Here is a 57,671-nt window from a genome sequence, read left to right on the forward strand (position 1 = left end):
ATATCGGTGTCCCTTTTCTTGAGCACATGCTGGACCAGATCGCCCGTCACGGGCTGATCGACCTGGATATCGTCAGCAAGGGCGACCTGCATATCGACGACCACCACACGGTGGAAGACGTAGGCATCACCCTCGGCCAGGCATTTGCCAAGGCCATCGGCGACAAAAAAGGCATTCGTCGCTACGGCCACGCCTATGTCCCGCTGGATGAAGCGCTGTCGCGCGTAGTCATCGACTTCTCCGGCCGCCCAGGCCTGCAGATGCACGTGCCCTACACCCGCGCCACCGTGGGCGGCTTCGATGTCGACCTGTTCCAGGAATTCTTCCAGGGTTTCGTCAACCACGCACTCGTCAGCCTGCACATCGACAACCTGCGCGGCACCAACACCCACCACCAGATCGAAACCGTATTCAAGGCCTTCGGCCGCGCGCTGCGCATGGCCGTCGAGCTCGATGACCGCATGGCCGGGCAAATGCCGTCGACCAAGGGCGTTTTGTAATGCAGACGGTCGCGGTTATCGATTACGGCATGGGTAACCTGCACTCGGTGGCCAAGGCCCTCGAGCACGTAGGGGCCGGCAAGGTGCTGATCACCAGCGATGCCAGCGTGATTCGCGAAGCCGACCGCGTGGTGTTCCCAGGCGTGGGCGCGATTCGCGACTGCATGGCCGAGATCCGTCGTCTGGGCTTTGACAGCCTGGTGCGTGAAGTCAGCCAGGACCGCCCGTTCCTCGGCATCTGCGTGGGCATGCAAGCCTTGCTCGACAGCAGTGAAGAGAACGATGGCGTTGACTGCATCGGCCTGTTCCCAGGCCAGGTCAAGTTCTTTGGCAAGGACCTGCATGAAGACGGCGCCCACCTGAAAGTCCCGCACATGGGCTGGAACGAAGTGCGCCAGAGCATGGATCACCCGCTGTGGCACGAAGTGCCGGACATGGCGCGCTTCTACTTCGTGCACAGCTACTACATCGCCGCCGGTAAACCCGAGCAGGTGGTGGGTGGCGGGCACTACGGCGTCGACTTCGCCGCCGCGCTGGCCGACGGTTCACGCTTTGCCGTGCAGTTCCACCCGGAGAAGAGCCATACCCATGGCCTGCAATTGCTGCAGAACTTTGCCGCGTGGGACGGTCGCTGGTAAATGGCCAAGAAGCCCAAGCCGCCGATCTTGAACCTCACGCCCGAGCAGGAGCGTGAGGCTACCGACAAGATCAAGCGTTTCATGGAGGACCGCTTCGAGCTCAAGCTGGGCTCGTTCGAGGTCGCCGAGATTCTTGAGCTGTTCACCACCGAAGTGGCGCCGCACTATTACAACAGGGCGATTTTCGATACGCAGACGCTCCTTAAAGAAAGGTTCGAAAGCATCGAAAGCGACTTGTGGTCGCTTGAGAAACCCTGATTTCCCAAGCATTGCTGAATATCGAATAAGGTTTGCCAGATGCTGATTATCCCCGCTATCGATCTCAAGGACGGCGCCTGCGTACGTCTGCGCCAAGGCCGCATGGAAGATTCCACCGTGTTCTCCGATGACCCGGTGAGCATGGCCGCCAAATGGGTGGAAGGGGGCTGCCGTCGTCTGCATCTGGTGGACTTGAACGGTGCCTTCGAAGGCCAGCCGGTCAATGGCGAGGTGGTTACCGCCATCGCCAGGCGCTACCCGAACCTGCCGATCCAGATCGGCGGCGGCATCCGTTCCCTGGAAACCATCGAGCACTACGTCAAGGCTGGCGTGAGCTACGTAATCATCGGCACCAAGGCCGTGAAAGATCCGGCCTTCGTTGCCGAAGCCTGTCGCGCATTCCCAGGCAAAGTGATCGTGGGCCTGGACGCCAAGGATGGTTTTGTCGCTACCGACGGTTGGGCTGAGATCAGCACTGTGCAAGTGATCGACCTGGCCAGGCAGTTCGAAGCCGACGGCGTGTCCGCTATCGTTTATACCGACATCGCCAAAGACGGCATGATGCAGGGCTGCAACGTGCCGTTCACCGCAGCGCTGGCAGCGGCGACGAAGATTCCGGTGATTGCGTCCGGTGGTATCCACAACCTGGGCGATATCAAGTCGCTGCTGGACGCCAAGGCGCCTGGCATCATCGGCGCCATCACCGGCCGCGCGATCTACGAAGGTACCCTGGACGTCGCTGAAGCCCAGGCTTACTGCGATGCCTACAACGGCTGAGGACTGACCATGGCGCTGGCCAAACGCATCATCCCTTGCCTGGACGTCGACAACGGTCGCGTGGTCAAGGGCGTCAAGTTCGAGAACATCCGGGATGCCGGCGACCCGGTGGAAATCGCCCGTCGCTACGATGAGCAAGGTGCCGACGAAATTACCTTTCTCGACATCACCGCCAGCGTCGACGGCCGCGACACCACCTTGCACACCGTCGAGCGCATGGCCAGCCAGGTGTTTATCCCGCTGACCGTGGGCGGCGGCGTGCGCACCGTGCAGGACATCCGCAACCTGCTCAATGCCGGTGCGGACAAGGTCTCGATCAATACCGCCGCGGTGTTCAACCCGGAGTTCGTCGGCGAGGCCGCGCAGCACTTCGGCTCGCAGTGCATCGTGGTTGCCATCGACGCCAAGAAAGTCTCCGGCCCTGGCGAAACCCCGCGCTGGGAGATCTTCACCCATGGCGGGCGCAAGCCCACCGGCCTGGACGCGGTGGAATGGGCGATGAAAATGGAAGGCCTGGGCGCCGGTGAAATCCTGCTGACCAGCATGGACCAGGACGGCATGAAAAACGGCTTCGACCTGGGCGTGACGCGCGCCATCAGCGACGCGCTGGGCATCCCGGTAATCGCTTCCGGCGGGGTCGGCAACCTGCAGCACCTGGCCGATGGCGTCATCGAAGGCCACGCCAGCGCGGTGCTGGCGGCGAGTATTTTCCACTTCGGCGAATACACGGTCCCCGAGGCAAAGGCCTACATGGCCGCGCGCGGTATCGTCGTTCGCTAAACGCTGGACACCATGGCAGGCTCGCGGCACTCTCTGCGCTTGCCATGGATTCCGGTAGCCTTCATGTTCAAACACCTGCTGCTCGCCCTCGCCAGTTCCTCCATGCTCATGGTGGCTACGGCACACGCCGAAGAATCGTCTGACGCCTCCCTGGTGTTGCTGACGGAAAATTTCCCGCCCTACAACATGGCGAAGAACGGCAAGAATTTCGCCAAGGACGAGAACATCGAAGGCATCGCCGTGGACATCGTGCGGGAAACCTTCAAGCGCGCCGGCATTTCCTACAATCTCACGTTGCGGTTTCCTTGGGAGCGAATCTACAAACTCGCCCTGGAAAAGCCTGGCTATGGCGTATTCGTCATGGCGCGTTTGCCGGACCGTGAAGCGCTGTTCAAATGGGTCGGCCCCATTGGCCCGGACGACTGGGTGCTGCTGGCCAAGGCTGACAGCAAGATCCAGCTCGACGGCCTTGAGCAGGCGCGCCGCTACAGGATTGGCGCCTACAAGGGCGATGCCATTGCCCAGAGCCTGGACAAGCAGGGGCTCAAGCCGATTGTCGCCTTGCGTGACCAGGATAATGCGCAAAAGCTCATGGAGGGCCAGATAGACCTGTGGGCCACCGGCGATCCTGCTGGCCGTTACCTGGCGCGGCAGGTGGGGGTAACCGGGCTCAAGACGGTGTTGCGGTTCAACAGTGCGCAGCTCTACCTTGCGTTGAACAAGGATGTGCCGGATGAGGTGGTTGCCAAGCTCCAGGCGGCGCTGGATGAATTACGCAAGAGCGGTCGAGTAGACGAAATCATGGCGCAATACCTGTAGGAGCGAGCTTGCTCGCGAAAGACGTCAACGATGACGCGAGCCTCCTGGGTGTACGCGGCGGTCTCAGGTTTTTCGCGAGCAAGCTCGCTCCTACAGGGGCGGAGGGGCCGTCAGCGATAGATGCCGTTTTTGCCGTGGGCACTCATGGCCTGATTACTGCGCACGCTGATCATCAACTTGATATCGATCCACTCCACGCCCTGGGCCTTGAGCTTGGGCAGCTCGCGCTCGAGCACCGCCAGCGTTTGCGGATAAGGATGCCCGATCATCACCGCCGAGCCCTGCTTGTGTGCCAGCTTGATTGCGGTTTGCAACTGCGTGGTAATCGCCGCCTCGGTGCGTTCGTCATCCAGGAACACATCCCGCGAAACATGCGCCAAACCAATCTTCTGCGCCTCAGCCGCAGCCACCGTTTGTGCGCTGGTACGGCTGTCCACAAAGAACTTGTGGCGCCGCTGCAGCTCGCCCATCAACCACGCCATCGCTGCCGGCTGCGCGGTCATGCGGCTGCCCATATGGTTATTGATGCCGGCGGTGTAGGGCACGGCCTTGAACGCCGCGTCCAGGCGCTTGCCCAGCTCTTCGATCGACAGCTCAGGGTGCCAGGCGAACGGCCCGGTGGCCGGGTCCATGGGCATGTGCAGGATGACAATCTTGCCGGCCTTGTGGGCTTCACGGGCGAATTCGGCGGCGTGGGGGGTATCGGGCATGATCGCGGTGGTGACCGGCCCAGGCAGGGCCAGCACGCGACGATCCCTGGGCAGGTTTTGCCCAAGGTCGTCGATGATCAGGGTCAGGTAGGCCTTGTGCGGTTCGCCGGCCGGCGTCGCTTGGGCGAATCCGGCCAGGCTGCACAGCACCGCGATAATCAGTGCAACACGCATATCAACGGCTGCGCGTGATGCTCAGGCCCTTGAGCAGGCTCAGCGCCTGGGCCAACTGGTAGTCGTCGTCCTGCGGCATCGGCTTGGCTTTGGCGCCGCTGCCGGTCGGCTGGTCGGCCCCGCCGTTGCCATTGCCCAGGTGGCCTTGCAGATCGGCTTCCTTGTAGTACTCGCTGTCGATCTCGTTGGTGATCTTGGCCCTGCGCACTTCGATGTCCGGCACGATGCCCTGGGCCTGGATCGAGCGACCATTGGGCGTGTAGTACAGCGCCGTGGTGATCTTCAGCGCACGTTCGTTATTGAGCGGCAGCACCGTTTGTACCGAACCTTTACCGAAGCTGGTGGTGCCCATCAGCACGCCGCGCTTCTGGTCTTGCAGGGCGCCGGCGACGATCTCCGATGCCGAGGCGCTGCCGCCGTTGATCAGCACGGCCAGCGGCACGTTCTCGCTGAGGTCGTTGCCGGTGGCCGAGAAGCGCAGCTCGGAATTGGCGATACGGCCCTTGGTGTAAACGATCAGGCCCTTGGTGATGAAGTGATCGACCACTTCCACCGCCGACTGCAACACGCCGCCTGGGTTGTTGCGCAGGTCGAGCACGATGCCGTTGAGCTTCTTGCCGTTGTCCTTGCGCAGCTTGGCCAGGGCCTTGGCCACTTCGTCGCCGGTCTTGACCTGGAACTGGGTGATGCGGATGTAACCGTAGCCCGACTCCAGCAACTGGCTCTTCACGCTCTTGACCGTGATGGTCGCGCGGGCCAGCGTCACGTCGAACGGGTTGCCGCCGTCGCGCACCAGGGTCAGGGTGATTTTCTGGCCGAGCTTGCCGCGCATCTTGTCGACGGCTTCGGTCATGGATTGGCCGCGGGTCGGCTGACCGTTGATCTTGACGATCAGGTCGCCGGCCTGGATGCCGGCCTTGGACGCGGGGGTGTCGTCGATGGGCGAGACCACTTTGATCTGGCCGTCTTCGGAGCCCACTTCGATGCCCAGGCCACCGAACTCACCGCTGGTGCTTTCCTGCAGTTCGGCAAAGTCTTCCGGGCCCAGGTAGGCGGAATGCGGGTCGAGGTTGCTGAGCATGCCCTTGATGGCATTTTCCAGCAGGGTCTTGTCGTCTACGGGTTCGACATAGGCTGCCTTGATCCGGTCCATGACCTCGGCAAAGGTGCGCAGCTCGTCCAGCGGCAACGGCGCCTTGGTGGTCGCGGCCATAGCGGCGGGCGCAGCCGGTGCGGCCTGATCGGCGAAAGCCAGAGGCGCGCCGATCACCAGGGCGATCGTCAGGGCCAGCGAAGTGAGGCGGGACAAATGCAGCATGTCGAACGAGCTCCTAATGTAGATGCGACCCTATCCTTGGGATCGGCACCATTGTGCGGGATCGCTCGGGCGACCCTGCTGACGAATAGCGAAGTACAGCGCCGGCGTGTCCTGGCCACCACTGTTACCGACAGTGGAGATGGATTCACCGGCTTTTACCACATCACCTGCCGACTTGAGTAACGTCTGATTGTGGCCGTAAAGGCTCAAATAGCCATTACCGTGGTCAAGAATCACCAGCAAACCGGCCCCGCGCAGCCAATCGGCAAACACAACGCGCCCGCCGTGGACGGCGTGGACCTGGCTGCCGGCAGAGGCGCTGATCATCACCCCATCCCACTTGGCGCGGGTGTCGTCGCCACGGGTTTCCCCAAAGCGTGCCAATAGTCGACCATCAACGGGCCATGGAAGTTTTCCGCGAGCTGAAGCAAAAGGCCCGCCGAACGACTCGCCACTGCTGGAAACCAGCGGGCCAGGCGCTGCATGTGCCGGCTTGCGTGGGGCCGGCGCATCGGTAGTGGCTGCCAGTTCGGCCTCACGCTGGCGCTTTTTTTCGGCTTCCTGCTGCGCGATCAGCGCCTTTTGCCGCGCTTCTTCGGCCTCGCGCGCCTGGCGGGCCAGGGTTTCTTCGATAGTCTTGAGCACTTTGGCCAAATCGGCCTGGTCTTGCTCGCGCGCTTGCAGCTTGGCGTCGCGGGCTTTTACATCGTCGTTGAGCTTGGCCAGGGCTTGCTGGCGTTCCTCGCGGACTTTATCGAGCTCGTTGCGCTGGGTGTCGAGTGCGGTTTTCTGGTCGAGCAGCTGTGCCTGCTGGTCATTGATCTCCTGCTCGACATTGGCCAACTGGCGCAGGGTTTCGTTGAAGCTCTTCAATTGCGCCAGGCGTGCCTGGCTCACGTAATCGTAATAGGTGAGGGTGCGGGCGAATTTTTCCGGGTTCTGCTGGTTGAGCAGCAGCTTGAGGTATTCCTGGCGGCCGCTCTGGTAGGCGGCGCGGGCCTGGATCGCGATCAGGCGTTGCTGCTCAATGCGTGCGCTCTGGAGTTTTTTTTTCTCAGCGTCGAGTCGCTCCAGTTCCGACTCGCTCTTCTTTAATTCTTTTTGCAGCTCCTGGACCTGCTTCTCCAGCTTGCCCATTTCGGTTTCCGTGCCGCGCAGGTCTTTCTGCACGCCGGATTTCTCTTCCTGGAGCTTGCCGAGCAGTTTTTTCAGCTCGGTAATGTCCTGACGCGTAGCGTCCAACTGTTGTTGGGTTTGTGCGCGCTCATCGGCAAACGCCGGTTGGAGCAGGCAGACAAGAGCGAGGGTAATCAAGGCGCGAAGCATAGAGGCGGGCGACACCAGGGGAAAGGGACGGCCTAGTATGCCCGCCAAGCGCTGCAAAAAAAACGCCCAATTGGGGCTGGCGGGCAAGATAGGTGCCGAGTGGCGGTGGTATGGCAAAAAGATATCTATCAAACACTGCCTGACCAATGTGGGAGGGGGCTTGCTCCCGATAGCAGTAGCTCAGTCACATAAGTGTCGACTGGCACACCGCTATCGGGAGCAAGCCCCCTCCCACACTGTTTTGTGGTGTGTTTTGGATTAGACCAGGATCGAGGTCCCGGTCATCTCTTTTGGCTTCTCCAGCCCCATCAACATCAGCATGGTCGGCGCCACATCCGCCAGTACGCCACCGTTGCGCACTTTGAAATCGCGCTTGCCGACGTAGATGAATGGCACCGGTTCGGTGGTGTGGGCCGTGTGGGCCTGGCCGGTGGATTCATCGGACATCTGCTCGCAGTTGCCGTGGTCCGCCGTGATCAGCGCTTCGCCACCGACCTTGTCCAGGGCGTCGACAATGCGGCCGACGCACAGGTCCAGGCATTCCACGGCCTTGACCGCCGCTTCCAGGTTGCCGCTGTGACCGACCATGTCGCCGTTGGCGTAGTTGACCACGATCACGTCGTAACGCTGATGCTCGATGGCGTCGACGATCTTGTCGGTGACTTCCGGCGCGCTCATTTCCGGCTGCAGGTCGTAGGTGGCGACTTTGGGCGACGGGATCAGGATGCGCTCTTCGCCGGGGAACGGTTCTTCACGCCCGCCGGAGAAGAAGAAGGTCACGTGGGCATATTTTTCGGTTTCTGCGATGCGCAGTTGCGTCTTGCCGTTTTTTGCCAGGTAGTCGCCCAGCACGTTTTCCAGGCTGCCCGGAGCGAATGCCGAGGGGGCCGGAATATTGGCAGCGTATTGGGTCAGCATGACGAACTCGACGTTCGGCTGGCGCGCGCGTTCGAAGTCTTTGAAGCCGTCGTCGACAAACACATGGCTCAGCTCACGGGCACGGTCGGCGCGGAAGTTCATGAACACCATGGCGTCGCCGTCTTCGACCTTCACCGGCTCGCCGATGGTGGTGGCCTTGACGAATTCATCGCTCTCGCCACGCGCGTAGGCGGCTTCCAGGCCTTGCTGGGCGGTAGGGGCGTTGAATTCGGCCTGGCCGTCGACGATCAGGTTGTAGGCTTGGGCCACGCGGTCCCAGCGGTTGTCGCGGTCCATGGCGAAGTAGCGGCCCACGATGCTGGCGATACGGCCCTTGCCCAGGGCGGCGAAGGTGGTGTCGAGCAGTTCGATGGACGACTGCGCGCTTTTGGGCGGGGTGTCGCGGCCATCGAGGAAGGCGTGCAGGTAGATTTTGTCGGCACCGCGCTTGAAGGCCAGTTCGGCCATGGCCACCAGGTGGTCCTGATGGCTGTGCACGCCGCCATCGGACAGCAGGCCCATGAAGTGCACGGCCTTGCCGGCGGCGACGGCTTTATCCACCGCAGCGCAGATGGTCGGGTTCTCGAAGAACTCGCCATCGCGGATCGCTTTGGTCACACGGGTGAAGTCCTGATAGACCACTCGTCCGGCGCCGAGATTCATGTGGCCGACTTCCGAGTTGCCCATTTGACCGTCCGGCAGGCCCACGTCCATGCCGGAACCGGAGATCAGGCCGTTGGGTACGGTGGCGGTGAGGCGGTCCAGCACGGGCTTGTTCGCTGCGTACACAGCGTTGTCGTGGTGGCTTTCACTGTGTCCGAAGCCATCGAGAATAATCAGGACCAAAGGTTTAGGCGTGGTAGTCATAGATCCTCTCGCGGCGGTAATAAAGGAAGACAATGGAAAAGGGAGTGGCAGTTTAAAGCGAAGTTCCAACCGCGTCACCGCTTTACGGGGGTTGGCCGCCCCTGGCGGCTGTGTATACTTACCGCCATTTTAACGCCCTGGAACCTCCTTGATGGTTGATCACCTGATTGCATTTGCCACTGCCCACTATCTGCTCGTGGGTGCCTTCGTCATCCTGCTGGCGCTGCTGATCGCTCACGAATTGAGCCGTGGTGGCCGCAGCCTGAGCACGTCGGAGCTGACCGCGCTGGTCAACAAGGATGAAGCGGTTGTCGTGGATATCCGCCCGGCCAAGGATTTCGCCGCCGGCCATATCGTCGGTGCCCTGAACATTCCCCAGGACAAGCTGATGGCGCGCCTGGGCGAGCTGGAAAAGCACAAGGCCAAGACCATCATCCTGGTCGACGCCCAGGGCCAGCATTCCGGCACTCACGCGCGTGAAATGCTCAAGGCCGGCTTCACCGCCGCCAAACTGTCCGGCGGTATCGGCAGCTGGAAGGCCGATAACCTGCCGCTGGTGAAGTGATATGAGCCAGGTTGTCGTGTATTCCAGCGATTATTGCCCTTATTGCGTGCGAGCCAAGGCTTTACTGGGTAAGAAGGGCGTTGCCTTCGAAGAGATAAAAGTCGATGGCAAGCCCCAGGTGCGCGCCGAAATGGCCCAGAAGGCAGGGCGCACGTCGGTCCCGCAGATCTGGATCGGCACCCGGCACATCGGTGGCTGCGACGACCTGTTTGCCCTTGAGCGCGCCGGTAAACTTGATGCGCTGCTGTCCGCCTAACCCCTAAAAGCCCCAAGATAGAGAAGGATCTGCGATGACTGATCAACAGAACACCGAAGCAGCAGAAGCCCAAGGCCCACAGTTTTCGCTGCAGCGCATCTATGTGCGTGACCTGTCGTTCGAAGCGCCGAAAAGCCCGGCCATCTTCCGCCAGGAGTGGACCCCAAGCGTTGCGCTGGACCTGAACACCCGTCAAAAAGCCCTGGAAGGTGACTTCCACGAAGTCGTGCTGACCCTGTCGGTCACCGTCAAGAACGGCGAAGAAGTGGCCTTCATCGCTGAAGTGCAACAGGCCGGTATTTTCCTGATCCAGGGCCTGGACGAAGCGTCCATGAGCCACACTCTGGGCGCGTTCTGCCCGAATATCCTGTTCCCGTACGCCCGTGAGACCCTGGACAGTCTGGTCACCCGTGGCTCGTTCCCGGCGCTGATGCTGGCACCGGTGAACTTCGATGCCCTGTACGCCCAAGAGCTGCAGCGCATGCAACAGGAAGGTTCGTCGACGGTTCAATAAGTCGATGCGGTAAAAAATGTGGGAGGGGGCTTGCCCCCGATGGCGGTGGGTCAGCTACAGATATGCTGGCTGATATACCGCTATCGGGAGCAAGCCCCCTCCCACATTTGCTATGCGGTGTTACTTGAAGCCGAGTTGGCGCCAGCCTTCATAGACCGCCACGGCGACGGTGTTCGACAGGTTCAGGCTGCGACAGCCTTCGCGCATCGGCAAGCGCAGGCGATGGCCGTCGGGCAGGGCGTCGAGCACTTCGGCCGGCAGGCCCCGGCTCTCGGGGCCGAACAGAAACGCGTCACCCTCGGCGAAGCTGGCATCATGAAACGGCCGCGAGCCCTTGGTGGTGAACGCGAACAAGCGCGGGTGGCCCAGGCTTTCCAGGCAGCTTGCCAGGTCGGCGTGGCGCTTGAGGGTAGCGTACTCGTGGTAATCCAGCCCGGCGCGGCGCAGGCGTTTGTCGTCCATGTCGAAGCCCAGCGGCTCGATCAAATGCAGGTGGCAGCCACTGTTGGCGCACAGCCTGATAACGTTGCCGGTATTCGGCGGAATTTCTGGTTGAAAAAGGATGACGTGAAACATGCACGGCTCCGAAGGTAAAGATGCGCTGCATTCTACCCCCGAAGACGACCCGAGGCCGAAGCTATTGCCGCGGGTGCTCGGCTCACTGGCGATTGTCGGCTTGATGATTGGCTTGATGATCGGTCGCTTGACCACTGCCGACCCGGTCGAGCTGCAACAGGTGGAACCTGCGGCGGACGGTTTGGTGGTGTGGTTCAACAGCGAACCCAAGCTGCATGGCGAGCATATCGACGGCACCGTGGCGCTGCTGTTCGACGCACAGGGCAATGCCGCCAGTGGGCAACTCAAGGTCAATGACAAGGATGTGAACTGGCGCGTACGCAAGACCGACGGCGGCTTGCTGCTGAACCTGGTGGCGGCTCGACCATTACGCGGGGAGTGGAAGGGCGAAGAGGTCGATGACCGCTGGCGGCTGGAGATCCATCTCCACGAACAATAAAAGAGGGAGTTCCCGGCCTGCCTGTACCAGGGCTCCCAAAACGGGGTGAAGCCTAGGGCTTCGGTGTTAAAGAGGGGATTCTCGGCCTGCCTGTACCAAGGTCCCCGAAACTGGGTAGTACAAGGGGTATTGCAGGGGGCGTGCCAGAGTTTGCAAATTGCCTCGTAAAAACTTGCAAGAAAGCGCAAAGCCCCGGAATTCGGGGCTTTGGTGGTTTCAGCTTTGGAGAGTTTTTCAGTCGTAGCAATCTTTCGGGTGCCGGCTCCATGCCCGATGCCGGTTCATGGTGCATTGAATCGGTGCATGACTATGAGCCTTGTGAAGATCCAAATGTGGGAGGGGGCTTGCTCCCGATAGCGGTAGATCAGACACAGATGTTGTGACTGAACCACTGCTATCGGGAGCAAGCCCCCTCCCACATTGGATCTTCGGTGGATCAGAGGGCGGTGATCATGCCTCGTCACCGTCGTCGTCATCCCCGCCGTCGACCTTCATCCCCAGCTCCTTGATCTTGCGCGTCAGGGTATTACGCCCCCAACCCAGCAGCACGGCGGCATCGCGACGGCGGCCAGCGGTGTGCTTGAGCGCGGTCTCGATCATGATCCGCTCAAACGCCGGCACCGCGCTGTCCAGCAGGTTCGACTGGCCGCGTGCCAGGGCCTGGTCGGCCCATTGGCGCAGTGCCTGTTCCCAGTTTGTGACCGGTGCCGAATCCTGCGGCAGGCTCAGCAGTTCTGGCGGCAGGTCACTGATATGCACTTCGCGCCCGGACGCCATCACCGTGATCCAGCGGCAGGTGTTCTCCAGCTGGCGTACGTTGCCGGGCCATGGCAGGTTCTTCAGGTATTCCTCGGTCTCGGTCTTGAGCAGCTTCGGCTCGACGGCCAGCTCCTGGGCGGCGCGGCTGAGGAAGTGGCGGGCGAGGGTAGGGATGTCTTCGCGGCGATCCGACATGCGCGGGATGTGGATGCGGATCACGTTGAGGCGATGGAACAAGTCCTCGCGGAATTTGCCGGCGTGGACCAGGGTTTCCAGGTTCTGGTGGGTCGCCGCGATGATGCGTACATCGACCTTGACCGGCGTATGCCCGCCGACGCGATAGAACTCGCCATCGGCCAGCACCCGCAGCAGGCGGGTCTGGGTATCGGCGGGCATGTCGCCGATTTCATCGAGGAACAGGGTGCCGCCGTCCGCTTGCTCAAAGCGCCCGCGCCGCAGGTTGGCCGCGCCGGTGAACGCGCCTTTTTCATGGCCGAACAGCTCGGACTCCATCAAGTCTTTCGGGATAGCCGCCATATTCAACGCGATAAACGGCGACGCCGCCCGAGGGCTGTGACGGTGCAGCGCGTGGGCGACCAGCTCTTTACCGGTACCCGACTCGCCGTTGATCAGCACGGTGATGTTGGAATGGCTTAAGCGCCCGATGGCGCGAAACACTTCCTGCATCGCCGGCGCTTCACCGATGATTTCCGGCGTGCGCGTCAGGGCCGGCGGGGCTTCCTGGTTCTGCTGTTCCTGGGCGTGCTGGTTGGCGCGCTTGACCAGCGCTACCGCCTCATCCACATCGAACGGCTTGGGCAGGTATTCGAAAGCGCCGCCCTGATACGACGCGACAGCGCTGTCCAGGTCCGAGTGCGCCGTCATGATGATCACCGGCAGGCGCGGGTGCTGTTCGCGAATCCGCGCCAGCAGGTCCAGGCCGCTGGCGCCGGGCATGCGGATATCGGAGATGATCACATCCGGCTGCTGGCGAGCCAGGCGGCTCATCACACCGTCGGCGCTGTCGAAGCTCTGGGTGGTCATGCCTTCCTGTTGCAAGGCTTTCTCCAGGACCCAGCGGATAGAACGGTCGTCATCGACGATCCAGACAGTTTCACTACGGCTCATGTCGTGGGGGCTCCTTGTTCCAATGGCAGGAAGATCGAGAACGTGGTGTGGCCGGGATGGCTCTCACATTCGATCAGGCCCTGATGCTGGCTGATGATGTTCTGGGTAATGGCCAGGCCCAGCCCGGTACCGTCCGGGCGGCCACTGACCATGGGGAAGAAGATGGTTTCCTGCAATTCCGCAGGAATGCCCGGGCCGTTGTCGATGATTTCGACCTTGGTCACCAGGCGATGGCGCACATGGCCGATGGTGAACTGGCGCAGGGCGCGGGTGCGCAGGCTGATGCGGCCCAGGCGCAGCTCGTTCTGGCTGCTGATGGCCTGCATGGCGTTGCGCACGATGTTGAGCACCGCTTGGATCATCTGCTCGCGGTCGATCAAGACATCGGGGATGCTGGGGTCATAGTCGCGCACCAGGGTGATGCAGCCCTGGCTTTCGGCCTCGACCAGTTGGCAGACGCGCTCCAGCACTTCGTGCACGTTGGTCATCGCCAGCGACGGCAGCTTGTTGGAGCCGAGCATGCGGTCCACCAGGTTGCGCAGGCGGTCGGCCTCTTCGATGATGACGTTGGTGTAGTCCTTGAGATGCTCCTCCGGCAGCTCGCGGGCCAGCAACTGCGCCGCGCCACGAATGCCGCCCAGCGGGTTCTTGATCTCGTGGGCCAGGCCGCGCACCAGCATCTTGCTGGTTTCCTGCTTGGACAGCTGCGCTTCCTCCTTGGTGATGCGCAGCAGGCGGTCGCGGGGGTGCACTTCGAGCAGCAGCAGCGTCGCGCCATTGCTCAGGATCGGCGTCACCGCGTAGTCGACAGTCAGCGTCTGCCCGGTCAGGGCGGTGAGCATCGCTTCGCGCTTGGTGAACGGGTGTGCCTGCTCCACGGCCTGGCGCAACGAGCTCAAGGCCTCGGCCGACTCGGTGAACAATTCGCTGATGAACTGCCCATGGCTGCGCTGGCCGCTGATGGCCAGTAGCATCTCCGCCGCCGGGTTCATGTACTCAAGGCGCAGGTCGGCATTGAGCAGGATGGTCGCAGTGGTCAGGTTGTCGAGTAGCAAACGGTGCAGTGCATCACTGATGGTCATCAGGACCTCTTTTGGAGCAAGGCGCAGGCTTGAGGCACACGCTGATACAAGGAAAATGCAAAAACCAAACCAAGGCTCCGAAAAGAAGCGTTAAAGCCCTGAAATAAGGGGTTCAGGCGCGAAACTGTGGCGCTCTGCCAGCTTGTTCGGGAAGAATCGAACCAAAATGGGCTGGGTCGCTGGGATGGGTGCAACCTATCGCACCAATATAGTGCGGTTTGAGAAAGTCTGTTCAGGAAGCTGAATGCACCCAAATCCAATGTGGGAGGGGGCTTGCTCCCGATAGCGGTGTATCAGCTGTTAAATATGCTGACTGACACTCTGCTATCGGGAGCAAGCCCCCTCCCACAGTTGTGATTGGGTTTGCAGGCGTTAACCTTTGTAGACGCACAGCTCCGCTGTGGCGCGAATCATCGCCAGTTGGCGCAGCGGATCATTCAGCGGCTCATGCACCGCCTCGGCAAGCCATTGCGGGCATTGAGGGTCTGTGCGCAGGGGCGTGAAGTCGGCCAACTGCTGCAGCAGGCGTTTTTGCAGCTCATCCAATCGCGGGCGAATCTGCTTGACCAGGTCCGGACGCGGATCGTCGGGGGCCTTGCCCTGGAATTGCCAGTCGGACAAGTGGGTGTACTGCACCAGTTTGTTTGCCTCGATCTGCGCCGAGAAAAATTGCTCGGCGGCGGCGGGGTCCAGTTTGTAGCTCGGTGCTTGGGCGACGACGCTGGCGATCACTTCCTGCTCGCGCTTTTTATCTTCCACGGGTTTATGGCTGTCCCATTTGCTCAAGGCTACCTGGTCGGCTATTTCCAGGCGCTCGGCGATGCTGTTGAGCAGCGGCTCGAGGGTAGGCGGTGCGGCGCAAGCGCCGGCACTGACGAACATCAAGGCAAATACGAATCGAGATTTCAAAGGCGATCCCCTGTAGGAGCGAGCTTGCTCGCGAAGGTCGTTAACGATAGCGCGTAAATGTTGAAGAAATGAGGTGTCTTTGCGTTTTTCGCGAGCAAGCTCGCTCCTACAAAAAATTGCGCAAAAAAAGACCTCCCGAAGGAGGCCTTTTGCCATCACGCTAAGTCAAGCAGCGCTACCGGATCAGCAGCTGTAGTACAGCTCGTATTCCAGTGGGTGTACGAAGGTACGAACCTTGATTTCTTCTTCGCTTTTCAGCTCGATGTAGGCATCGATGAAGTCGTCGCTGAATACGCCGCCTTTGGTCAGGAACGCACGGCCCTTGTCCAGTTCTTCCAGGGCTTCTTTCAGGCTGCCGCACACTTGTGGGATCTCTTTGGCCTCTTCAGGCGGCAGGTCGTACAAGTTTTTGTCGGCGGCGTCGCCAGGGTGGATCTTGTTCTGGATGCCGTCCAGGCCAGCCATGACCAGGGCTGCGAAAGCCAGGTATGGGTTGGCTGCCGGGTCCGGGAAGCGGGCTTCGATACGACGAGCGCGCGGGCTGGACACGTAAGGGATACGGATAGAGGCGGAACGGTTACGGGCCGAGTAGGCCAGCATCACCGGCGCTTCGAAGCCTGGGACCAGACGCTTGTAGGAGTTGGTCGACGGGTTGGTGAAGCCGTTCAGGGCCTTACCGTGCTTGATGATACCGCCGATGAAGTACAGGGCGGTGTCGGACAGGCCGGCATAACCTTCGCCGGCGAAGGTGTTCTTGCCTTCTTTGGCGATGGACAAGTGAACGTGCATACCCGAACCGTTATCGCCGTACAGCGGCTTAGGCATGAAGGTAGCGGTACGGCCGTAGGCATCAGCCACGTTGTGTACGCAGTACTTCAGGGTCTGGACTTCGTCAGCCTTGGCGACCAGGGTGTTGAACTTCACACCGATTTCGTTCTGGCCGGCAGTCGCCACTTCGTGGTGGTGAACTTCGATGACCAGGCCCATTTCTTCCATGGCGTTGCACATGGAGGTACGGATTTCGTGGTCGTGGTCGAACGGCGGAACCGGGAAGTAGCCACCTTTGATGCCTGGACGGTGGCCTTTGTTGCCGCCTTCCACGTCCTGGTCGGACATCCACGAGCCTTGTTCGGAGTAGATCTTGAACATGGAGCCGGAGATGTCGGACTTGAACTTGACCGAATCGAAGATGAAGAATTCTGGCTCTGGGCCTACGAATACGGTGTCGCCGATACCGGTCGACTTCAGGTATTCCTCGGCACGCTTGGCGATCGCACGTGGGTCGCGGTCGTAGCCTTGCATGGTCGAAGGCTCGATCACGTCGCAGACGATGATCAGGGTTGGGTCTTCGGTGAACGGGTCGAGGACGGCAGTGCTGTCGTCCGGCATCAGGATCATGTCGGAGGCTTCGATGCCTTTCCAGCCAGCGATGGAGGAACCGTCGAACATCTTGCCTTCTTCGAAGAAAGCATCATCCAGCGCGTCGCGAGCCGGCATGGTCACGTGGTGCTGAGTACCTTTGGTGTCCGTGAAGCGCAGATCAATCCATTTAACGTCATGATCTTTGATGAGTTGAACCGACTTCGACATGGTGTCCTCCGGGTGGCTTCGGGCTAGGGTAGTGGAGTTAGCCCTTAGAATTTGGGTGATGCCGGCGCGGATACTCCGCCAAGGCAACCTGCCTCACAAGAGAGCAAATTGCATGCCAGTGCGCCAACATGGTCTTTTTGCTTCAAAATGGCCCCTATAACGGTGCAATCGGCCAAAGCGCGGTAAATAGCGCACTGCAATGTAGCGCTAACGGGCGAAAATGACCCGTTTTGGTGCGTAGCGAATGCGCTGCATATTAACTGGTTAAACCTTGAGCGATTTCCGCTATAATCCGCGCCCCCCTTTTTCAGCAGGCCCGGCGCGCGCTGTTTCCATGAAATTAATCGTTAAAGTCTTCCCCGAGATCACCATCAAGAGCCGACCGGTACGGACGCGTTTCATCCGTCAATTGGCCAAGAACATCCGTGCCGTGCTCCGTGACCTGGACCCGGCTGTGGTGGTGAATGGCGTGTGGGACAACCTCGAGCTGGAAACCCGCCTGACCGACGCCAAAGCCTTGAAGGACATGACCGAGCGCCTGAGCTGCATGCCGGGGATCGCGCATTTCCTGCAGGTGGATGAGTACCCGCTGGGCGACTTCGACGACATCACCGAGAAGTGCAAACAGCACTTCGGTGACGCGTTGGCCGGCAAGATTTTTTCGGTGCGCTGCAAGCGTGCCGGCAAGCATCCGTTCAGCTCCATGGATGTGGAAAAATATGTCGGCAGCAAGCTGCGTCGCGAGTGCGGCGCCGCCGGAATTTCCCTGAAAACGCCGCAAATTGAAGTGCGCATGGAAATTCGCGACAAACGGTTGTTCGTGATCCACAGCCAGCACAACAGCATCGGCGGCTACCCGCTGGGCGCCCTGGAACAGACCCTGGTATTGATGTCCGGCGGTTTCGATTCCACCGTGGCGGCCTACCAGATCATGCGTCGCGGCCTGATGAGCCACTTCTGCTTCTTCAACCTGGGCGGGCGTGCACACGAATTGGGCGTGATGGAAGTTGCGCACTTTATCTGGAAGAAGTACGGCAGCTCCCAACGCGTGCTATTTGTGAGCGTACCGTTCGAGGAAGTGCTGGGCGAAATTCTCGGCAAAGTCGATAACGGTCATATGGGCGTCGTATTGAAGCGTATGATGTTGCGCGCGGCGTCGCGGATTGCCGATCGCTTGCAGATCGACGCGCTGGTGACCGGTGAAGCGATCTCCCAGGTCTCCAGCCAGACGCTGCCAAACCTGTCGATCATCGATTGCGTCACCGAGAAACTGGTGTTGCGCCCGCTGATCGCCAGCCACAAGCAGGACATCATCGATCAGGCAGAGCAGATCGGCACCGCCGATTTTGCCAAGCATATGCCTGAGTATTGCGGGGTCATCTCGGTGAACCCCAAGACCCACGCCAAGCGCAACCGCGTGGAGTATGAAGAACAACAGTTCGACATGGCGATTCTGGAGCGAGCGCTCGAGAACGCCAAACTGGTCCCGATCGATCGCGTCATCGACGAGCTGGGCCAGGATGTGCAGATCGAAGAAGTCAGCGAAGCCCTGGCCGGCCAGATCATCATCGACATCCGTCACCCGGATGCCGCCGAAGATGAGCCGCTGGAAATTCCTGGCATCGACGTACAAACGCTGCCGTTTTATGCATTGAACGCGCGTTTCAAGGAACTGGATGACAGCCGTCAGTACCTGCTGTATTGCGACAAAGGCGTGATGAGTCGCCTGCATGCCCACCATTTGCTCAGTGAGGGGCATGCCAATGTGCGCGTTTATCGACCGAGCTAAGAGCCCGGGGCTGTTTGCCTGTGGCCTGCGTCACCGGCCCCCCGACTCTGCCGTCAAGCTGTAACGGCAAGGCCTGACTCTACTGTAAATCGCTGCCACGACCTGTCAGCACACCGAATCCTCTGATCGAGATACACAAGTGATCGAAAATCTACGTAACATCGCCATCATTGCTCACGTTGACCATGGTAAAACCACCCTGGTAGACAAACTCTTGCGTCAATCCGGCACCCTGGAGCGCAACGAGCTCAACGACGAGCGCGTGATGGACTCCAACGACCAGGAAAAAGAGCGCGGTATTACCATCCTGGCAAAAAACACCGCAATCAACTGGAACGGCTACCACATCAACATCGTGGACACCCCGGGCCACGCCGACTTCGGCGGCGAAGTAGAACGCGTAATGTCGATGGTTGACTCCGTTCTGCTGCTGGTTGACGCTCAAGACGGCCCTATGCCGCAAACCCGTTTCGTGACCAAGAAGGCCTTCGAAGCCGGCCTGCGTCCGATCGTGTGCATCAACAAGGTTGACCGTCCAGGCGCGCGTCCGGACTGGGTTCTGGACCAGATCTTCGACCTGTTCGACAACCTGGGTGCCACCGAAGAGCAGCTTGATTTCCAAGTGATCTACGCCTCGGCCCTGAACGGTATTGCCGGTCTGGAACACACCGCCATGGCGGAAGACATGACCCCGCTGTACCAGGCCATCGTTGACCACGTTCCACCACCGAAGGTTGACCGTGAAGGCCCGTTCCAGATGCAAATCTCGGCACTGGACTACAACAGCTTCCTGGGTGTTATCGGCGTTGGCCGTATCGCCCGTGGCAGCGTCAAGCCGAACACCCCGGTTGTCGCGATCGGCGCGGATGGCAAGAAGCGTAACGGCCGTATCCTGAAGCTGATGGGCCACCACGGCCTGCACCGTATCGACGTCGAAGAAGCCTTCGCTGGCGACATCGTGTGCGTCAGCGGCATGGACTCGCTGTTCATCTCCGACACCCTGTGCCAGCCGGACACCGTCGAGGCGATGAAGCCTCTGACCGTTGACGAGCCAACCGTTTCCATGACCTTCCAGGTCAACGACTCGCCGTTCTGCGGTAAAGAAGGCAAGTTCGTGACCTCCCGTAACATCAAGGAGCGTCTGGACAAAGAGCTGCTGTACAACGTTGCCCTGCGCGTTGAAGAAGGCGACTCGGCCGACAAGTTCAAGGTCTCCGGCCGTGGTGAGCTGCACCTCTCGGTACTGATCGAAACCATGCGTCGCGAAGGCTTCGAAATGGGTGTTGGTCGTCCGGAAGTGATCATCCGTACCGTTGACGGCGTGAAGCAGGAACCGTTCGAAAACGTCACCATCGACACCCCGGAAGAATCCCAGGGCAAGGTGATGGAAGAGATGGGCCTGCGTAAGGGCGACCTGACCAACATGGTGCCGGATGGCAAAGGCCGTGTGCGTCTGGAATACAACATCCCTGCTCGCGGTCTGATCGGTTTCCGTAACCAGTTCCTGACCCTGACCAACGGTGCTGGCATCCTGACCTCGATCTTCGATCGCTACGACACCATGAAGTCCGGCGACATGTCCGGCCGTCAGAACGGTGTTCTGGTATCGGTAGAAACCGGCAAGGCGCTGACCTACTCCCTGGAAACCCTCCAGGCGCGTGGCAAGCTGTTCGTTGAACACGGTCAAGAGATCTACAACGGCCAGATCGTTGGTCTGAACAGCCGTGACAACGACATGGGTGTCAACCCAACCAAAGGCAAGAAGCTCGACAACATGCGTGCTTCGGGTAAAGACGAAACCATCGCTCTGGTTCCACCGGTGAAGTTCACCCTGGAACAGGCTCTGGAATTCATCCAGGACGACGAGCTGTGTGAAGTGACGCCTAAGTCGATCCGCCTGCGTAAGAAGATCCTGGACGAAGGCGAGCGCACCCGCGCTGCCAAGAAAGCCAAGAACTGAGTTAACTCAGGCTGAATAAAAACGCCCCCGGTCGAAAGGCCGGGGGCGTTTTTTTATGTCTGATCGTTCCCACGCTCTGCGTGGGAATGCCTCTGGGGACGCTCTGCGCCCGCCCTTAAGAGCGGACGCGGAGCGTCCAGGGCTGCGTTCCCACGCGGAGCGTGGGAACGATCATCAAAACTTGTCGAGCGTCTTGAAATTAGTCTCGCGCACCACTTCCTTGGGCTTGTACGCGCAATACCCCGGCCGCGGCCCGATTTTCGGGTGGTTGCGGCAGGTATCCGGGCGCTTGTCATAAATAGTGCAAAAGCGCGTCTTACGATCCAGGTACAGGCAGTCGTTGTTGCTCATGCGCTGCAAGGTAAAAATTTCGGATTTGGAATTGAAGCGCTCGACGATGCCTTCCTTCTGCAACCGCTTGGCGATGTTCTTCGGCGGGTCGCCGCGCTCGAACTCATCGACGATGCCGATGCGGATCAGGTCCTTGATCTTCACTTCGACCGGCAGCGTGCAGCAGCTGGACACGCAGCCACCGCACATGTGGGCGGAATATTTCTGCCAGGTCTCGAGACGGTCGAGTTCCGCGGCGGCGATCAGTTGAGGCTTCATCAGGGTTCCAAAAGGTGGGGCTGTATCCGGGCGCGCGATCATACCGGGATTGGTGGTTTTTTGAACAACCTTTTCAGAGTTTCTGCGCGAACGGCGATCAGGCACGACCTCTGCATCAAATTCATGCAATGCGCAATGAGTTAAAAAACTGACGAACCAGAGCGTCCACCGTCTGTCAGACCGTCTAGGCTCTAGCAACTCCTTCTATCTCGCCCGAGGTCGCAATTGATGTCTCAGGAACCACTTGCACGAGAAGCAGAGGTAGCCGCATTTCGCGATGCTGTCTTGACCAAACTCACCTACGCGGTGGGCAAGGACCCGGATCACGCCTTCGACCACGACTGGTTCGAAGCCATTGCCCTGGCCGCCCGCGACCAGATGGTCGACCACTGGATGGACCATACGCGGCGCATATACCGCAAAGGCCAGAAACGGGTCTATTACCTTTCCCTGGAATTTCTTATCGGTCGCCTGCTCTATGACAGCCTGAGCAATCTCGGCGTACTGGAGATCGCACGCGACGCGCTGTCCGAGCTGGGCGTCGACCTTGAGCGCATTCGCCTGCTTGAACCCGACGCGGCGCTTGGCAACGGTGGCTTGGGCCGTCTGGCGGCGTGCTTCATGGAAAGCATGTCGACCCTGGGCATTGCCGGCCATGGTTATGGCATTCGTTACGAACATGGCTTGTTCCGCCAGGCGATTGTCGATGGCTGGCAGCAGGAGCAGACCGAACGCTGGCTGGATTTCGGCAACCCGTGGGAGTTCGAGCGCGCCGAGGTGATTTACCCGATCGGCTTTGGCGGCAGCGTCGAAACCCTGCCGGACGCCTCCGGCAAGCTGATCCAGGTGTGGACGCCCAGCGAAACAGTACGTGCCGTTGCCTACGACACCCCGGTGGTCGGCTGGCGTGGCGCCAGCGTCAATACCTTGCGCCTGTGGCGCGCACGGGCGGTCGAAGATTTGCACCTGGAACGCTTCAACGCCGGTGACCACCTTGGCGCCGTCGCCGAAGTGGCGCGGGCCGAGAGCATCTCGCGCGTGCTCTACCCGGCCGACAGCACCGAAGCGGGGCAGGAACTGCGTCTGCGCCAGGAATACTTCTTCGTTTCCGCCTCGTTGCAAGACTTGCTGCGCCGCCACAAGAACATGCACGGCTCGGTGCTGAGCCTGGGCGAACACGCCGCTATCCAGCTCAACGATACCCACCCGTCCATCGCCGTGGCCGAGTTGATGCGCCAGTTGGTCGACCTGCACGACATTCCGTGGGAAGCGGCGTGGGACGTCACCGTCGAAACGCTTTCCTACACCAACCACACCTTGCTGCCCGAGGCATTGGAAACCTGGCCGGTCGGTTTGATGGAGCGCATGCTGCCCCGGCATATGCAGATCATCTACCTGATCAACGCCCAGCATATCGACTCGCTGCGCGCCAAGGGCATTCACGACTTCGACGTGCTGCGCGCCGTGTCGTTGATTGAAGAAGACAACGGCCGTCGTGTGCGCATGGGCAACCTGGCGTTCCTCGGTTCCCACAGTGTCAACGGCGTGTCCGGCCTGCACACCCAGTTGATGCGCAGCACGGTGTTTTCCGAACTGCATAAGCTCTACCCTGAGCGCATCAACAACAAAACCAACGGCATCACCTTCCGCCGCTGGCTGTACCAGGCCAACCCGAAGCTCACCGATATGCTGGTGCAAGCCCTGGGCCCTGACATTCTCGACAACATGGAAACCCGCCTGGGCGAGCTGGAAACCTTCGCCGAGAAACAGACCTTCCGCAAAGCCTTCGCCGACCAACGCCTGCACAGCAAGCGAGCCCTGGCCGAGATCATCCATGAGCGCCTGGGTATTTCGGTGAACCCGGCGGCGATGTTCGACGTGCAGGTCAAACGGATCCACGAGTACAAGCGCCAGTTGCTCAACCTGCTGCACACCGTGGCGCTGTATCAGGCGATCCGGGCCGAGCCGGAGGTCGACTGGGTGCCGCGGGTGAAAATCTTCGCCGGCAAGGCGGCGGCGAGTTATCACCAGGCCAAGCTGATCATCAAGCTGACCAACGATATCGCGCGCACCGTCAACAACGACCCGACCGTACGCGGCCTGCTCAAAGTGGTGTTCCTGCCCAACTACAACGTCAGCCTGGCGGAGAGCATCATCCCGGCGGCGGATTTGTCTGAGCAGATTTCTACCGCCGGTTTCGAGGCGTCGGGCACCAGTAACATGAAGTTCGGCCTCAACGGCGCGCTGACCATCGGCACCATGGATGGCGCCAATGTGGAAATGCACGAGCGGGTGGGCGCCGAGCACATGTTCATCTTCGGCCTCAGTGCCCAGCAGGTCGAAGCCCGCAAGCACGCTGGTGAATTCAACGCCGGGCCGGAAATCGCAGCCTCCCATCGCTTGAGCGATGTGCTGCAGGCGATCCGTGGTGGGGTGTTTTCGCCGGATGATCCGGGCCGGTATGTGGGTTTGATCGACGGGCTGATCGACTACGACCGCTTCCTGGTGTGTGCCGACTTCGACTCCTACTGGGACGCCCAGACGCGGGTCGAGGCGCACTGGCATGACTCCAAGGCCTGGTGGCGCTCGGCGGTGCTCAATACGGCGCGGATGGGCTGGTTCAGCTCGGACCGTACCATTCGCGAATACGCCACCGAGATCTGGAAAGCCCTCGACTAAAACCGCAGTACAAGATGTGGGAGGGGGCTTGCTCCCGATAACGGTCTACCAGTTAACAGATATGTCGACTGGAACACCGCTATCGGGAGCAAGCCCCCTCCCACATTGGTTGCGCGTCGATATACTGGCCCCCGGTTTGCCCGCCTCGGGCTGCTTTGGGAATATCGACCATGCAATGGATTTTCATGCTGATTGGCCTGGTGCTCGGCTGGACGCTCGATGAGTCGTTCAGCGATGCGGGCATCGGTGCGTTATTGGGGCTGGGCATCGGCCAGGCGATTCGCCTGTCGAAACTGGCGACCCAGGCGGACCAGCAGGCCCAACAGCTGGAAACCACGCAGAAGGCGCTGATAGCGCTGGGTGAGCGATTGCGGCGAGTGGAGGTGCCGGAGCCGACCTATCACTCCGTGGTTGAAACGCCTACTCCTGAGCCTACACCTGTCGCCAAGGCCCCCGAGCTTGTCTGGGAGCTGCCGGCTGAATTGACACCCGTCGCCGTGATGGCCGAGCCGAGCCAGCCGCTGCCGGACAACGTATGGGTTTCTGCGCAGCGCCCTCAAGCGCCTGCCACCCCCCGTGAGCCCAACCTGATAGAACGCGGCATCAGTGCTGCGCGCAATTGGTTGTTCGGCGGCAACACCGTGCTGCGCGTCGGCGTGGTGCTGTTGTTTCTCGGCTTGGCGTTCCTGCTGCGCTACGCCACTGAGGGCATGGTGGTACCGGTCGAACTGCGCTACGCCGGGGTTGCCGCCGCTGCCGTTGGCCTGCTGGGCCTGGGCTGGTGGCTGCGACTGCGCAACCGCCAATACGGGCTGATGCTGCAAGGCACCGGCATCGCGGTGTTGTACCTGACGGTGTTTGCGGCGATGCGCCTGCACCCGCTGATCGACCCGGGCGCGGCGCTGGGCCTGCTGGTGGCGGTCACGGTGTTCTCGGCGATCCTGGCGATTACTCAGGATGCGTTGGGGCTGGCCTGCGCTGCGGCGCTCGGTGGCTTTGCAGCACCGATCCTCACCTCCACGGGCGCCGGCAACCATGTCGCGTTGTTCAGTTATTTCGCCCTGCTCAATGCCGGCATCCTCGCCATCGCCTGGTTCAAGGCCTGGCGTCTGCTCAACCTGATCGGTTTTGTCGGCACCTTCGGCATCGGCTTTGCCTGGGGCATTCGTTCCTACATCCCCGAACTGCTGTGGAGCACCGAGCCGTTCCTGGTCGTGTTTTTCTTGATGTACCTGGCGATCGGCCTGCTGTTTGCCCGGCGCAAGTTGCTGGAAGCGGGGAATGCGCCCGAGGACCGTTATGGCTTGCTGCGCTGGTCGGCGGCCAAGGGCGATTATGTCGACGGTAGCCTGCTGTTCGGCCCGCCGCTGGTGGGGTTCGGCTTGCAGTGCGCGCTGGTCCAGCACCTGGAATTTGCCGTCGCCTTCAGCGCGTTGGGCCTGGGCATTATCTATATGGGGCTGGCGCGGCTACTGAGCGGCGGGCGCGCCTTGCTGCTGGCGCAAACCTGCTTGGCGCTGGGCGTGATCTTTGCCAGCCTGGCAATTCCCCTGGGGCTGGATGCGCGCTGGACCGCTGCGGCCTGGGCGGTGGAAGGGGCGGGGATCTTCTGGCTGGGCTTGCGTCAGCAACGGCCGTTGGCGCGGGTGTTCGGCTTGCTGTTGCAGTTGGGTTCGGCGCTGGCGTTTCTCAGCGAGCTGCACCCCGGCGAGCTGACGTTGCTCGACGGCGCTCCGTTGGGCGCGTTGCTGCTGGGCGCAGCGCTGCTGGGCGCAGCGCTGCTGTTCAGCTTCCACCATTTGCGCAAGGCGCCGACCGAACAGGCGAGGGATTGGGAGCGCAACGGCTTGCCAGTGCTGGCGAGCCTGGGCCTGGGCTTTTTATACCTGCTGGCGCCGCTGCTATTGCTGACCCAGGGCACTGCCATCAGTTGGGCAGTCGCTGGCCTGGTGACGTTGTTCGTCGGCCTGCGCATCGCCTCGCGCACTTTCCTCTTCGCGGCCTTCGCCGTGCAGTTGCTGGGCGGCGCGTTATTTCTGCTGCGCTTGCAAGGCGGTGATGGCGCGGCCGTGTTCAGTGCTGGTTGGGGTGGTTTGTTCACCGCCTCGTTGATCGGCTTGGCCTTGATCGCAGGCATGCTGCTGGCGGCGCGTGACGATAGGGTGCGCAGCGATACACGGCTGCTGCGCGGGCTGTCGGTGGTGTTGCTGGCCGGACTGGTATTGATCAACCTGGCGGTGCTCTTCGTGCTGCCATGGGAAAGCGCCAGCGGCGTATGGGCGGCCAGTGGTTTGTTGATCATCTGGCTGAGCCTGTACCTGCAACAGCGCGTCAGTTTTGTGTTTGGTCTGCTGCTGCAACTGGCTGGCGGCGGGTCTTTCCTGCTCGCCGTGCCGCAGTGGGTCGGGCCGTTGGCCAGTGAGGGCTTGAGGCCCCTGGCGCACAGCGGTTTCTGGACGCCGATGGTGCTGGGGCTGGCGGCCTTGGTTGGCGCCTGGCGTTTGCAGCGTGAACCCCTTGCGCCGGTGTTTGCTAGGCTCAAATTGCAACGTCTGTCCGACCTGTTGCTGGTGTGGGGCGCGGCCTGGTGGACACTGGCGGTGATGGGCGAAGTGTTGAGGTTTGTTCCCGGCGAGCTGCGCGGCGCCTTCCTGCTGGGCGGCGCGGCAGTCAGCGTGGCGGTCTGGACGCTGCTGGCCTGGCGGCTGAAGTGGCCCTCATTGGGCCTGTTGTGCACCTTGCTGATGCCGGCGGCGAGCGTGGTGTTGCTGGTGTGCGCGCATACCTATTACCACCCGGCGGCGCATTACGGCTGGCTGGCTTGGCCGGCGCTGTTTGGGGTGCATTTCCTTTCGCTGCGCCGCTTGGCGGCGGTGGCTCCGCGCAGCGCGCTAAGCGTCGCCCATGTGTTGGGCTGCTGGATGTTGCTTGGCCTGCTGGCGCTGGAGCTGCGTTACGGGTTACTGCGCTTTACGGCCGAATACAACGCCTGGCGCTGGCTGGGCTGGGCGATCCTGCCAAGCCTCTACCTGGTGCTGGCCGCCGCGCCGCGCAGCTTTGCTTGGCCGGTGTCGGCGTATGCCAGGGAATACCGTGTATTCGCAGCGCTGCCCCTGGGTGTGCTGATGCTCGGGTGGTTCTGGCTGGCGAATATATTCAGCGACGGTACGGCCAATCCGTTGCCCTACGTGCCCTTGCTGAACCCGCTGGACCTGGGCCTGCTGTTCGCATTGCTGGGAGTGTATGTGTGGTCGCGAAGCGTGGCGCCGCAGCGCGGGCCGCATGCCGAGCGGCTCGCCCAAGGTATCGCGGGGCTTTCACTGTTTGCGTTCTTCACCGCATTGGTGATGCGCACCGCTCACCATTGGAGCGGCGTGCCGTTCCATCTGGATGCGTTGCTCGAATCGATGCTGGTGCAAGCCGGCCTGTCGATCGTCTGGACCCTGATCGCGCTGGGCCTGATGATCGGCGGCCACCTGCGTCATCGTCGCGAAGTGTGGCTGATCGGCGCGGCGTTGATTGCCGTGGTGGTGGCCAAGCTGTTTTTTGTCGAACTGAGCAACCGTGGCGGCTTGGCGCGGATCGTGTCGTTCATCGGCGTGGGCGCATTGTTGCTGGTGGTAGGTTACTTCGCGCCGCTGCCGCCCAAGCGCGCCGAGCCCGTACTGGAAACTGAAGGAGCAGCCTCTTGATAGGTAAGTTGAGCGTAGTCGCAGTGGGCATGTGTGCGACGTTGTCCGCGTGGGCTCAGGAAACGCCCGCCGACTTCAGTACCCAAGTGGCGCTGAGTGTCAGCGGCGAAGGCCCTTGGTATCGCCTCGAATTGCCCTTGGCCGTGCAATTGAGCGCGCGCCAGGCCGATCTCAGCGATGTGCGGGTGTTTAACGCCGCCGGCGAAGCGCAGGCTTATGCGCTGTCGCGTCAGTCACCCTCGCACACTGAGAGTCGCGATGTGACGCCCGTAAAGTGGTTCCCGTTGTACGCCGCCGACACCCAGGAAAACCTGCCCGGTGTGGTGATGAAGACCACCTCCGAAGGCACGCTGGTTGAAATCAAACCGGCCAGCGCTGTGAAACCCGGCAAGCAGGTCCTGCGTGGCTGGGTGCTCGACGCCAGCGCGATCAAGGCCCCGTTGCAGCAACTGAGCCTCGACTGGAGCCGCGAGCAAGACGGTTTCCAGCGTTTCAGCATCGAAGCCAGCAACGACTTGCAGCACTGGCAAGCCTGGGGTGACGGGCAAGTGGCGCGCCTGTCGTTTGCCGATGAGCGGGTCGAACAGCATGACGTCAGCTTGCCGGGCCAATCAGCGCGTTACCTGCGCCTGGTGTGGCAGGGGCAGGCGGCGCCACTGCTGACGTCTGCCACGCTGGCGAGCGCGACGCGCAGCAGCCTGCCGTTGCCGCTGGTGTGGTCGCAACCATTGGCGGGCGTGCGGCTCACGGCGGGTGAATATAGCTGGCAGTTGCCGACGGGGCTGAATGTCGAGCGCTTGCGCGTCGAACTGAAGCAGTCCAACACCTTGGCGCCTGTGACGCTGCTGGGGCGAAGTGATGCCAGGCAAACGTGGCAGCCGTTGAGCAAGGGCTTGTTGTACCGCCTGACCCAGAACGGCAAGGACGTGATGCAGGACCAATTGCAGTTGCCGGGCCAGGCGGTCGCTGAGCTGAAACTGCAAGTGGACGAGCGCGGCGGTGGCCTGGGCAGCGAAGCCCCGGCGTTGCGCTTTGCGGTGCGCTCCACGCAGCTTGTGTTCCTGGCGCGGGGCGAGCCACCGTTCACGCTGGCGCTGGGGAATGGGGCGGTCAAGGCGGCGAATCTGCCGTTGTCCACCCTGATTCCCGATTACAGCACTGAGCGTCTCAACGCGCTCGGGCAGGCCACGCTTGCGGGGGAGGTGGTGCTCAAGCCATCTGCCGTTGCCGTATCGCCGCCGGTGGGCGCCGACTGGAAAAAGCTCGGTCTGTGGGCCGTGTTACTGCTCGGCGTGGCTGCGCTTGGGGCGATGGCCTACAGTCTGTTGCGCAAACCGCAGGGCCAGCCGTGAACTCTATTGGCGTTAAATCCTCTGATTAGAGGAAATCAGCCCCGACCCGCGTTAAACTGCGCGGGTTTTTAAGCCCCCCATTCTCCGGAGCCGTCCATGTCCCGCGTTACCTTGAGTCGCTATTTGATCGAGCAGACCCGCAGCAACAACACGCCTGCCGATCTGCGCTTCCTTATCGAAGTGGTGGCGCGTGCTTGCAAGGAGATCAGCCACGCCGTGTCCAAAGGCGCACTGGGTGGTGTCCTGGGCAGCATGGGCACTGAAAACGTGCAGGGCGAAGTGCAGAAAAAGCTCGACGTTATCTCCAACGAAATCCTGCTCGAAGCCAACGAATGGGGCGGTCACCTGGCCGGCATGGCCTCCGAGGAAATGGACAATGCCTACCAGATTCCGGGCAAATACCCTAAAGGCGCGTACCTGTTGGTATTCGACCCACTGGACGGTTCGTCCAACATCGACATCAACGCGCCGGTCGGTACTATCTTCTCGGTACTGCGTTGCCCGAACGAATACCTGAGCCAGAACGAAGCCCTGAACGAAAAGGCCTTCCTGCAGCCGGGCACTGAGCAGGTCGCCGCCGGTTACGCGATCTACGGCCCACAGACCATGCTGGTGCTGACCCTGGGCGATGGCGTCAAAGGCTTCACCCTGGACCGCGAAATGGGCAGCTTCGTACTCACCCACGAAGACATCTCCATTCCGGCCTCCACCCAGGAATTCGCGATCAACATGTCCAACCAGCGTCACTGGGAAGAACCGGTGAAGCGCTACGTCAACGAGTTGATGGAAGGCGAAGAAGGCCCGTTGAAGAAAAACTTCAACATGCGCTGGGTCGCGGCCATGGTTGCCGATGTGCACCGCATCCTGACCCGAGGTGGCTTGTTCATGTACCCACGTGACGGCCGCGAGCCGTCCAAGCCGGGCAAGCTGCGCCTGATGTACGAAGCCAACCCGATGTCGTTCCTCGTGGAACAGGCGGGCGGTGCGTCCACTGACGGCCACCAGCGCATCCTCGACATCCAGCCCGAAGGCCTGCACCAGCGCGTGGCGGTGTTCCTGGGTTCCAAGGAAGAAGTTGAGCGTGTGACGGCGTATCACAAGAAGTAAGCTGCTGCGATAGGTTATCCGCCGTGTTGTGAGGCGGATCACCGTTAAAGAAGCCCCGAAACGTTTCAGCGTTTTCGGGGCTTTTTTGTTTTCGCTCGTCGGGAACCAGACACCTCTTTTCCCTTCTAAGCTTCTGGCAGATACCCCAGCTGCCTTGTCTCTCCAGGAGCTTTTCCATGTCTTTACGCCGTCTCGCCCTGCTGGCTTTTTGCGTGCTGTTAGCCGCCTGCAGCAAGGTCAACCAAGAAAATTACCAGAAGCTGTCGGCCGGCATGGCCAAGGCCGAGGTGGAGTCGTTGCTGGGCAAGCCGACCGATTGTTCCGGCGCACTGGGCATGTCCAGCTGCACCTGGGGCGATAAAAACAGCTTTATCAGCGTGCAGTACGCCGGTGACAAAGTTCTGATGTTTTCCGGGCAAGGCCTGAAGTAAACCGGGGCGCGAGCCTGCGGGAGAAGAAGAATGATGCGTTTTGTTGTGTTCCTTTGCGCCAGCCTGTTTTTGGCGGGCTGCGCCAGCCATTCTGGCGATGATCTGCAACCCAAGACCGCGAGCAACGTCAACCTCAAGCGTTACCAGGGCACCTGGTATGAGTTGGCTCGCTTGCCGATGTACTTCCAGCGCAACTGCGCGCAGTCCGAAGCCCGCTACACCTTGTTGCCGGATGGCGACATGTCGGTGTTCAATCGCTGCCTGACGCCTGAGTGGAAATGGCAGGAAGCCAAAGGCACGGCCACGCCGCAAGTGCCGGGCAAGACCGACAAGCTCTGGGTAGAATTCGATAACTGGTTTACGTCGTTGTTGCCGGGCGTTGCCAAGGGCGACTACTGGGTGCTGTATGTCAGCGATGACTACAAGACCGCCATCGTCGGTAGCCCGAGCCGGCGTTACATGTGGATTTTGTCGCGTACGCCGACGGTGAGCGCCGATACGCGTGAAGACCTCTTGAGCAGGGCACGACAGCAGGGGTATGACACCACGCGTTTGATCTGGCGCACGTCGGACAAGCAGATGGCGAAAACCTCGCAGTAAAAATGTGGGAGGGGGCTTGCCCCCGATAACGGTGTGTCAGTATCAGATGTACTGACTGACACACTGCTATCGGGGGCAAGCCCCCTCCCACATTTTTAACCGAGTAGGTCTTTCAAGACCTGGGTGAATGCCCGGTTGCTGTCTTGCTCAGCAGCGTGATGGCCGTCGCGAACCACCCACTTGCCATTGACCAGCACGTCGCGCACTTGTCGATCACCGCCGGCAAACAACCAACGGTTGAGAATCCCGTCCTCGCTGGCCGTCGCCAGGTACGGATCGTCACCGTCCAGAACGATCCAGTCCGCGCGCTTGCCCACCTCCAATCGACCAATCGGCTGGCCCAATGCCTGGGCGCCGCCGTCCAATGCGGCATCGAACAGCGTGCGGCCGACCATCGGCTGGTCATTGCGATACAAGCGATTGCGCCGTTGATCGCGCAGGCGCTGGCCGTATTCCAACCAGCGCAGTTCTTCCACCACGCTCAGTGACACATGGCTGTCGGACCCGATGCCCATGCGCCCGCCCTGGGCCAGAAAATCCACCGCCGGGAAAATCCCGTCGCCCAGGTTGGCTTCGGTGGTCAGGCACAAACCGGCAATCGCCCGGCTCCTGGCCATGCGCGCGACTTCGTCGGCATCGGCGTGAGTGGCGTGCACCAGGCACCAGCGCTCGTCGACGTCCACGTTGTCGTACAGCCACTGCAACGGGCGTTTGCCGCTCCAGGCCAGGCAGTCGTCGACTTCTTTTTGCTGCTCGGCAATGTGGATGTGCACCGGGCACGCCTTATCACTGGCGGCCAGCACGTCCTTGATCTGCCCGGGCGTGACCGCACGCAGAGAGTGGAAACACAGGCCCAGCTGCTGCGCAGGTTGCGCGGCGAGCATCGGCTGCAAGCGCGCCTGCAGATCCAGGTAGTTGTCGGTGCTGTTGATAAACCGGCGCTGGCCATCGTTGGGCGCCTGGCCACCGAACCCCGAATGCGTATAAAGCACCGGCACCAGCGTCAAGCCGATGCCACTGCTGGCGGCGGCCTGGCTGATCTGGCGCGACAGCTCTGTGCGGTCGGCATAGGGCTGGCCACTGACGTCGTGATGCACATAATGAAACTCGGCCACCGAGGTGTAGCCGGCCTTGAGCATCTCGATGTACAGCTGGCGGGCAATGACCTGCAACTGCTCCGGGTTGATCTTGCCGACCATGCGGTACATCAGGTCGCGCCAGGTCCAGAAGCTGTCATTGGGGTTACCCGCCACTTCCGCCAACCCCGCCATGGCGCGCTGGAAAGCATGGGAGTGCAGGTTGGGCATGCCGGCCAGTACCGGGCCTCTGAGCCGTTCGGCACCCTCTGCGCTGGCATTGGCCTCAACCTGTATCAGGGCCCCATCGGCGCTGACTTCAAGACGTACATCATTGGCCCAGCCATCAGGCAGCAGCGCGCGTTCGGCAAAGAAAGCGGACATGATCAAGGCACTCCGGTCGTGTGTTTATTTGTATATACATATACAGACGTTTGCCTGCTCGGTAAACTCCGGCAATCTATGCATCTTTTCCCCCTGCAAGGATTCCCTGTGCCGACTCCGCCTGCCAAGTCTCCGCTGGCTGCCCACATGGACGAAAGTCCGGCGCCCTTGTATGCCCGCGTCAAACAGATGATCAGCCAGCAGATCCTCAACGGCAACTGGCCGCCCCATTACCGCGTGCCGTCGGAAAGCGAGCTGGTCAGCCAACTGGGCTTCAGCCGCATGACCATCAACCGCGCGTTGCGCGAGCTCACGGCCGAAGGTTTGCTGGTGCGCATGCAGGGCGTCGGTACGTTTGTCGCCGAGCCCAAGAGTCAGTCGGCGCTGTTTGAAGTGCACAACATTGCCGATGAGATCGCCTCCCGCGGCCATCGGCATACGTGCCAGGTCATCACCCTGGGCGAAGAAGCGGCCGGTTCGGAACGTGCCGTCGCGCTGGAAATGCGCGAAGGCGGGCGGGTGTTTCACTCGTTGATCGTGCATTTCGAAAACGACATTCCGGTGCAGATCGAAGACCGTTTCGTCAACGCCCTGGTTGCGCCGGAATACCTGCAACAGGATTTCACCCAGCAAACGCCCTACGCCTACCTCAACCAGGTCGCACCGCTGACGGAGGGCGAGCATGTGGTCGAAGCCATCCTCGCCGATGCTGCCGAGTGCAAGCTGTTGCAGATCGAGCCGAGCGAGCCCTGCCTGTTGATCCGCCGACGCACCTGGTCTGGCCGCCAGCCGGTGACGGCCGCGCGCTTGATTCACCCAGGTTCGCGGCACAGCCTTGAAGGACGCTTCAGTAAATGAGTTCAGTCAACGTCTGGCGCGCTGCCGACTACGTGCGCATGCCGTGGAAGAACGGCGGCGGCAGCACCGAAGAAATCACCCGTGATGCGGGCACCGGCCTCGATGGTTTCGGCTGGCGCCTGTCGATTGCCGACATCGCCGAGTCGGGTGGATTTTCCACCTTCGCTGGCTACCAGCGCGTGATCACCGTGATCAAAGGCGCGGGCATGGTGTTGACGGTGGACGGTGAGGAGCAGCGCGGTTTGTTACCGCTGCAACCGTTCGCGTTCAAGGGTGACAGTCAGGTGGCGTGCCGCTTGATCACCGGGCCGATCCGCGATTTCAACCTGATCTACTCGCCCCAGCGTTATCACGCGCGGTTGCAGTGGGTGGATGGCGTACAGCGGTTTTTCAGCTCGGCGCATACTGTGCTGGTGTTCAGCGTGGCGGATGAAGTGAAGGTGCTGGACCAGAAACTCGGTCACCATGACTGTTTGCAGGTGGACGGTAACACCGGCCTGCTGGACATCTCGGTGAGTGGCCGCTGCTGTGTGATCGAACTGACCCAGCGCGGTTAAAAATGTGGGAGAGGGCTTGCTCCCGATAGCGGTGGATCAGTCAATATATCTTTGACTGACACACCGCTATCGGGAGCAAGCCCCCTCCCACATTTGTTTTGTGTTGCTCTTAGGATCTGTTTCCACAGCCCCGCACCAAATTGTTACTTAACGCCCCAGCACGGCGCAAAGCCACGTTGTCGTGACAAACCTCCCTCGCTGCAAAACTCCTTCGTAAGAAATTTCATCACGCCTCGAAGCCTTAATTTCCAAGGCTCCCACGGCCTTTCGAAAAAAATCCAAACCCTCGCTCTGAAAGTTGGCCGCTTGATTGCATATGCTTGTACATACAAGTAAAGATGTGTGCGTAAGACTCTGCTTCGCACCATCCATGTTCGCGCATCATGCCGAGGAGTCCAGCTGTGACCGATTTTTCGAAAGCAAGGCCTACAAAATACCGTGACGTCGAAATCCGCGCTGCCCGCGGTAACAAGCTCACCGCCAAAAGCTGGCTGACTGAAGCGCCGCTGCGCATGCTGATGAACAACCTCGACCCGCAAGTGGCCGAGAACCCCAAGGAGCTGGTGGTGTACGGCGGTATCGGGCGTGCCGCGCGCAACTGGGAGTGCTACGACCAGATTGTCGAGAGCCTTACGAATCTGAACGACGACGAAACCCTGCTGGTGCAATCCGGCAAGCCGGTCGGCGTGTTCAAGACCCACAGCAATGCCCCGCGCGTACTGATCGCCAACTCCAACCTGGTGCCGCACTGGGCCAGTTGGGAACACTTCAATGAACTGGATGCCAAGGGACTGGCCATGTACGGCCAGATGACTGCCGGCAGCTGGATCTACATCGGCAGCCAGGGCATCGTCCAGGGCACTTACGAAACCTTCGTCGAAGCCGGTCGCCAGCATTACGACAGCAACTTGAAAGGCCGTTGGGTCCTCACCGCCGGCCTCGGCGGCATGGGCGGTGCCCAACCTTTGGCCGCGACCCTGGCCGGCGCGTGCTCGCTGAACATCGAATGCCAGCAGGTCAGCATCGATTTCCGCTTGAACAGCCGCTATGTCGACGAGCAGGCCACCGACCTTGACGACGCCCTGGCGCGCATCGCCAAGTACACCCAGGAAGGCAAGGCGATCTCCATTGCCCTGCTGGGTAACGCGGCTGAAATTCTGCCGGAGCTGGTCAAGCGTGGCGTGCGCCCGGACATGGTCACCGACCAGACCAGCGCCCACGACCCGCTCAACGGCTACCTGCCGGCCGGCTGGACCTGGGACGAATACCGCGCCCGCGCCAAGACCGAGCCTGCCGCTGTGATCAAGGCCGCCAAACAGTCGATGGCGGTGCACGTCAGAGCCATGCTCGAGTTCCAGAAACAAGGCATTCCGACCTTCGACTACGGTAATAACATCCGTCAGATGGCCCAGGAAGAAGGCGTGGAAAACGCCTTCGATTTCCCAGGCTTCGTACCGGCCTACATTCGCCCGCTGTTCTGCCGGGGTATCGGCCCGTTCCGCTGGGCCGCGCTGTCGGGCGACCCGCAAGACATCTACAAGACCGACGCCAAAGTCAAAGAACTGATTCCCGACGACGCCCACCTGCACAACTGGTTGGACATGGCCCGCGAGCGCATCAGCTTCCAGGGCTTGCCGGCGCGTATCTGCTGGGTCGGCCTGGGGCAGCGCGCCAAGCTCGGCCTGGCGTTCAACGAAATGGTGCGCAGCGGCGAGCTGTCCGCGCCTGTCGTAATCGGTCGTGACCACCTCGACTCCGGCTCAGTGGCCAGCCCCAACCGTGAAACCGAATCCATGCAGGACGGCTCCGACGCTGTGTCCGACTGGCCTTTGCTCAATGCCTTGCTCAACACCGCGAGCGGCGCGACCTGGGTGTCGTTGCACCACGGCGGCGGCGTCGGCATGGGCTTTTCCCAGCACTCGGGCATGGTGATCGTGTGTGACGGCACCGACGAAGCGGCCGAGCGCATTGCGCGGGTGCTGCATAACGACCCGGCTACCGGGGTGATGCGGCATGCGGATGCGGGTTATCAGATTGCGATCGATTGCGCCAAGGAACAGGGCCTCAACCTGCCGATGATCAAGTAATAGGTGTGGGAGGGGTCAAGCCCCCTCCCACATTGGAACGGCGGCAAACCCAAGACAATCCATCAGAGGTTGAACACCCATGGCTGCAAACGACACCACCCCGTTGATCGAAAGGCGTTCGATCGACTACATCCCGGAAGCGGAAAGACATGGTCGTCTATTGAGCCAGTTCACCCTGTGGCTGGGTGCCAACCTGCAGATCACGGCTATCGTCACCGGGGCCCTGGCCGTGGTGCTGGGCGGGGATGTGTTCTGGTCGTTGATCGGTCTGTTGATCGGCCAACTGCTGGGCGGCGGGGTGATGGCGTTGCATGCGGCGCAAGGGCCCAAGCTCGGCCTGCCGCAGATGATTTCCAGCCGGGTGCAGTTCGGCGTGTATGGCGCGGCCATCCCGATCGTGCTGGTGTGCCTGATGTACCTGGGCTTCACGGCTACCGGCACGGTGCTGTCCGGGCAGGCGCTGGGCCAGTTGTTCGGGATCAGCGACAGCGTCGGCATCCTGATCTTCGCCAGTGTCATCGCGCTGGTTACGGTGCTCGGTTACCGGGTGATCCACTTCATCGGTCGCGTCGCCAGCGTCATTGGCGTGATCGCCTTCGTCTACCTGTTCAGCCGCTTGATGGGCCAGGCCGACATCGGCGCATTGCTGCAGATCCGCCATTTCAGCTGGAGCAGCTTCTTGCTCGCGGTTTCGCTGGCCGCGTCCTGGCAGATCGCGTTCGGGCCCTATGTGGCGGACTACTCACGTTACCTGCCGAGCAGCACCTCCTCGGTGAAAACCTTCCTGGCGGCTGGCGCAGGCTCGGTCATCGGCGCGCAGGTGGCGATGGTTCTCGGCGTCTTTGCCGCCGCCATGGCCAACGGGCAATTTGCCGGGCACGAAGTGGCTTACATCGTTGGCCTGAGCGGCAGCGGTGCAGCGGCGGCGTTGCTGTACTTCAGTATCGCGTTCGGCAAGGTCACGATTTCCACGCTGAACTCCTACGGCAGTTTCATGTGTATCGCGACCATCATCAGCGGCTTCCAGGGCCACCTGCGGGTATCGCGCCTGCAGCGCCTGCTGTTCGTGCTGGCGATTGTCGGCACGGCCACCCTGATCGCGCTGCTCGGCCAGCATTCGTTCCTTGGGGCGTTCAAGTCGTTCATCCTGTTCCTGCTGGCGTTCTTCACGCCCTGGAGCGCGATCAACCTGGTGGATTACTACTGCATCACCCGCGAGCGTTATGACGTGCCGGCGCTGGCTGACCCCAAAGGTCGCTACGGGCGTTGGAACCCCCTGGGCATCAGCGTTTATGTATTCGGTGTGCTGGTGCAGCTGCCGTTCATTTCCACCAAGTTCTATACCGGCCCGCTGGTAGAAACCCTGGGTGGGGTGGATATCTCCTGGATCATCGGCCTGGTGTTGCCGGCAGCCCTGTACTACCTGTGCGCGAAAAAATGGCACGGCACGATGCCTGATCAACTGATCCTGCCGATCGAGCAGGACAGCGTTGCACCCACGCAAACAAGCGGTATCGGTCGCGCTGCGGCGCAGGCCTGACGGGACGTGGACAAGGCAGGATGCCTTTTGACTGCCGTAATCCATTTCATGATTGGGAGCGTCACACAATGAAAATGCATAAGACCCTGCTGACCACGTTGCTTTCTGCGGGCTTGCTGGCAAGCGCCGGCGCCCAGGCGGCCGGCTGGTGCGAATCCGGCAAGCCGGTGAAGTTCGCCGGGCTGAACTGGGAAAGCGGCATGTTGCTCACCGACATCCTGCAAACCGTGCTGGAGAAAGGCTACGACTGCAAAACCGACAGCCTGCCGGGCAACTCCATCACCATGGAAAACGCCCTGAGCAGTAACGACATCCAGGTGTTTGCCGAAGAGTGGGTCGGCCGCAGCGAAGTCTGGAACAAGGCCGAAAAGGCCGGCAAAGTCGTTGGCGTCGGTGCGCCCGTGGTTGGCGCCATCGAAGGCTGGTACGTGCCGCGCTACGTGATCGAAGGCGACGCCAAGCGCAAGCTGGAAGCCAAGGCCCCGGACCTCAAGACCATTGCCGACCTGGCCAAGTACGCTGCGGTGTTCAAGGACCAGGAAGAACCCTCCAAGGGGCGCTTCTACAACTGCCCGGCCGGCTGGACCTGCGAGCTGGATAACAGTGAAATGCTCAAAAGCTACGGCCTGGAAAGCACCTACACCAACTTCCGCCCCGGCACTGGCCCGGCGCTGGATGCGGCGGTGTTGTCGAGCTACAAGCGCGGCGAGCCGATCCTGTTCTACTACTGGTCGCCGACGCCGCTGATGGGCCAGGTGGATCTGGTCAAGCTGGAAGAAAAGCCGGGCGTGGATAAAAGCGTGAGCATCAAGGTCGGTCTTTCCAAGGCCTTCCACGAACAAGCGCCGGAACTGGTGGCCGTGCTGGAAAAGGTCAACCTGCCCATCGACCTGCTGAACCAGAACCTGGGCCGCATGGCCAAGGAGCGGATCGAGTCGCCGAAACTGGCGAAAATTTTCCTCAAGGAACATCCTGAAGTCTGGCACGCCTGGGTGAGCGAAGACGCCGCCAAGAAAATCGACGCGGCCTTGTAGGTCAAGCGTGTCCGGCTACCCTGAGGGGCAGCCGGGCGCCTGGCCTCAACCCACTGGATCGAGAGCACGCTATGTTTCCTGAGAGTTTTACGTTTTCCATTGCCGACTGGGTCAACGGTTGGGTGGATTCGCTGGTCACCAACTACGGCGACGTGTTCCGGCACATTTCCGACACCCTGCTATGGGCCATCGTCAATCTGGAAAGCCTGCTGCGCGCAGCGCCCTGGTGGCTGATGCTGGCCATCGTCGGCGTCATTGCCTGGCACGCCACGCGCAAGGTGGTGACCACGGCCGTGATTGTCGGTTTGTTGTTCCTCGTCGGCGCGGTCGGCCTGTGGGACAAACTGATGCAGACCCTGGCGCTGATGATGGTCGCCACGGTGATCTCGGTGCTGATCGGCATCCCCTTGGGCATTCTTTCCGCGCGCAGCAATCGCTTGCGTTCGGTGCTGATGCCGTTGCTCGACATTATGCAAACCATGCCCAGTTTCGTGTACCTGATCCCGGTGCTGATGCTGTTTGGCCTGGGCAAGGTGCCGGCGATTTTCGCCACGGTCATATACGCCGCGCCGCCGCTGATCCGCCTCACAGACCTGGGTATCCGCCAGGTCGACGGCGAAGTCATGGAGGCTATCAACGCCTTTGGCGCCAACCGCTGGCAGCAGCTGTTCGGTGTGCAACTGCCGCTGGCGCTGCCGAGCATCATGGCGGGCATCAACCAGACCACCATGATGGCGTTGTCGATGGTGGTGATCGCCTCGATGATCGGTGCCCGTGGCTTGGGTGAAGACGTACTCGTCGGCATCCAGACCCTCAACGTCGGCCGAGGCCTCGAAGCCGGGCTGGCGATCGTGATTCTCGCCGTGGTCATCGACCGCATTACCCAGGCCTATGGTCGTCCACGGCATGAGGCGAGCAAATGACTACTGTCAGCAAAATCGAAGTCAAGAACGTCTTCAAGATCTTCGGCAACCGCTCCAAAGAAGCGCTGGCGCTGATTGGCCAGGGCAAGACCAAGGATCAGGTGCTGGCCGAGACCGGTTGCGTGGTCGGTGTGAACGACCTGTCCCTGAGCATCGGCACCGGTGAGATCTTTGTGATCATGGGCCTGTCGGGCTCCGGCAAATCCACCCTGGTGCGTCACTTCAATCGCCTGATCGACCCCACCAGCGGCGCGATCCTGGTTGACGGTGAAGACATTCTGCAACTGGACATGGAAGCCCTGCGCCAATTCCGTCGCCACAAGATCAGCATGGTGTTCCAGAGCTTCGGCCTGTTGCCCCACAAGAGCGTGCTCGACAATGTTGCCTATGGCTTGAAAGTGCGCGGCGAAACCAAGCAGGTGTGTGCTGAACGCGCCCTGCACTGGATCGAAACCGTGGGCCTCAAGGGCTATGAAAACAAATACCCGCACCAGCTCTCTGGCGGCATGCGTCAACGTGTCGGCCTGGCCCGCGCCCTGGCGGCTGACACCGACATCATCCTGATGGACGAGGCCTTCAGCGCCCTCGACCCGCTGATCCGCGCCGAGATGCAGGACCAGTTGCTCGAGCTGCAAAAGACCCTGCACAAGACCATCGTATTTATTACCCACGACCTCGACGAAGCGGTGCGCATCGGCAACCGCATTGCGATCCTCAAGGACGGCAAGCTGATTCAGGTCGGCACGCCCAGGGAGATCCTGCATTCGCCGGCGGATGAATATGTGGACCGGTTCGTTCAGCGACGGGCGGCGGTGGTCTGACTGATCGTTCCCACGCTCCGCGTGGGAATGCATCCCGTGACGCTCTGCGTCACTCCCTGACAGCGGGACGCGGAGCGTCCCAGGCGGCATTCCCACGCAGAGCGTGGGAACGATCAACTTAAGAGGCTGAAAATGTCCCAGGCAACAAAAATCACCCTCGCCGACGCCCCAATGCACTGGCAGGACGTCGTCGCCGTCGCCCGCCACGGCGCCGTGCTCGAACTCTCGGGCCACGCCTGGGCGCGTATCGACAATGCCCAGGCCATCGTGCAGCGCATCGTCGCCAGCGGCGAACGCGCCTATGGGGTGAACACCGGCCTGGGCGCGCTGTGCAATGTTTCGCTTGAGGGCGAGCAACTGAGCCAGCTGTCGCGCAACACCTTGCTCAGCCACGCCTGTGGTGTCGGTCCGGCGCTGAGCGACGAGCAGACCCGCGCGATCATCTGCGCCGCCATCATCAACTACTGTCACGGCAAATCCGGCCTGCACCCGCAAGTGGTGCATGCGCTGCTGGCGCTGCTCAACCATGGCATCACGCCGCAGGTGCCGTCCCAGGGTTCGGTCGGTTACCTGACCCACATGGCCCATGTCGGCGTGGCGCTGCTCGGGGTCGGCAACGTCAGCTATCGCGGCCAGGTGGTGACCGCGCAAGCAGCGCTGGCAGCCGAAGGTTTGCAGCCGGTGGTGCTCGGCGCCAAGGATGGGTTGTGCCTGGTCAACGGTACGCCGTGCATGACCGGCCTGAGCTGCCTGGCCCTGGCCGATGCGCATCACTTGCTGGAATGGGCCGACGTGATCGGCGCCATGAGCTTCGAAGCCCAGCGCGGCCAGATCGACGCGTTCGACGAAGCAATCATCGCCCTCAAGCCGCACCCGGGCATGCAGTACGTCGGCCGCCATCTGCGCGCCTTGCTCGACGGCAGTGAAGTGATCGCCAGCAGCCGGGGCATTCGTACCCAGGACGCCTTGAGCCTGCGCTCGATCCCGCAAATCCACGGCGCGGCGCGCGATCAAGTGGAGCACGCGACCCGCCAGATCGAGACCGAACTCAACAGCGCCACGGATAACCCGCTGCTGCTCGGTACGCCGGACAACTACCGCGTGGTGTCCCAGGCCAACCCCCACGGGCAGTCCGTGGCGCTGGCCGCCGACATGCTCGCCATCGCCATGGCCGAAATCGGCTCGGTGGCCGAACGCCGCCTGGACCGCCTGATCAACCCGCACGTCAGCGGCCTGCCGGCATTCCTGGTGAGCAAACCGGGGGTCAACTCCGGAATGATGATCGTGCAGTACGTCGCCGCTTCCTTGTGCGGGCAAAACCGCCAGTTGGCGCAACCGGCGGTGCTCGACAACTTTGTCACCTCGGGCCTGCAGGAAGACCACTTGAGCATGGGCACCAACGCCGCGCTCAAGCTGCATCAGCTACTGGCCAACGTTACCCAGATTCTGGCCATCGAATACCTGCTGGCGGCCCAGGCGTTCGAGTTCCTCAAGGACCAGCGCTTCGGCGCCGGCACCGACCGCGCCTGGCGCTTGCTGCGCGAAGTCGTACCGGCCTACGAAGAGGACCGCTGGCTGGCGCCGGACATCGCGGCGGCCGCCCACCTGCTCAAACACACTGCATTACCGAATGTGCACTGAACACCTATTCAAGAAGAACAATTCACAAGGAGAACGAATGTGACTGCGCTAAACCTGATTCCAGGCCAACTGAGCCTCGCCCAACTGCGGGCCATCTACCAGCAGCCGGTAACCCTCAGCCTGGATGACAGCGCCACGGCGCAGATCGACGCCAGTGTGGCCTGTGTGGAGCAGATTCTCGCCGAGAACCGCACCGCCTATGGCATCAACACCGGTTTCGGCCTGCTGGCCTCGACCCGCATCGCCAGTGAAGACCTGGAAAACCTCCAGCGTTCCCTGGTGCTGTCCCACGCCGCCGGCGTGGGTGAGCCGATCAGCGATGCGCTGGTGCGGCTGGTCATGGTGCTCAAGGTCAACAGCCTGAGCCGTGGGTTTTCCGGGATTCGTCGACAGGTGATCGACGCGCTGATCGCATTGATCAACGCCGAGGTTTACCCGCATATTCCGCTCAAGGGCTCGGTCGGTGCGTCCGGTGACCTGGCGCCTCTGGCCCATATGTCCCTGGTGCTGCTCGGCGAAGGCAAGGCGCGTTACCAGGGCGATTGGCTTTCGGCCACCGACGCATTGAAAATCGCCGGCCTCACGCCGCTGACCCTGGCTGCCAAAGAGGGCCTGGCCCTGCTCAACGGCACTCAGGTGTCCACCGCCTACGCCTTGCGCGGCCTGTTCGAGGGCGAAGACCTGTTCGCCGGCGCGCTGGTCTGTGGCGGCCTGACCGTGGAAGCGGTGCTCGGCTCGCGCTCACCCTTCGACGCGCGCATTCATGCCGCGCGCGGCCAACGTGGGCAGATCGATTCGGCGGCGGCCTATCGTGACCTGCTCGGCGAAAGCAGCCAGGTGTCCCAGTCGCACCAGAACTGCGACAAGGTGCAAGACCCGTATTCCCTGCGTTGCCAGCCACAAGTGATGGGCGCCTGCCTGACCCAGTTCCGCCAGGCTGCCGACGTGTTGGTCGTTGAAGCCAACGCCGTGTCGGATAACCCGCTGGTGTTTGCCGCAGAAGGCGATGTGATTTCCGGCGGTAACTTTCACGCCGAGCCGGTGGCCATGGCCGCTGACAATATGGCCCTGGCCATCGCCGAAATCGGCTCCCTCAGTGAGCGCCGTACCTCGTTGATGATGGACAAGCACATGTCGCAATTGCCGCCGTTCCTGGTGGGCAATGGCGGGGTCAACTCCGGTTTCATGATCGCCCAGGTCACGGCTGCGGCCCTCGCCAGCGAAAACAAGGCGCTGGCCCATCCCCATAGCGTCGACAGCCTGCCGACGTCGGCCAACCAGGAAGACCACGTGTCCATGGCCCCGGCTGCGGGCAAGCGCCTGTGGGAAATGGCCGAAAACACCCGTGGCATTCTGGCTATCGAGTGGCTGGCCGCCTGCCAGGGCCTGGATCTGCGCGACGGCTTGAAAACCTCGCCAGCACTGGAAAAAGCCCGTGGCCTGTTGCGTGACAAAGTGGCGTTCTATGACAAGGACCGTTTCTTCGCCCCGGACATCATCGCCGCCAGCGAACTGCTTGCCAGCCGCTGCCTGAATGAACTGGTGCCGGCCAAGTTGCTGCCGAGCCTGTAACCCACCGATCGTTCCCGCGCTCTGCGTGGGAATGCCGCCCTGGACGCTCTGCGTCCGCTTTTAGAGTGGTGACGCGGAGCGTCACAGGATGCATTCCCACGCAGAGCGTGGGAACGATCTTCTCCTCATAAGAATGTCTCATCGATAACTGAGGGAGGCGTTGATGAAAACCCTTTGGCAACACTGCCACATCGCGACCATGGCTCATGGCAAATACTCGATCATCGAGGACGCCGCCATGGTCACCGCACATTCGCTCATCGAGTGGATCGGCCCGCGCAGCCAAGTGCCGACGGCGGATTACGCCCAGGTCCACGACCTGCAAGGCGCGTGGGTCACCCCCGGGCTGATCGACTGCCACACCCACACGGTGTTTGGCGGTAACCGCAGCGGCGAATTCGAGCAACGCCTTCAGGGCGTGAGTTACGCCGAGATCGCGGCCAAGGGCGGCGGCATCGCCAGCACCGTGCGCGCTACCCGTGCGGCGACGGAAGATGAGTTGTTCGTCAGCGCGGAAAAACGCCTGCGCAGTCTGTTGCGCGACGGCGTGACCACGGTGGAGATCAAGTCCGGCTACGGCCTGGACCTGGCCAACGAACGCAAGATGCTGCGTGTGGCGCGACGCCTTGGGCAAGCGCTGCCGGTGAGCGTGCGCGCCACCTGCCTGGCGGCCCACGCGTTGCCGCCGGAATACAAAGACCGCGCCGATGACTACATCGAGCACATCTGCAACGACATGCTGCCGGCCCTGGCGGCCGAAGGGCTGGTGGACGCGGTGGATGCCTTCTGTGAATACCTGGCGTTTTCCACCGAGCAGGTGGAACGTGTATTCAAGGTGGCCCAGCAACTCGGCCTGCCGGTGAAATTGCACGCCGAGCAATTGTCTTCCCTGCACGGCTCCAGCCTGGCAGCGCGCTATCAGGCGTTGTCGGCGGATCACCTGGAATTCATGACCGAAGAGGATGCCATCGCCATGGCTGCTGCCGGCACGGTCGCCGTGTTGTTGCCGGGCGCGTTCTACTTCCTGCGTGAAACCCAGTTGCCGCCCATGGAGGCTTTGCGCAAGCACGGCGTGAAGATTGCCATTGCCAGCGACCTCAACCCCGGCACCTCACCGGCACTGTCGGTGCGCCTGATGCTGAACATGGCCTGCACCCTGTTCCGCATGACCCCGGAAGAAGCCCTGGCCGGCGCCACACAGCATGCGGCCACCGCGCTGGGCATGGGCGATACCCATGGTTCCCTGGAAGTGGGCAAGGTCGCGGATTTTGTCGCCTGGCAGATCGATCGCCCCGCCGACCTGGCCTATTGGCTGGGTGGCGAACTGGATAAACGCGTCGTACGCCATGGCGTCGACGTCACTGTGTAAGGAGTCGCGTTGTGGATAAAGTTCTGACCTTCAAACAAGGCAACACGCCGCTGCTGATCAGCATGCCTCACGCGGGCCTACGCCTGACGCCTGCAGTGGAAGCCGGGCTGATCCCCGAAGCGCAAAGCCTGCCGGACACCGACTGGCACATCCCCACGCTGTATGACTTTGCCGATGAACTGGGCGCCAGCACCTTGTCGGCCGAGTATTCGCGGTTCGTCATCGACTTGAATCGGCCGTCCGATAACAAGCCGCTCTACGCGGGCGCTACCACCGGCCTGTTCCCGGAGACGCTGTTCGATGGCGTGCCGTTGTTCCGCGACGGACAGACACCCTCCGAGACCGAGCGCGCTACCTATCTGCAAAAAATCTGGGGCCCGTATCACCGCACGCTGCAAGAGGAACTCGCCCGCCTAAAGGCCGAGTTCGGCTACGCGCTGCTGTTCGACGCGCATTCGATCCGCTCGGTGATCCCGCACCTGTTCGACGGCAAATTGCCGGACTTCAACCTCGGCACCTTCAACGGCGCCGCGTGCGATGCGCAACTGGCCCGCCAGCTCGAAGCCATCTGCGCCAATCACCCGCAATACACCCATGTGCTGAACGGGCGCTTCAAGGGCGGCCATATCACCCGCCATTACGGCAACCCGGCGCAGGATATTCATGCCGTGCAGCTGGAGTTGTGCCAGAGCACCTATATGGAAGAGGTCGAGCCGTTCCACTATCGCCCCGACCTGGCCGAGCCGACCCAGGTGGTGCTGAAACAATTGCTGCAAGCTTTGCTGGCATGGGGGCAAACCCGCTATCGATAATGGCTGACACCGGTACAAGCGCTCAAGGGCATGCTCATTGCACAATTCGGGTTTATGATGCCAGACGGCAAAAATAATAGACGTCCCCCCAGGGATGAACCCGACACCCTACGGAGCGCGCAATGCAGACTTGGTACCCGCAGATCAAACCCTATGCCCGGCACGATCTGGCAGTCGATGATGTTCACACCCTGTACGTCGATGAAAGCGGCTCCCCCGAAGGGCTGCCCGTGGTTTTCATCCATGGCGGCCCAGGCTCCGGTTGTGATGCCCAGAGCCGGTGCTACTTCGATCCGAACCTGTACCGCATCGTTACCTTCGACCAACGCGGCTGCGGGCGCTCCACGCCCCGCGCCAGTCTGGAAAACAACACCACCTGGGACCTGGTCGCCGACCTTGAACGCATCCGCGAGCACCTGGGCATCGACAAATGGGTGCTGTTCGGTGGCTCCTGGGGTTCGACGCTGGCCCTGGCCTACGCGCAAACCCATCCCGAGCGCGTGCATGGCCTGATCGTGCGCGGCATTTTCCTCGCGCGCCCACAGGACATCGAATGGTTCTACCAGGCCGGTGCGAGCCGCCTGTTCCCGGACTACTGGCAGGACTACCTCGCGCCGATTCCTGTCGATGAGCGTCACGACATGATCGCGGCCTACCACAAGCGCCTGACCGGCAACGACCAGATCGCCCAGATGCACGCGGCCAAGGCTTGGTCCGGCTGGGAAGGGCGCATGCTCGGCCTGTGCCCGAGCCCGCAGCATGTCGAGCGCTTCTCCGAGCCGCAGCGTGCCTTGTCCATTGCCCGCATCGAATGCCATTACTTCACCAACAACTCGTTCCTGGAGCCCAACCAGCTGATTCGCGACATGCACAAGATCGCCCATCTGCCTGGCGTCATCATCCATGGCCGCTACGATATGATCTGTACGCTGGATAACGCCTGGGAGCTGCATCAGGCCTGGCCGAACAGCGAACTGCAGGTGATCCGCGAAGCGGGCCATGCGGCGTCCGAGCCTGGGATTACCGATGCGCTGGTACGCGCAACCGGCGAAATGGCACGACGCCTGCTTGATTTACCGCCTGAAGAAGCATGAAGGGCCTGTTGCAACGGGTGCGAGGCGCCCGGGTCGAGGTTGCCGGCGAAGTCGTCGGGGCGATTGAGCAGGGTTTGCTGGTGCTGGTGGCCGTCGAACCTTCAGATACCCCCGAGAGCGCCGATAAACTGCTGCATAAGCTGCTTAACTATCGGGTGTTCAGCGACGACGAGGGCAAGATGAACCTGTCGTTGAAGGACATCGGCGGCGGTTTGCTGCTGGTGTCGCAGTTCACGCTGGCGGCGGACACCAAAAGCGGGCTGCGGCCAAGCTTCTCCACAGCGGCCCCGCCGGCCCTGGGAGCGGCGCTGTTTGATCACTTGTTGTTACAAGCGCAACAATTGCATGGCAAGGTGGCGTCAGGGCGTTTTGGCGCGGATATGCAGGTGCATCTGGTCAATGATGGCCCTGTGACCTTCCTCTTACAGACCTGAATGTATGAAAAGCGACGTTAATGCCTAAAAACGCAGGGTTTCGCTACAAATACTTCGTTGTCCCTGATGCGTTGTCTCGCGGGCTACTAGATAATCGCGCGCTACGGGGATCAGCGTTGTTTGGTCCATTTTTGACTTAGGTAGAGACTTGTCCGACAAACCAGTGGGGAATCATTTTGCCCCTGAGGAGTCGGAACAATGCTCGCCAACCTGGCATATAGATAGCTGGCCGTTGGTTTTTTGATCTGTTTTCGGCGAGGGTTGCTCGTGATTGTTAGTCCCTGTAATGCACCAAAATTGTCTGCCAAACGGTTACGAAACGCACTGGTGACGGGCTCTGCCCTGTTTTGCCTGTTCGGCGCGGGTCAACTGTGGGCATTCAGTCTGGACGATGTGTCGGCCAAGGCAAAAGAACTGGCTGGGCAGAAATACGAAGCTCCGCGCAGCAATCTGCCGAACGAATTCCGCGAAATGAAATTCGCTGACTACCAGAAGATTCGTTTCCGCAACGAAAAAGCCGAGTGGGCCGATCAGAACACCCCGTTCAAGCTGTCCTTCTATCACCAGGGTATGCACTTCGATACACCGGTGAAAATCAATGAAGTCACCGCTGACAGCGTCCAGGAAATCAAATACGACCCCAATCGTTTCGATTTCGGCGACGTAAAGTTTGATCCAAAAGCCACCGAACAGTTGGGTTATGCCGGCTTCCGTGTGCTGTTCCCGATCAACAAGGCTGACAAGCAAGACGAAATCATGACCATGCTTGGCGCCAGCTATTTCCGCGTCGTCGGCAAGGATCAGGTGTATGGCCTGTCGGCCCGTGGCATGGCGATCGACACCGCGCTGCCGTCCGGCGAAGAATTCCCGCGTTTCACCGAATTCTGGATCGAGCGTCCGAAGCCGGGCGACAAGCACCTGGTGATCTTCGCCCTGCTGGATTCCCCACGTGCCACGGGCGCCTACCGCCTGATTCTGCGTCCGGGCACCGACACCGTGGTCGACGTCAAATCCCAGATGTACCTGCGCGACAAGGTCAGCAAGCTGGGCGTGGCCCCGTTGACCTCGATGTTCCTGTTCGGCGCCAACCAGCCGTCCAAGGTCCTCAACTACCGTCGCGAGCTGCATGATTCCAGCGGCCTGTCGATCCATGCCGGCAATGGCGAGTGGATCTGGCGCCCGTTGAACAACCCTAAACACCTGTCGGTCAGCAACTTCAGCGTCGAAAACCCGCGTGGGTTCGGCCTGCTGCAACGTGGCCGCAACTTCAGCCATTACGAGGACCTGGACGACAACTACGACAAGCGCCCGAGCGCCTGGATCGAACCTGAAGGCGACTGGGGCAAAGGCAGTGTCGACCTGGTAGAAATTCCGACCGCCGACGAAACCAACGACAATATCGTTGCCTTCTGGAGCCCGGCCGAACTGCCGGAAGTCGGCAAGCCGCTGGACGTGTCCTACCGCCTGCACTGGACGCTGGACGATGCTGCCTTCCATTCGCCTGACAGTGCCTGGGTCAAGCAGACCCTGCGTTCCACCGGTGACGTGAAGCAATCCAACCTGATCCGTCAACCGGACGGCAGCGTGGCTTACCTGGTGGACTTCGAAGGCCCGGCCCTGAAAAAACTGCTGCCGGACGCCCCGGTGCGCAGCCAGGTGAGTGTTGGCGACAACGCCGAGCTGGTTGAAAACAGCGTGCGCTACAACGAGCACACCAAAGGCTGGCGCCTGACCCTGCGCATGAAAATCAAGGACGCGAGCAAGCCGACTGAAATGCGCGCCGCGCTGGTGCAGGAGATCGCACAGGCCGAACCAGAACAGGTGTCGACCCACGTGCTCAAGGCTGACAAGGTCTTGGCCAAGCAACACGAGAAACAGGCCAAGAAAGACGCCAAAGAGGCGAAGGACAAGGACGCCAAGCAGCCAGAAGCTGCCCCGGCGCCTGTCACGCCGGAGCCGGCCAAGACCGAACAAGTCCTGACCGAAACCTGGAGCTACCAGTTGCCCGCCGATGAGTAATTCACAAGTCAAGCCAGAGACTCTGACCGAGTACCTGGCGCATCTGCCCATGACCGCTGAGCAGCGTGCCGAACTGGCGGGCTGCAGCTCCTTCAGCGAATTGCACGAACGCCTGTCGTCCGCAACCTTCGACGCACCTACCGACGCCGCCCAAGCGTCGGTGGGCCGCAGGCTGACCCTCAGCACGGCCGAAGAGCTGCAGGACGCCGAGATGCTGGCGCTCGACGCCAGCGGTCGCGTCTGCCTGAAGGCCACGCCGCCGATCCGTCGAACCAAAGTCGTGCCCGAGCCTTGGCGCACCAATATCCTGGTACGCGGCTGGCGCCGGATGACGGGTCGTACCAACCCGCCCAAGCCGCCGAAAGACGAGCGGGTCCTGCCGGCTGCGCGCTGGCGTACCGTGGGTTCGATCCGTCGCTATATCCTGCTGGTGCTGATGCTTGGCCAGACCATCGTGGCCGGCTGGTACATGAAAGGCATCATGCCGTACCAGGGCTGGTCGCTGGTGGACTTCGACGAAATCCGCAACCAGACCCTTCTGCAAACCGCTACCCAGGTTCTGCCTTACGCACTGCAGACCAGTATCCTGATCATGTTCGGGATTCTGTTCTGCTGGGTCTCGGCCGGTTTCTGGACCGCGTTGATGGGCTTCCTCGAACTGTTGACCGGCCACGATAAGTACCGTATCTCCGGTAAAAGTGCTGGTAATGAGCCGATTCCGAAGGATGCCCGCACCGCGTTGGTCATGCCGATCTGTAACGAAGACGTGCCTCGGGTATTCGCCGGTTTGCGTGCGACGTTCGAATCGGTGGCGGCTACCGGCGATCTGGACCGCTTCGACTTCTTCGTGCTCAGCGACAGTAACGACGCCGATATCTGCATTGCCGAACAGCAAGCCTGGCTCGACGTGTGCCGCGAAGCCGGTGGTTTCGGCAAGATTTTCTATCGCCGCCGTCGCCGTCGCGTCAAGCGCAAGAGCGGTAACCTCGACGACTTCTGCCGTCGCTGGGGCGGGGACTACAAGTACATGGTGGTGCTCGACGCCGACAGCGTGATGAGCGGCGAATGCCTGACCAGCCTGGTACGCCTGATGGAAGCCACGCCGGATGCCGGGATTATCCAGACCGCGCCGCGTGCGTCGGGCATGGACACCCTGTATGCGCGCATGCAGCAGTTCGCCACCCGCGTCTACGGCCCGCTGTTCACCGCCGGCCTGCACTTCTGGCAGCTGGGTGAATCCCATTACTGGGGCCACAACGCAATCATCCGCATGAAGCCGTTCATCGAGCACTGCGCCCTGGCGCCGTTGCCGGGCAAAGGCGCGTTCGCCGGTGCGATTCTCTCCCACGACTTTGTCGAAGCCGCGCTGATGCGCCGTGCCGGCTGGGGCGTGTGGATTGCCTACGACCTGCCGGGCAGCTACGAAGAACTGCCGCCGAACCTGCTCGACGAACTCAAGCGTGACCGTCGCTGGTGCCACGGTAACTTGATGAACTTCCGCCTGTTCCTGGTCAAAGGCATGCACCCGGTGCACCGTGCGGTGTTCCTGACTGGCGTGATGTCCTACCTGTCGGCGCCGTTGTGGTTCTTCTTCCTGGTGCTGTCCACCGCGTTGCTGGCGGTGAACACCCTGATGGAGCCGCAGTACTTCATGGCGCCACGCCAGTTGTACCCGCTGTGGCCACAATGGCACCCGGACAAGGCGGTGGCGCTGTTCTCCACCACTATCGTGCTGCTGTTCCTGCCTAAATTGCTCAGCATCATCCTGATCTGGGCCAAGGGCGCGAAAGAGTTCGGCGGCAAGTTCAAGGTGACCCTGTCGATGCTGCTGGAGATGCTGTTCTCCATGCTGCTGGCGCCGGTGCGCATGATCTTCCACACCCGTTTCGTACTGGCCGCGTTCCTCGGCTGGGCTGCGACCTGGAACTCGCCGCAACGCGACGACGACTCCACGCCTTGGAGCGAAGCGGTCAAGCGCCACGGTCCGCAGACTGTGCTGGGCTTCTTGTGGGCACTGCTGGTGGTGTGGCTGAACCCGAGCTTCTTGTGGTGGCTGATCCCCATCGTCGGTTCGCTGATGCTGTCGATCCCGGTGTCGGTGATTTCCAGTCGGGTCAAGCTGGGCCTCAAGTCTCGCGACGAGAGCCTGTTCCTGATCCCCGAGGAATACAATCCACCGCAGGCGTTGCTGTCGACCGAGAAGTACACCCACGAAAACCGTTGGCACGCGCTTAACGACGGGTTCGTACGTTCGGTGGTCGACCCACAGCAGAACGCCCTGGCCTGCGCCCTGGCGACTTCACGTCACCGCGAGGCGGAGCCGATCGAGTACCTGCGTGGGGAGCGTGTTCGCCACGCGTTGAAAGTCGGCCCGGCCGGCCTCAACAACGGCGAACGCCTGGCCTTGCTCAGCGATCCGGTGGCCCTGGCCCGCTTGCATGAACAGGTGTGGAGCGAAGGCCATGCCGAGTGGCTGGACGCCTGGCGTGCTTCGATCAAGGCTGACCCGCACGCGCCATTGCTACCCCTGCAACCGCAGTCGTCCCAGGCTCTACCGGCCTGATTCAGACGCCCCCGAGGGCTCACCTCGGGGGAGTTCCAAGTGCTTGTCCTACAGCGTTTACCGCCCCTTCCTTTGTTTGCTAACCCCTTGTTATTTCGAAACAAAACACCTTCGTTCGAAGCGTATTGCCGTGCCTGTGGCTGGGGTAGCATCGCCCCCAATTTGACTCGCCACGGGGGCACACATGTTCAAAAGGTATGGTTCGGCACTGCTGATGGGTGTTGTCGCATTGATTCACACAGGCTTGCTCAACGCCGGGGCAATTGACGACGCCGTTCGCCGTGGAGTGCTGAAAGTCGGCACCACGCCGACTTACGTACCGTTCGAAATGACGGACAGGCAGGGGCGCATCGTCGGCTTCGAGATCGATTTGCTCCACGCCATGAGTCGCGCGCTGGGGGTTGAACTCGAACTGGTCACGGTGCCCTATACGGAGTTGCTGTCGGGGCTGATCACGAAGAAGTTCGACTTGATCGGCAGCGGTATGACGGTCACCCAGGAGCGCAACCTCAAGCTCAATTTCAGTGATTCTTTTATCGTGGTGGGCCAGACCGTCCTGCTGCATCCGCGCCTGGCCGGCACGGTGTCGAGCATCGAAGACCTGGACGAGGCGAGCTATCGGATCGCGGTCACCGAAGGCACCACCGGCGAGGCGGCGGCGCAGCGCTTCCTGGGGGCGGCCCGGCTGATGAGTTTCGTAACGCCGGAGGAGGGTGTGCGCGAGGTGGTGGAGGGCAGGGCCGACGCTTTTATTTATGATGCGCCCTACAACCTGATCGCGATGGCCCGGCCCGAGAACAGCGCATTACTGACGCTGGAGCAGCCGTTTACCTTTGAGCCTCTGGCGTTCGGCCTGAAAAAAGGTGATTACGACAGCCTCAACTGGATCAATCATTTTCTCAACCAAGTGGCCCAGGACGGGACCTACGATCAATTGCATGACAAGTGGTTCAAGGACACTGCCTGGATCGCGGAAATTGACTTGTCGTCATAACTGCTTACACATCAACCCATTAGTGAACCCAGGCGTTGACCGGCCCAGGCCTGCGGTCATGCGCGGCGCCGTAGGGTTCCTCTTACACAAGCCGATAACATTTAGCCGTGAAACCTTTGTGACGGGCAACGAGTGGGTTAGGATCGCACCCCGAAATGGCGCAGCCCTTTTGTGCGCCCCACTTTATAAGAACCGTTCAGGGGACTTGATGATGAAAAAGTATCTTTCGATGCTGATGCTCGGCGTCACCGCGCTGGTGGCGGCCACTGCGGCCCAGGCCGGCGCCATCGATGATGCGGTCAAGCGCGGCACGCTGAAAGTCGGCATGGACCCGACCTACATGCCGTTCGAAATGACCGACAAACGCGGTGACATCATCGGTTTCGAAGTGGACATCCTCAAGGCCCTCGCCAAGTCCATGGGCGTCAAGCTGGAACTGGTGTCTACCGGTTACGACGGTATCATCCCGGCCTTCCTGACCGGCAAGTTCGACATGATCGGCAGCGGCATGACCCTGACCCAGGAACGCAATCTGCGCCTGAACTTCAGCGAACCGTTCATCGTGGTCGGCCAGACCCTGCTGATTCGCAAGGACCTGGAAGGCACCATCAAGTCTTACAAAGACCTGAACGACGAAAAGTACCGCCTGACCTCCAAGCTTGGCACCACCGGTGAAATGGTTGCCAAAAAGCTGATCGCCAAAGCCAAGTACCACGGCTACGACAACGAGCAGGAAGGCGTGCTCGACGTGGTCAATGGCAAGGCTGACGCGTTTGTCTACGACGCCCCGTACAACGTGGTGGCCGAGAAGAAGGTCGGTAATGGCAAGCTGGTGTTCCTTGACGAACCCTTCACCTTCGAACCCCTGGCGTTCGGCCTGAAGAAAGGCGACTACGACAGCGTCAACTTCATCAACAACTTCCTGCACCAGATCAAGCACGACGGCACCTACGATCGCATCCATGACAAGTGGTTCAAGAGCTCCGAGTGGCTCAAGGACATGGAATAAGGCTGATTGATCGTTCCCACGCTCCGCGTGGGAACGCAGCCCGTGACGCTCAGCGTCACAAAGCAGACGCAGAGCGTCCATTGAGGCGTTCCCACGCGGAGCGTGGGAACGAGCTCTAATCCCGGAATCTGAAATGAAACAGAAAAAAGCCCAATGGCCCTGGCACCTGCTGACGGTGCTCGTACTGGTCGGCCTGGCTGGTGCCTTGTACTACGCCACCTCGCTGATGTCCTACGAATGGCGCTGGAACCGCGTGCCGCAGTACTTCGCCTATCAGGCTGAGGAAGCGCAGCGTGCGGCGGATATTTCGACGGTCATTGAACTGGTACGCAAAGGCGACGTGGCCGAGGTTACCCTGCGCAATGAGGCCGGCACCGAACAAACGCTGACGGTCGCCGACAATAGCCTGCAGGTGGCGCGCGGCGATGATGTGGCTGAAGGTGACGTCATCGGTGTCAACCGTCATTGGGCGTTGGGGCCGCTGATGTGGGGCCTGTGGACCACACTGTGGTTGTCGGTGGTGTCCGGCGTCCTGGGCCTGGCGATTGGCCTGGCCACCGGTTTGTGCCGCCTTTCCAGCAACCCGACCTTGCGCGACCTGTCGACGCTCTACGTCGAACTGGTGCGTGGTACGCCGCTGCTGGTGCAGATCTTCATTTTCTATTTCTTTATCGGCACGGTGCTCAACCTGTCACGGGAGTTTGCCGGGATCGCCGCACTGTCGCTGTTCACCGGCGCCTATGTGGCGGAAATCGTGCGTGCCGGTGTGCAGTCGATCACCCGTGGCCAGAACGAGGCCGCGCGCTCCCTGGGCTTGAGCGCCAGCCAGTCGATGCGCCATGTAGTGTTGCCTCAGGCGTTCAAACGCGTGCTGCCACCGTTGGCCGGGCAATTCATCAGCCTGGTGAAAGATACCTCGCTGGTCTCGGTGATCGCGATCACCGAGTTGCTCAAGAGTGGACGCGAAGTGATCACCACCTCGTTTTCGCCGTTTGAAATTCTGTTCTGTGTGGCAGGCCTGTACCTGCTGATCAACCTGCCGCTGTCGAAAATGGCCAGCCGGCTTGAGCGGAGGCTCGCGCAAAGTGATTGAAGTCCGCGATCTGGTAAAAGTCTTCGACACCCGTGGTCATGTGGTGCGTGCGGTGGACCATGTCACCACCCAGGTGGCAAAGGGCGAAGTGCTGGTGGTGATCGGTCCGTCCGGCTCCGGCAAGTCCACCTTCCTGCGCTGCCTCAATGGGCTGGAGGAATTCGACTCAGGTTCGGTCAGCATTGACGGTTTGCAGCTGGCCGACCCGAAGACCGATGTGAATGCCTATCGCCGTGAAGTCGGCATGGTGTTCCAGCATTTCAACCTGTTCCCCCACATGACCGTGCTGGAAAACCTGTGCCTGGCGCAAAAGGTCGTGCGCAAACGCGGCAAGCAAGAGCGTGAGGCCAAGGCCCTGGCACTCCTGGAAAAGGTGGGTATTGCGCAGAAAGCCAATGAGTTCCCGTCACGCCTTTCCGGCGGCCAGCAACAGCGGGTCGCCATCGCCCGGGCGTTGGCGATGGAGCCCAAGGTGATGCTGTTCGACGAACCCACCTCGGCGTTGGACCCGGAAATGGTCGGTGAAGTGTTGGATGTCATGAAGACCCTGGCACTGGAAGGCATGACCATGGTGTGCGTTACCCACGAGATGGGCTTTGCCCGCGAGGTGGCGGACCGGGTGTTGTTTTTCGATCACGGTAAATTGCTGGAAGACGCGGCGCCGGCCGAATTCTTCGCGGCGCCGAAGGACCCGCGGGCCCAGGCTTTCCTGCGCCAGGTCTTATAGGTTCGGGCGCCTATGTGGGAGCAAGCCTCCTCCCACATTGGATGGCGGTGTTTCAGAGCTTGAATTTGCCGATCAGCGTCTGCAGATCCAGGCTCAACCTCGTCAACTGAACACTCGCGGCCGCCGTTTCCTCGCTGGCGGCGGCGGTCTGTTCCGACACATCCCGCACCTTCAAGACACTGCGATTGATTTCCTCGGCCACCGCGCTTTGCTGTTCGGCGGCGGCGGCAATCTGCGGGTTCATTTCCTGGATGACCGATACCGTGCGGGCAATCGCTGCCAAGGCCTCGCCGGCGTCGCGAGTCAGGGCAACGCTGTTGTCGGTCAGGTTGCGACTGCTGTCCATGATGTCCGCGACCTGCTGGGTGCCGTTATGCAACCCAAGGATCAGCCCTTCAATCTCTTCAGCCGATTCCTGTGTGCGCTGGGCCAGGCTGCGCACTTCATCGGCGACCACGGCAAACCCTCGCCCGGCAGTGCCTGCGCGCGCCGCTTCGATGGCGGCGTTCAGGGCGAGCAGGTTGGTCTGCTGGGACACGGACTTGATAACGTCCAGCACGCTGGCGATCTTTTCGCTCTCTTTTTGCAGAGCCAGCATCGCGCGGCCGGATAAGGCCATTTCACTGGCCAGGTTGCCGATTTGCTCAACCGCCTGGATGACTACCTGCTCGCCGGCGCCGGCCTGCTGGTCTGCTTCGTTCGCTGCAACGGACGCGCGTTCGGCATGGCGCGCCACTTCCTGGGCGGTGGCGAGCATTTCATTCATCGCCGTGGCCACTTGGTCGGTTTCATCTTTCTGATTGTTCAGCCCGTTGCGGGTCTGTTCGGTCACGGTGGATAACTGCGTCGCCGCACCGGCAATCTGCCGAGCGCTGTCACCGATGCTGCTGATCAGGCTGCGCAGGCTGCGGGTCATTTGCCCGATGCTTTGTTGCAGCTGGCCCAGTTCGTCGCGGCGCTCCACGTGGGTGTCGTGGCTCAGGTCGCCTTGAGCGACACGGTTGGCGGCAACGAGGATGTCACGCAACGGCGAGGCGATCTGGCTGGCAATCCACCACGCGGCCAGGGCGCCCAGCACCAGTGCAGCCGCCGTGACGCCAATCAGCAGCGTGCGCGTGTGGTCGGCCTCGTCATTGCGCTTGGTGTTCTGGCTCTGGCTCAGCAAGTTACTGTTCTCGCGCAACTCATTGAGCTGCTGTTCGAAGCGGTTTTGCACGGTTTCGACGTTGAGCTGGGCTTGCTTGAGCTTGAGCAGTTGTGCACGGTAGTCGTTCAGGTCGGTTTTGAGCAGTGCTGAGTCCACGGGCAGCATGAACACTGCCTTCTGTGCGATGTCCAGCGCATCCAGCGCCTGGCTTGCTGCCTCGGCATAGGCTTGCAACGACTCGGCGGCCCAGGCGGGATTCTGGGCGCGATCCTCGGCCTGCTCCATGGCTTGGCGCAGTTGCTCAATGGCGTCGAGCGCCTTTTCGTCATTCTGGTCGGGCAAGTCGCTGGCGAATTGGGCCAGGGTGTCACTGGCCTGCAGGGCGGATTTTTTGAGCGCTGGCCGGACACTCTCTCGCTGCTCGATCAACGCGGGCAGCTCCGCCAGCGCGGCCTTCAAGCCAGCCACCAGGCGTGTCGCCTCCTCATTGCGTTGCACATCGATCGGGTCTACCAATCGATGCGAAAGGTCTGCCAGGAGCTGGTCGATTTTCTCGGTCTTCTGCGTCATCTGAGCCAGGCTGGCTTTGTCCGCAAGGGTGCGGTAGACGGTGCGGTCGGCGCGCATGGCCTCCGCGTACACGGCCAGTTCGCCCAGGCTCGTCAGGCTATTGGACCGATAAAGCACGGCGTTCAGGGCTTGCCAGCCCGCCGCGGCGATCATGAAACTGAGGATCAGCACTTGGCCAAAACCCAGAGCCAGCTTGAGGCGAACACTGGCGTTAACCAGTATGCG

The 57,671-nt window shown here is 61.3% G+C and carries 48 protein-coding genes and 1 pseudogene (2 of these 49 only partly in view); 37 read left to right on the forward strand and 12 right to left on the reverse strand.

From position 1 onward, the window contains the following. The 6 genes from hisB to C4J88_RS01680 all read left to right on the forward strand — a co-directional run. Positions 1–500 carry the 3' portion of an imidazoleglycerol-phosphate dehydratase HisB gene (hisB, locus tag C4J88_RS01655; RefSeq protein WP_003237513.1) on the forward strand. 94 nt of this gene lie to the left of the window's left edge, so only the last 500 of its 594 coding nucleotides appear in the window; its start codon lies beyond the left edge, outside the window; the stop codon is at positions 498–500. Beyond that, a complete protein-coding gene (hisH, locus tag C4J88_RS01660) occupies positions 500–1,138 on the forward strand; it encodes an imidazole glycerol phosphate synthase subunit HisH (protein WP_124402789.1) in 639 nt (212 codons plus the stop codon). The genes hisB and hisH overlap by 1 nt, the downstream gene beginning before the upstream one ends. Continuing rightward, positions 1,139–1,396, forward strand: a complete 258-nt coding sequence (locus C4J88_RS01665) for a DUF2164 domain-containing protein (protein ID WP_005783916.1) — start codon at positions 1,139–1,141, stop codon at positions 1,394–1,396. 39 nt (positions 1,397–1,435) lie between these two features. Then, positions 1,436–2,173 (forward strand): 1-(5-phosphoribosyl)-5-[(5-phosphoribosylamino)methylideneamino]imidazole-4-carboxamide isomerase, encoded by a 738-nt coding sequence (gene hisA / locus C4J88_RS01670; protein ID WP_027605077.1) that lies wholly within the window; start codon positions 1,436–1,438, stop codon positions 2,171–2,173. A gap of 9 nt (positions 2,174–2,182) precedes the next feature. Next, the gene (gene hisF / locus C4J88_RS01675) at positions 2,183–2,953 is read left to right on the forward strand and encodes an imidazole glycerol phosphate synthase subunit HisF (RefSeq protein ID WP_003171107.1); all 771 of its coding nucleotides are present in this window, start codon (positions 2,183–2,185) and stop codon (positions 2,951–2,953) included. Positions 2,954–3,016: 63 nt separating this feature from the next. Next, entirely contained in the window at positions 3,017–3,772 is a 756-nt protein-coding gene (locus C4J88_RS01680; protein WP_124406051.1) for an ABC transporter substrate-binding protein, read from the forward strand. Between the two features lie 110 nt (positions 3,773–3,882). On the opposite strand, the gene C4J88_RS01685 is transcribed toward C4J88_RS01680, so the two are convergent. The 4 genes from C4J88_RS01685 to gpmI form a co-directional block, all read right to left on the reverse strand. Beyond that, entirely contained in the window at positions 3,883–4,656 is a 774-nt protein-coding gene (locus C4J88_RS01685; RefSeq protein WP_124406052.1) for a divergent polysaccharide deacetylase family protein, read from the reverse strand. A gap of 1 nt (position 4,657) precedes the next feature. Then, positions 4,658–5,974 carry a S41 family peptidase gene (locus C4J88_RS01690; RefSeq protein ID WP_124365488.1) on the reverse strand — a complete coding sequence of 439 codons (1,317 nt, stop codon included), beginning with the start codon at positions 5,972–5,974 and terminating at the stop codon, positions 4,658–4,660. A 30-nt stretch (positions 5,975–6,004) separates the two neighbouring features. Then, positions 6,005–7,300 carry a murein hydrolase activator EnvC gene (locus tag C4J88_RS01695; protein ID WP_124406053.1) on the reverse strand — a complete coding sequence of 432 codons (1,296 nt, stop codon included), beginning with the start codon at positions 7,298–7,300 and terminating at the stop codon, positions 6,005–6,007. A gap of 258 nt (positions 7,301–7,558) precedes the next feature. After that, entirely contained in the window at positions 7,559–9,085 is a 1,527-nt protein-coding gene (gene gpmI, locus C4J88_RS01700; protein ID WP_124369266.1) for a 2,3-bisphosphoglycerate-independent phosphoglycerate mutase, read from the reverse strand. A gap of 151 nt (positions 9,086–9,236) precedes the next feature. Here gpmI and C4J88_RS01705 point away from each other — a divergent pair, with 151 nt between their 5' ends. The 3 genes from C4J88_RS01705 to secB are packed head-to-tail and all read left to right on the forward strand — an operon-like array spanning position 9,237 to position 10,420. Then, entirely contained in the window at positions 9,237–9,650 is a 414-nt protein-coding gene (locus tag C4J88_RS01705; RefSeq protein ID WP_124360862.1) for a rhodanese-like domain-containing protein, read from the forward strand. 1 nt (position 9,651) lies between these two features. After that, on the forward strand, positions 9,652–9,906 hold the full coding sequence (gene grxC / locus C4J88_RS01710) for a glutaredoxin 3 (protein WP_124365491.1): 255 nt from the start codon (positions 9,652–9,654) through the stop codon (positions 9,904–9,906). A gap of 34 nt (positions 9,907–9,940) precedes the next feature. Beyond that, positions 9,941–10,420, forward strand: a complete 480-nt coding sequence (secB, locus tag C4J88_RS01715) for a protein-export chaperone SecB (RefSeq protein WP_012721755.1) — start codon at positions 9,941–9,943, stop codon at positions 10,418–10,420. A gap of 120 nt (positions 10,421–10,540) precedes the next feature. Here secB and C4J88_RS01720 read toward each other — a convergent pair whose 3' ends face one another. Then, entirely contained in the window at positions 10,541–10,996 is a 456-nt protein-coding gene (locus C4J88_RS01720; protein WP_003171120.1) for a tRNA (cytidine(34)-2'-O)-methyltransferase, read from the reverse strand. On the opposite strand from C4J88_RS01720, the gene C4J88_RS01725 reads away from it, so the two are divergent. Beyond that, positions 10,995–11,435, forward strand: coding sequence for a hypothetical protein (locus C4J88_RS01725; protein ID WP_124406054.1), 441 nt, complete (start codon positions 10,995–10,997; stop codon positions 11,433–11,435). The two genes, C4J88_RS01720 and C4J88_RS01725, sit on opposite strands and share 2 nt — an antisense overlap. A 450-nt stretch (positions 11,436–11,885) precedes the next feature. On the opposite strand, the gene ntrC is transcribed toward C4J88_RS01725, so the two are convergent. From ntrC to glnA, 4 genes are all read right to left on the reverse strand, one after another. Further along, positions 11,886–13,322: a nitrogen regulation protein NR(I) gene (ntrC, locus tag C4J88_RS01735; RefSeq protein WP_124406055.1), complete on the reverse strand. Its 1,437-nt coding sequence runs from the start codon at positions 13,320–13,322 to the stop codon at positions 11,886–11,888. Next, the gene (gene glnL / locus C4J88_RS01740; protein WP_005783937.1) at positions 13,319–14,404 is read right to left on the reverse strand and encodes a nitrogen regulation protein NR(II); all 1,086 of its coding nucleotides are present in this window, start codon (positions 14,402–14,404) and stop codon (positions 13,319–13,321) included. The genes ntrC and glnL overlap by 4 nt, the downstream gene beginning before the upstream one ends. Before the next feature lie 372 nt (positions 14,405–14,776). Continuing rightward, positions 14,777–15,313, reverse strand: coding sequence for a chorismate mutase (locus tag C4J88_RS01745; RefSeq protein WP_124365494.1), 537 nt, complete (start codon positions 15,311–15,313; stop codon positions 14,777–14,779). A 183-nt stretch (positions 15,314–15,496) separates the two neighbouring features. After that, on the reverse strand, positions 15,497–16,903 hold the full coding sequence (glnA, locus tag C4J88_RS01750) for a glutamate--ammonia ligase (RefSeq protein ID WP_124360867.1): 1,407 nt from the start codon (positions 16,901–16,903) through the stop codon (positions 15,497–15,499). Between the two features lie 334 nt (positions 16,904–17,237). Here glnA and thiI point away from each other — a divergent pair, with 334 nt between their 5' ends. After that, on the forward strand, positions 17,238–18,692 hold the full coding sequence (gene thiI / locus C4J88_RS01760) for a tRNA uracil 4-sulfurtransferase ThiI (RefSeq protein WP_124365496.1): 1,455 nt from the start codon (positions 17,238–17,240) through the stop codon (positions 18,690–18,692). Between the two features lie 139 nt (positions 18,693–18,831). Further along, positions 18,832–20,652 (forward strand): translational GTPase TypA, encoded by a 1,821-nt coding sequence (gene typA / locus C4J88_RS01765; protein WP_124365497.1) that lies wholly within the window; start codon positions 18,832–18,834, stop codon positions 20,650–20,652. A 174-nt stretch (positions 20,653–20,826) separates the two neighbouring features. On the opposite strand, the gene C4J88_RS01770 is transcribed toward typA, so the two are convergent. After that, complete coding sequence (locus tag C4J88_RS01770; protein ID WP_003237464.1) at positions 20,827–21,261, reverse strand: YkgJ family cysteine cluster protein; 435 nt, start codon at positions 21,259–21,261, stop codon at positions 20,827–20,829. Between the two features lie 228 nt (positions 21,262–21,489). Here C4J88_RS01770 and C4J88_RS01775 point away from each other — a divergent pair, with 228 nt between their 5' ends. From C4J88_RS01775 to C4J88_RS01800, 6 genes are all read left to right on the forward strand, one after another. Continuing rightward, positions 21,490–23,940, forward strand: coding sequence for a glycogen/starch/alpha-glucan phosphorylase (locus tag C4J88_RS01775; RefSeq protein WP_124406056.1), 2,451 nt, complete (start codon positions 21,490–21,492; stop codon positions 23,938–23,940). A gap of 170 nt (positions 23,941–24,110) precedes the next feature. Further along, positions 24,111–27,632, forward strand: coding sequence for a DUF2339 domain-containing protein (locus tag C4J88_RS01780; RefSeq protein ID WP_124406057.1), 3,522 nt, complete (start codon positions 24,111–24,113; stop codon positions 27,630–27,632). Then, positions 27,632–28,984: a DUF3999 domain-containing protein gene (locus C4J88_RS01785; RefSeq protein ID WP_124408584.1), complete on the forward strand. Its 1,353-nt coding sequence runs from the start codon at positions 27,632–27,634 to the stop codon at positions 28,982–28,984. Before C4J88_RS01780 ends, C4J88_RS01785 begins: the two co-directional genes overlap by 1 nt. Before the next feature lie 96 nt (positions 28,985–29,080). Then, complete coding sequence (locus tag C4J88_RS01790) at positions 29,081–30,091, forward strand: class 1 fructose-bisphosphatase (RefSeq protein WP_124360871.1); 1,011 nt, start codon at positions 29,081–29,083, stop codon at positions 30,089–30,091. Positions 30,092–30,267: 176 nt separating this feature from the next. Further along, entirely contained in the window at positions 30,268–30,522 is a 255-nt protein-coding gene (locus C4J88_RS01795) for a lipoprotein (RefSeq protein ID WP_033897714.1), read from the forward strand. Between the two features lie 30 nt (positions 30,523–30,552). Then, positions 30,553–31,122 (forward strand): lipocalin family protein, encoded by a 570-nt coding sequence (locus C4J88_RS01800; protein ID WP_124360872.1) that lies wholly within the window; start codon positions 30,553–30,555, stop codon positions 31,120–31,122. Between the two features lie 95 nt (positions 31,123–31,217). Here the strand turns inward: C4J88_RS01800 and C4J88_RS01805 are convergent, their stop codons facing one another. Further along, positions 31,218–32,582, reverse strand: a complete 1,365-nt coding sequence (locus tag C4J88_RS01805) for a formimidoylglutamate deiminase (RefSeq protein ID WP_124406058.1) — start codon at positions 32,580–32,582, stop codon at positions 31,218–31,220. Between the two features lie 78 nt (positions 32,583–32,660). Between C4J88_RS01805 and hutC the strand changes: the two genes are divergently transcribed. The 19 genes and pseudogenes from hutC (at position 32,661) to C4J88_RS01905 (ending at position 55,729) form a co-directional block, all read left to right on the forward strand. After that, positions 32,661–33,440 carry a histidine utilization repressor gene (gene hutC, locus C4J88_RS01810; protein WP_177412738.1) on the forward strand — a complete coding sequence of 260 codons (780 nt, stop codon included), beginning with the start codon at positions 32,661–32,663 and terminating at the stop codon, positions 33,438–33,440. Further along, positions 33,437–33,997: a HutD family protein gene (locus C4J88_RS01815; protein ID WP_124406059.1), complete on the forward strand. Its 561-nt coding sequence runs from the start codon at positions 33,437–33,439 to the stop codon at positions 33,995–33,997. Before hutC ends, C4J88_RS01815 begins: the two co-directional genes overlap by 4 nt. Before the next feature lie 383 nt (positions 33,998–34,380). Beyond that, complete coding sequence (hutU, locus tag C4J88_RS01820; protein ID WP_124406060.1) at positions 34,381–36,084, forward strand: urocanate hydratase; 1,704 nt, start codon at positions 34,381–34,383, stop codon at positions 36,082–36,084. A 79-nt stretch (positions 36,085–36,163) separates the two neighbouring features. Then, entirely contained in the window at positions 36,164–37,624 is a 1,461-nt protein-coding gene (locus C4J88_RS01825) for a cytosine permease (RefSeq protein ID WP_124406061.1), read from the forward strand. A 68-nt stretch (positions 37,625–37,692) separates the two neighbouring features. Then, the gene (locus tag C4J88_RS01830) at positions 37,693–38,658 is read left to right on the forward strand and encodes an ABC transporter substrate-binding protein (RefSeq protein ID WP_124402800.1); all 966 of its coding nucleotides are present in this window, start codon (positions 37,693–37,695) and stop codon (positions 38,656–38,658) included. Positions 38,659–38,729: 71 nt separating this feature from the next. Further along, complete coding sequence (locus tag C4J88_RS01835) at positions 38,730–39,581, forward strand: proline/glycine betaine ABC transporter permease (RefSeq protein ID WP_124360879.1); 852 nt, start codon at positions 38,730–38,732, stop codon at positions 39,579–39,581. Next, positions 39,578–40,402 (forward strand): glycine betaine/L-proline ABC transporter ATP-binding protein, encoded by an 825-nt coding sequence (locus C4J88_RS01840; protein WP_124360880.1) that lies wholly within the window; start codon positions 39,578–39,580, stop codon positions 40,400–40,402. Before C4J88_RS01835 ends, C4J88_RS01840 begins: the two co-directional genes overlap by 4 nt. Positions 40,403–40,534: 132 nt before the next feature. After that, positions 40,535–42,043 carry a histidine ammonia-lyase gene (hutH, locus tag C4J88_RS01845; protein WP_124406062.1) on the forward strand — a complete coding sequence of 503 codons (1,509 nt, stop codon included), beginning with the start codon at positions 40,535–40,537 and terminating at the stop codon, positions 42,041–42,043. Positions 42,044–42,082: 39 nt separating this feature from the next. Continuing rightward, positions 42,083–43,615, forward strand: a complete 1,533-nt coding sequence (gene hutH / locus C4J88_RS01850) for a histidine ammonia-lyase (RefSeq protein ID WP_124406063.1) — start codon at positions 42,083–42,085, stop codon at positions 43,613–43,615. Positions 43,616–43,778: 163 nt separating this feature from the next. Beyond that, on the forward strand, positions 43,779–44,984 hold the full coding sequence (gene hutI, locus C4J88_RS01860) for an imidazolonepropionase (protein WP_124406064.1): 1,206 nt from the start codon (positions 43,779–43,781) through the stop codon (positions 44,982–44,984). Positions 44,985–44,995: 11 nt separating this feature from the next. After that, positions 44,996–45,796, forward strand: a complete 801-nt coding sequence (hutG, locus tag C4J88_RS01865; RefSeq protein ID WP_124406065.1) for an N-formylglutamate deformylase — start codon at positions 44,996–44,998, stop codon at positions 45,794–45,796. 122 nt (positions 45,797–45,918) lie between these two features. Then, positions 45,919–46,890 carry a prolyl aminopeptidase gene (gene pip, locus C4J88_RS01870; protein ID WP_124369282.1) on the forward strand — a complete coding sequence of 324 codons (972 nt, stop codon included), beginning with the start codon at positions 45,919–45,921 and terminating at the stop codon, positions 46,888–46,890. Continuing rightward, entirely contained in the window at positions 46,887–47,324 is a 438-nt protein-coding gene (gene dtd, locus C4J88_RS01875; protein ID WP_124360888.1) for a D-aminoacyl-tRNA deacylase, read from the forward strand. The genes pip and dtd overlap by 4 nt, the downstream gene beginning before the upstream one ends. A gap of 267 nt (positions 47,325–47,591) precedes the next feature. Further along, positions 47,592–49,343 carry a glucan biosynthesis protein G gene (locus C4J88_RS01880; protein ID WP_065950185.1) on the forward strand — a complete coding sequence of 584 codons (1,752 nt, stop codon included), beginning with the start codon at positions 47,592–47,594 and terminating at the stop codon, positions 49,341–49,343. Continuing rightward, positions 49,336–51,908 (forward strand): annotated as a pseudogene (gene mdoH, locus C4J88_RS01885) (glucans biosynthesis glucosyltransferase MdoH); the annotation flags it as partial. The gene C4J88_RS01880 and the pseudogene mdoH, both read left to right, overlap by 8 nt. 182 nt (positions 51,909–52,090) lie before the next feature. Continuing rightward, positions 52,091–52,900 (forward strand): transporter substrate-binding domain-containing protein, encoded by an 810-nt coding sequence (locus C4J88_RS01890; RefSeq protein WP_124406066.1) that lies wholly within the window; start codon positions 52,091–52,093, stop codon positions 52,898–52,900. Between the two features lie 211 nt (positions 52,901–53,111). Continuing rightward, a complete protein-coding gene (locus tag C4J88_RS01895; RefSeq protein WP_124360892.1) occupies positions 53,112–53,909 on the forward strand; it encodes a transporter substrate-binding domain-containing protein in 798 nt (265 codons plus the stop codon). Between the two features lie 133 nt (positions 53,910–54,042). Continuing rightward, positions 54,043–55,002, forward strand: a complete 960-nt coding sequence (locus C4J88_RS01900; RefSeq protein ID WP_124406067.1) for an amino acid ABC transporter permease — start codon at positions 54,043–54,045, stop codon at positions 55,000–55,002. Beyond that, complete coding sequence (locus C4J88_RS01905) at positions 54,995–55,729, forward strand: amino acid ABC transporter ATP-binding protein (protein ID WP_124360894.1); 735 nt, start codon at positions 54,995–54,997, stop codon at positions 55,727–55,729. The genes C4J88_RS01900 and C4J88_RS01905 overlap by 8 nt, the downstream gene beginning before the upstream one ends. A 52-nt stretch (positions 55,730–55,781) precedes the next feature. On the opposite strand, the gene C4J88_RS01910 is transcribed toward C4J88_RS01905, so the two are convergent. Next, a protein-coding gene (locus C4J88_RS01910; protein WP_124406068.1) for a methyl-accepting chemotaxis protein crosses the window boundary here: on the reverse strand, positions 55,782–57,671 show its 3' portion. It continues 18 nt past the right edge of the window; the window shows 1,890 of its 1,908 coding nt (coding positions 19–1,908); the start codon falls outside the window, past its right edge — the gene reads right to left on this strand; the stop codon is at positions 55,782–55,784.

The organism is Pseudomonas sp. R4-39-08 (assembly GCF_003852275.1).
GTDB lineage: Bacteria > Pseudomonadota > Gammaproteobacteria > Pseudomonadales > Pseudomonadaceae > Aquipseudomonas.

Coding starts and splice junctions, on each gene's coding strand:
- hisH (WP_124402789.1), top strand. CDS start 500: ATGCAGACGGTCGCGGTTATCGATTACGGCATGGGTAACCTGCACTCG.
- C4J88_RS01665 (WP_005783916.1), top strand. CDS start 1,139: ATGGCCAAGAAGCCCAAGCCGCCGATCTTGAACCTCACGCCCGAGCAG.
- hisA (WP_027605077.1), top strand. CDS start 1,436: ATGCTGATTATCCCCGCTATCGATCTCAAGGACGGCGCCTGCGTACGT.
- hisF (WP_003171107.1), top strand. CDS start 2,183: ATGGCGCTGGCCAAACGCATCATCCCTTGCCTGGACGTCGACAACGGT.
- C4J88_RS01680 (WP_124406051.1), top strand. CDS start 3,017: ATGTTCAAACACCTGCTGCTCGCCCTCGCCAGTTCCTCCATGCTCATG.
- C4J88_RS01685 (WP_124406052.1), bottom strand. CDS start 4,656: ATGCGTGTTGCACTGATTATCGCGGTGCTGTGCAGCCTGGCCGGATTC.
- C4J88_RS01690 (WP_124365488.1), bottom strand. CDS start 5,974: ATGCTGCATTTGTCCCGCCTCACTTCGCTGGCCCTGACGATCGCCCTG.
- C4J88_RS01695 (WP_124406053.1), bottom strand. CDS start 7,300: ATGCTTCGCGCCTTGATTACCCTCGCTCTTGTCTGCCTGCTCCAACCG.
- gpmI (WP_124369266.1), bottom strand. CDS start 9,085: ATGACTACCACGCCTAAACCTTTGGTCCTGATTATTCTCGATGGCTTC.
- C4J88_RS01705 (WP_124360862.1), top strand. CDS start 9,237: ATGGTTGATCACCTGATTGCATTTGCCACTGCCCACTATCTGCTCGTG.
- grxC (WP_124365491.1), top strand. CDS start 9,652: ATGAGCCAGGTTGTCGTGTATTCCAGCGATTATTGCCCTTATTGCGTG.
- secB (WP_012721755.1), top strand. CDS start 9,941: ATGACTGATCAACAGAACACCGAAGCAGCAGAAGCCCAAGGCCCACAG.
- C4J88_RS01725 (WP_124406054.1), top strand. CDS start 10,995: ATGCACGGCTCCGAAGGTAAAGATGCGCTGCATTCTACCCCCGAAGAC.
- C4J88_RS01720 (WP_003171120.1), bottom strand. CDS start 10,996: ATGTTTCACGTCATCCTTTTTCAACCAGAAATTCCGCCGAATACCGGC.
- ntrC (WP_124406055.1), bottom strand. CDS start 13,322: ATGAGCCGTAGTGAAACTGTCTGGATCGTCGATGACGACCGTTCTATC.
- glnL (WP_005783937.1), bottom strand. CDS start 14,404: ATGACCATCAGTGATGCACTGCACCGTTTGCTACTCGACAACCTGACC.
- glnA (WP_124360867.1), bottom strand. CDS start 16,903: ATGTCGAAGTCGGTTCAACTCATCAAAGATCATGACGTTAAATGGATT.
- thiI (WP_124365496.1), top strand. CDS start 17,238: ATGAAATTAATCGTTAAAGTCTTCCCCGAGATCACCATCAAGAGCCGA.
- C4J88_RS01770 (WP_003237464.1), bottom strand. CDS start 21,261: ATGAAGCCTCAACTGATCGCCGCCGCGGAACTCGACCGTCTCGAGACC.
- C4J88_RS01775 (WP_124406056.1), top strand. CDS start 21,490: ATGTCTCAGGAACCACTTGCACGAGAAGCAGAGGTAGCCGCATTTCGC.
- C4J88_RS01780 (WP_124406057.1), top strand. CDS start 24,111: ATGCAATGGATTTTCATGCTGATTGGCCTGGTGCTCGGCTGGACGCTC.
- C4J88_RS01790 (WP_124360871.1), top strand. CDS start 29,081: ATGTCCCGCGTTACCTTGAGTCGCTATTTGATCGAGCAGACCCGCAGC.
- C4J88_RS01795 (WP_033897714.1), top strand. CDS start 30,268: ATGTCTTTACGCCGTCTCGCCCTGCTGGCTTTTTGCGTGCTGTTAGCC.
- C4J88_RS01800 (WP_124360872.1), top strand. CDS start 30,553: ATGATGCGTTTTGTTGTGTTCCTTTGCGCCAGCCTGTTTTTGGCGGGC.
- C4J88_RS01805 (WP_124406058.1), bottom strand. CDS start 32,582: ATGTCCGCTTTCTTTGCCGAACGCGCGCTGCTGCCTGATGGCTGGGCC.
- hutC (WP_177412738.1), top strand. CDS start 32,661: ATGCATCTTTTCCCCCTGCAAGGATTCCCTGTGCCGACTCCGCCTGCC.
- C4J88_RS01815 (WP_124406059.1), top strand. CDS start 33,437: ATGAGTTCAGTCAACGTCTGGCGCGCTGCCGACTACGTGCGCATGCCG.
- hutU (WP_124406060.1), top strand. CDS start 34,381: ATGCCGAGGAGTCCAGCTGTGACCGATTTTTCGAAAGCAAGGCCTACA.
- C4J88_RS01825 (WP_124406061.1), top strand. CDS start 36,164: ATGGCTGCAAACGACACCACCCCGTTGATCGAAAGGCGTTCGATCGAC.
- C4J88_RS01830 (WP_124402800.1), top strand. CDS start 37,693: ATGAAAATGCATAAGACCCTGCTGACCACGTTGCTTTCTGCGGGCTTG.
- C4J88_RS01835 (WP_124360879.1), top strand. CDS start 38,730: ATGTTTCCTGAGAGTTTTACGTTTTCCATTGCCGACTGGGTCAACGGT.
- C4J88_RS01840 (WP_124360880.1), top strand. CDS start 39,578: ATGACTACTGTCAGCAAAATCGAAGTCAAGAACGTCTTCAAGATCTTC.
- hutH (WP_124406062.1), top strand. CDS start 40,535: ATGTCCCAGGCAACAAAAATCACCCTCGCCGACGCCCCAATGCACTGG.
- hutI (WP_124406064.1), top strand. CDS start 43,779: ATGAAAACCCTTTGGCAACACTGCCACATCGCGACCATGGCTCATGGC.
- pip (WP_124369282.1), top strand. CDS start 45,919: ATGCAGACTTGGTACCCGCAGATCAAACCCTATGCCCGGCACGATCTG.
- dtd (WP_124360888.1), top strand. CDS start 46,887: ATGAAGGGCCTGTTGCAACGGGTGCGAGGCGCCCGGGTCGAGGTTGCC.
- C4J88_RS01890 (WP_124406066.1), top strand. CDS start 52,091: ATGTTCAAAAGGTATGGTTCGGCACTGCTGATGGGTGTTGTCGCATTG.
- C4J88_RS01895 (WP_124360892.1), top strand. CDS start 53,112: ATGAAAAAGTATCTTTCGATGCTGATGCTCGGCGTCACCGCGCTGGTG.
- C4J88_RS01900 (WP_124406067.1), top strand. CDS start 54,043: ATGAAACAGAAAAAAGCCCAATGGCCCTGGCACCTGCTGACGGTGCTC.